Here is a 57,671-nt window from a genome sequence, read left to right on the forward strand (position 1 = left end):
TTTATAATATCTGTAATGCTTTTAAATAACACGGGGTAAACACACAATCCCCCCTCGCGTAAAACGGTAGTGAGTCCGAATGAAAAAAAATGGTCTCGGGAGATTATCATTACGCTCATAATATTTCCTTTTTTCTTTCATGCCTTTGTCATTATTTTAGCGATAGGCATAAATATGCTGAGACAAATCCGCATTAAAAACGTTTACTGTAACGATATGGGGGAAGGGCTGAATCTTACTTTTTAATTGTAGTTTTTGCTTAAAATTATGCTCGCCATTTTTTAAAGGAATAGCTACAAGTAATAATACCAACCCCACTTAGCAATGAGAAAAATAATAATGTTGGCCATCGATTATCCTGTGGACTCTTTTCTTTATTTAATTTTGAAACACGATAGTTGCCGTTGCGATCGACAAATATTTCATACGTCCGTGCATATCGGGTACCACGCTTTTTGATGGCGCTGGCCTGAAGAGGGGTTATCTGATCGTCTTTCTCATACTTTTTATCTGCGGACCTGAATTTAGCATAGTAGCGGTTTACTTTTTTATAGGAGCGTCGGTGAATCGCCACGGATAATCTAGACACTTCCGAGCTGTTGATAATACTGGTTTTCGTATTCTGTCGGTAACATCTGATCGCTTGAACTATGCCGACGCTTACTGTTATAAAACATTTCGATGTAATCAAAAATATCGCTACGGGCTTCTTCACGCGTTCCGTAGATCTATTTCTTTATCCGTTCGCGTTTCAGTAGCTGGAAAAAGCTCTCTGCAACCGCGTTATCATGACAGTTACCGCGACGGCTCATGCTACCTTCCAGCCCGTGTGACTTCAGGAACGACTGCCACTCATGACTTGTGTATTGACTGCCCTGGTCTGAGTGAACCAGCACCTGTTTTTGGGGATTACGTGCCATACAGCCATCAGCAGTGCGTTCAGAACAATATCTTTTGTCATCCGGGGTCGCATTGACCAGCCGATAACTTTGCGCGAGAACAGGTCAACAACTACGGCCAGATACAGCCAGCCTTCGTGGGTTCGGATGTAAGTTATGTCCATTACCCAACGTTCATCCGGTGCTTCCGGGTTGAACTGCCGCTGGAGTCTGTTGGGTGTCACGATACTGGCTTCACCTTTACGCGCTCATGGGGGTCGATACCCGACCTGAGCCTTTATCCCGGCACGCTTCATCAGTCGCCAGACTCTGTTCACTCCGCACTGTTGCCCGCTGTCCCGCAGGTCCAGATGGATCTTGCGATAGCCATAAACACAACCGGACTCCAGCCAGAACTGTTTGATCTGTCCCGTCAGTCTCAGATCTGCCTGGTGGCGCTGAGAATGCGGCTGCTGAAGCCAGGCGTAAAAACCACTGGAATGAACATCCAGCACCCTACAGAGCAGACGAATAGGCCAGCAACAGGAGTTGTCACGGATAAAGGCGTACCTCAGTCGGACAGCTTTGCGAAGTACGCGGCTTTTTTTAATATGTCCCGTTCGTCAGTAACCCGCTTCAGCTCCTTCTGGAGTCGGCGGATCTCGGCCTGAGCATCTGACTGCTCTTTTTTGGTGGATGAGTCCGGCCCCTACTTCTTTATCCAGGCATAAAGACTGTGGGTAGTGATATCGAGACGTGTTGCAACACTGGAAACAGAATAGCCACGATCAACAACCTGTTTAACTGCTTCAATTTTAAACTCTTCAGGATAACGCTTACTGCTCATGTGCACCTCTCTTTAAGCCATTTCAAATGAGTCCGAGGTGTCTGTTAAACCTGTGGTGATTCAGACCTCTTGATTTGGGGTACATGGAAAATGGGCGTAGCAAGCCTCAGCTAGATAACTAACCGTAATAAAGGGCTTTTCTGCGTGCAATGTAAGGCAAGGGTAACCAGGCAGGTTGCAAGAAAGATAATCGTTTTGATAGATCAGTTTCTCGATATTGATCGTTAGTGCCGATCGATAAGAAGTGCGGGAACGTTAGACTCACCTCTGTTGCTCCATCATGATGATGGGGCTGTTGGCCCTAGAATCTATCTGTCTATTAGCATCGGCATGACAAATACCATGTGTCGTCAAAACAAAAGACAAAAGAAAAATACATATGTATAAAAACAAGTATGGTTTTATTCTGTCACTTCAATACTTCCTTTCGCCTAAGATTGCCCGTAATAATTCCCCATGCAGTACTATTACTGCGATATAACAACATGAATTATATCGTAATGATGGATGCTTGCCTCTACTGGTTCCTGTAAGGATCATGACTCCATACAACATCATTTTTAATTTTCTCCAGTTCAAAAAATCTACATACGTCACAAATAAATTTACATTTGATAATGTATAGTTGTCATATGACAAGTTGATTATCATTCTGTGTAGACAAGGAGAACTGTTATGACGGATTCAATTCCATCAGGTTACAAGCCGCTGACATGTGACACGCTGCCGGGTTATCTCTCATCCAGACTGACCCCTTCATGCGAACCGGGAGGGTTACCTGAAGAGTGGAAAGTTTCAGAAGTGGGGGACGGAAACCTGAACATGGTGTTTATCGTTGAAGGGACGCATAAAACCATCATTGTAAAACAAGCTTTGCCTTGGCTTCGTGCAGGAGGCGAAGGATGGCCTTTATCTCTGAGCCGAGCAGGCTTTGAGTACAACGTTTTATGTCAAGAAGCAAAATACGCGGGTCACTCACTGATTCCGCAGGTCTATTTTTACGACCCGGAAATGGCACTGTTTGCCATGGAGTATCTGACGCCTCACGTAATTCTGCGTAAGGAACTGATTAACGGTAAAAAATTCCCTAAGCTAGCAGAAGATATCGGCAGATTTTTAGCTCAGACTCTCTTTAATACGTCTGACATTGGCATGTCAGCAGAACAGAAAAAAGCGCTTACTGCCGAGTTCGCGTTGAATCATGAGCTGTGCAAAATTACGGAAGATCTGATCTTCACAGAGCCCTATTACAACGCTGAACGGAATAACTGGACTTCTCCTGAACTGGACGATGCCGTCCATAAGGCCTGGGCTGATGTAGAGATGATCCAGGTTGCCATGCGTTATAAGTACAAATTTATGACAGAAGCGCAGGCATTGTTACATGGTGACCTTCATTCAGGGTCAATCATGGTGACCGACACGGATACCAAAGTGATAGATCCAGAATTCGGTTTCATGGGTCCAATGGCGTTTGATATCGGCAATTATATTGGCAACATTCTGCTGGCGTTCTTCTCACGCCCTGGGTGGGATGCGAATGAGCAACGTCGCGCTGACTATCAGGAATGGCTGCTTCAGCAGATTGTCCAAACCTGGTCCGTTTTCACCCGGGAGTTCCGTCAGCTTTGGGACAACAAAACACAGGGCGACGCGTGGCCGACAGAAATGTATCAACAGAACAGGGCCGCTCTTGAGGACGCAAAGGATCAGTTTTTTGCCACCCTACTTGAAGATTCCCTGGTGAATGCCGGCATGGAAATGAATCGCCGGATCATTGGTTTTGCTGGCGTTGCCGAGCTGAAACAGATTGAAAATACAGAGCTTCGCGCAGAATGTGAACGACGCGCTTTGACCATGGCGCGCGATCTTATCGTCAATGCCCGCCAGTTTAAAAATATGGACTCCGTCATCCAGTCTGCGAAGGTTAAGTAAGAGGTCATTATGAATATTAAAGGTAAACACTACCGTACGGTCTGGGTTTCCGGGGATGGAAAAGCGGTAGAAATCATCGATCAGACTAAGTTGCCTTTTAAGTTCGAGGTGGTGGCGCTTACCTCTGCGGAAATGGCCGCTACGGCTATTCAGGAGATGTGGGTTCGTGGCGCTCCGCTTATTGGTGTCGTTGCAGCCTATGGTATCGCGCTGGGAATGAATCACGATGCCAGTGACATGGGTCTGCAGCGTTACTATGACCTTCTTATCAAAACCCGACCAACGGCAATTAACCTCAAATGGGCTCTCGACAGGATGATAGCCACACTGAAGAATCTCTGTATATCAGAGCGCAAGGATGTGGCCTGGGCGCTGGCGGCAGAAATTGCCGAGGAAGATGTCGCGTTGTGTGAACAAATTGGATTACATGGCGCAGAACTCATTCGCGAAATAGCCCAGAAAAAACCGGCAGGCAGTGTGGTAAATATCCTGACGCACTGCAACGCAGGATGGCTGGCGACCGTAGATTGGGGCACGGCACTTTCCCCCATCTATAAAGCGCATGAAAACGGAATTTCCGTTCATGTCTGGGTGGATGAAACGCGGCCACGCAATCAGGGAGGGCTCACGGCATTTGAACTGGGATCACATGGCATTCCTCACACCCTGATTGCCGACAATGCGGGAGGTCACCTGATGCAGCACGGCGACGTTGATCTTTGTATTGTCGGGACCGATCGAACAACGGCCAAAGGAGATGTCTGTAATAAAATAGGCACCTATCTTAAAGCGCTGGCCGCCCATGATAACCATGTGCCCTTTTACGTCGCTTTACCTTCACCCACCATTGACTGGACTATTGAAGACGGAAAAACCATTCCGATTGAACAACGTGACGGAAAGGAACAGTCCCATGTCTACGGGATAAACCCTCATGGAGAGTTGAGCTGGGTGAATATTGCCCCTGAAGGAACACGTTGCGGAAACTATGCTTTCGACGTCACGCCTGCCAAATATATCACCGGCCTCATTACTGAACGGGGAGTCTGTGCCGCCAGTGAGTCAGCGCTGTCGGGGATGTTTGCTGACCTTAAGAGTAACTCACTCTAGCGACGGCCAGTGCTGTTAAGGAGCAAGAATGGAAAGGATCAAATTAGCAGAAAATATCATTTCCACTTGTCGGGAAATGAATGCGTCAGGTCTTAATCAAGGAACATCAGGTAATGTGAGTGCCAGATATACCGGTGGCATGTTGATTACGCCGAGTGGGATCGCTTATTCAAAGATGACGCCGGACATGATTGTCTTTGTAGACGATAAGGGAGTACCTGACGCGGGTAAAATACCATCAAGTGAATGGTTATTTCATCTGGCGTGTTATAAAGCCAGACCAGAATTGAATGCTGTCATACATACGCATGCGGTGAATTCCACGGCGGTGGCAATACATAATCATTCAATTCCGGCCATTCATTATATGGTGGCGGTATCGGGGACGGATCATATTCCCTGTATTCCCTATTATACCTTTGGCAGCCCTGAACTGGCCGACGGTGTATCTAAAGGGATCAGAGAAAGTAAGTCCTTGCTGATGCAGCACCACGGTATGCTGGCCATGGACGTCACGCTGGAAAAGACGTTGTGGCTGGCGGGTGAAACCGAGACGCTGGCTGATTTATACATCAAATGTGGCGGATTACATCACGATGTTCCCGTTCTGTCTGAAGCCGAAATGACCATCGTTCTTGAAAAATTCAAAACGTATGGTTTGAAAGCGTAATTACAGCTTTATTTTAATTAATAACATATAGCAGCCATTCGCGGAATGGCTGCTATCCCCTCTGTCCACAACGATTGATTATAACTACCACAAGGAGTTATTTATGTTTATCGTGGAATCGTATGCTGTCGCCATAATAATGTGTTTTATTACCATGATTTGCTGGGGTTCATGGGCGAATACAACCAAACTTGTCAGCAATAAAAAATGGGAGTTTCCTCTATTCTATTGGGATTACTCAATTGGATTATTGCTGTGTTCTTTGTTATTTGCCTTCTCGCTGGGTTCTATGGGCGAAGCCGGTCGTAGCTTTATACATGATATTCAGCAGGCGAGCAGTAGTAGTCTGATGTCGGCAATACTGGCAGGGATTATTTTCAATATTTCCAATATCCTTCTGGTAGCTTCTATTAATCTTGCCGGTATGGCGGTAGCTTTTCCTGTGGGTGTGGGGCTGGCACTGGCTCTGGGTGTAATCACTACCTATATCGGCAACCCGCAGGGCGATCCGCTCATTCTGTTCCTCGGTGTCGCCTGTGTTGTGATCGCCATTATTTTTACCGCGATAGCCTATGGTCGTGTCACGCAGGAGGCGGATAAATCCCGTCGTAATAAAGGTCTCATCACTGCCATTCTGGCGGGTATCATCATGGGATGGTTTTTCCGCTTCCTGGCTGACTCCATGTCTGACAATTTCAGTCAGCCTGCCAGCGGTCTGATGACGCCGTACTCAGCACTTGTCCTGTTTGCCATAGGGCTGTTTTTGTCGAACTTTATCCTTAACACGCTGGTCATGAAAAAGCCTATTTCAGGAGAACCTGTCAACGGGAAAATGTATTTTTCCGGGAGTTTACGGGATCATGTTTGCGGCTGGCTGGGCGGTATGATTTGGTGTGTCGGTCTTGCATTCAGTCTGATTGCGTCTGGTCAGGCGGGTTATGCCATTTCCTACGGTCTGGGACAGGGTGCCACGATGATTGCCGTGATCTGGGGGGTCTTCATCTGGAGAGAATTTGCCAGTGCGCCAGCCGGAACCAATAAACTGCTGCTGACCATGTTTATTTCATACATTGTGGGTATTGTTCTTATTATCGCCGCTAATCAATAAAATCCTGCCCCATATCCACATGGGGCAGTTGTTCATTCTTTTAGCGTGGTAATTCACACGCCAGCAAAAACTCTGCCGTTCCTTCATCAACAATCAGGTCCGTGACATATCCTCCCAGCAGGGCACCCAACGTTGCGTCATAGCCTCTTTCCCCACCAGCAAGAAAGATCTTCCGTTCAATCTGCCTTAACTGAGCCAGACTGATTCCCAGAATACGCTGGTCAACATCAGCCACGACGGGCATCCCTTCCTTGTCATAGAAGCGGCCACAAATGACACCTACTGCGCCTAAATCCCGATACGTCTGCATTTCCTTCTTATTCAGCACGCCCACCCGAATCAGGGGATTTTCATCAAGCGCGTTACCCACGACAAAAAAGGCTTTCGTACAGCGAGTCAGAACGTCAAAATTCGATCGAATAATAGGCTCTGCCTGTAATTCCATGGCCAGTCTGGCACTTGATACCACGGCAGGAACATGAAGCGAAGCGACGCGGCCTGAAAGCTTGTAAGCGATTTGCGATGAGGATTCAATAATCGTCAGGTCTGGTTGAGAGGGCATGGAACCGAGCATCTGAATAACGGTGACATTTTTACATGACTTCGGCGTCATGGTTTTGCTCATCTGATGGATTGTTCTTCCCCAGGCAACCCCCAGCACATCACCATTCTCAATTACCTGATTCAGATACATGCCACCGGCACGTGAAAGACGAGTACGCATCAGCTTTGTATCATCACGTTTTCCGGCATGTTCGCCATCAGGCACGATGATCACTCTCTGGAGATTGAATTTATCGCGAATTTGCAAAGCTGCGTCGATAGATCCAAAGACATTCACATCCAGGTTGATATGAACCAGTCCATTTTCCCTGGCTGTTTGCAGGTATTTGACAACCGTGACGCGGGACACCCCCATGATAGATGCAACTTCAGTCTGGCTTTTGCCTTCCTGATAGTACAGCCATGTTGCATGAAGTACGGGATCATCATTGAACAGGCTGCTGTTTGTTTGATCTCTATCCACTTTTGTATACCTGTATTAAACCGGGGAAATGCTTATCTTAACCCTGTTTACCCGGAGAGTTGATGCAGATTGCCAGTGGCATGATTTTATACAGATATTTTATTCTTTTACATGAAATAAACCAGCATACCATTTGAGCGATCGCCCTCTGTTCCCCCATACTGTAAAGCCGGAGACATGCTCCGGCTTTACAGTATTACTGAGAGTACACCCTTCCAGCATAATCAACGGTTCAATATCGCTCCTTTTAGATCGCCAGCGATTCGTCACCGTGTAGACGGTTGCCGTCACTCACTAAATTATGGGGGACAGTGAACGACAGGTTGGCTCACTGGTCAGAACCCGATTATAAAACTAAGCTGGCGAGCAGAATAAAAATCAGCCCACTGATGGATAAGAGTGTGGACATCAGCGTCCAGGATAACAGCGTTTCTTTGGTGGTCAGGCCAAAAAAGTCTTTAATCATCCAGAAACTGGCATCGTTAACGTGAGAACAAATACAGGATCCGGCGCCGGTAGCCAGCGTAATCAAGGCCAGGTTGGTATTGGGATGTACTGCCAACAATGGGATGACCAGACCGGCGGTAGAGATCGCCGCGACGGTGGCTGAACCCAGACAAATACGCAGGAATGCGGCCACGCCCCAGGCCATCAGGATCGGGTTAATATCCATACCCGAAACCAGGGTAGAAATATACTGACCAACGCCAGAGTCGATGAGAACTTGCTTGAATGCACCACCACCACCGATAATCAGCAGCAGACCGGCAATACCCGCGATAGCTTTTCCGCAAGAATCCATCAGGTCAGGGATTGTTTTCCCGCGCCCCAGGCCCATGGTATAGATCGCGAACAGCAGTGAAATCAGCATGGCGATCGTCGAATTACCTAAGAACAGTATCACGTTGTAGAATAAGCCTGAATCTGCGGCACTTTTGGCATGAGTCATCTGGATGATGGTGACAACCGCCATCAGGATCACCGGCAGCATTGCCGTGAGAAAACTGATTCCAAAGCCAGGCATTTCGCTTTCGCTGAATCGGCGGGTCGCGCCGAGAGAGGCTATATTCCCCTCTTTTTTAAAGGCGTCCGGAATAATGCGCTGGCAGAATTTATTCAATACCGGGCCGCAAAGAATAAAGGTTGGAATGCCGACTATGATACCGTATATCAGTACCAATCCTACATCAGCACCATATTCTCTGGCGATAACTGTCGGGCCGGGGTGCGGCGGCAAAAAACCGTGTGCGACCAGCAAACCGGAAAGCATCGGCACACACATAAACATCGGCGATATTTTTGCTTCACGGGCAATAGCGAATAAAATAGGTACCAGAAGAATTAAACCGACTTCGAAAAAAAGTGCGATACCGACAATAAACGCCGAACAGACCACTGCCCAGTCAAGTTTATTTTTCCCGAAGTAATTCAGCATGGTCAGCGCTATTCGCTGCGCACCACCCGCATCGGCCAGCAAGCGACCGAGCATAACACCGAAGCCAAATATCAAACCAATATGGCCCAGCGTACCGCCAAGTCCGGATTCGACTGAGGTGACAACTTTACTCAAATCCATACCACTGGCGATGGCGACAGCAATCGAGACAATAATTAACGAAACAAACGTATTAAGCTTAATTTTTATGGTTAAAAGCAGGAGTAAAGCAATCCCTGCCACAACGATAATTAGTGGCATAACGTCCTCTCATAACAGGGTAGCGACCCATCATTATCCGACTGAGCAAATAACGAATGATGCATAGCCGGATAATTCAGGTGTCTGGATGTTTTTATTTATGCTTTCAGTTTTTATTCATAAAATCGCGCAAAGCCGCGCCAATTTTGTTTACATCATAAATACAACCGGTCCATGTCCCGCCACTCACGGCCTGAAGCATTGCCCATAGCCGGGTATCATCTGGCAATTCAGGATCGGGAAGTAAATCCTGATGGCTGGGTCTGGCATTTAATATTGCAGTTGCCTCCTCCTGTGAAGGTAATTGTTCATCGCTACGGGTTCCGAGGAAATTGACTTCGCCGTGAAGCTCGCGACAATCAATTTTAATTTCAATGATATCCCCGGTGCGTAATTTACCGATGGGACCTCCGGCCAGCGCTTCTGGCCCCACATGGCCGATGCACGCGCCAGTAGAAACGCCCGAGAAACGTGCATCGGTGATTAACGAAACATGCTTACCGTATGACAGATGCTTCAGGGCACTGGTAACCTGGTAGGTTTCTTCCATCCCGGTACCGGAAGGTCCTACGCCGATAATGACCAGAATATCGCCCGCCTTGATCTTGTCATGCTTGATATCGTAAATCGCACTTTTCTCGGACAGATAAACCTTCGCCACACCTTTATGGTAATAGATACCTTGATCATCAATCATCGAGGGGTCAATGGCGGTGGATTTGATCACCGAACCTTCTGGCGCAATATTGCCCACCGGGAAGGTGATAGTTGAGGTTAATCCGCGCGCTTTTGCTTGCTGCGGAGACATGATCACTTCGTCAGCGTTGATTTGTTCCTGATCGAGCAGGAGTTGTTTGAACTGCTGACGCCGTTCGGAGTGCTCCCACCAGTCGAGGTTTTCTTTCAGCGTGCTGCCGGTAACCGTCATAACGTCTTCATGCAACAATCCGAGGCTGCGCAGATGTAACATTACTTCCGGCACACCTCCTGCCATAAAGGCATTGACCGTTGGATGATAAACCGGGCCATTAGGCAGTACGCTCACCAGTCGAGGCACGCGCTTGTTGATGCGGATCCAGTCATCAACGGTCGGGATATGGCAACCTGCCTGGTGAGCAATTGCCGGGATGTGTAACAGCAGGTTTGTTGAACCACCGAACGCGGCATGGACCGTCATCGCATTCTCTATCGCTTTATCGGTGAGAATTTCCCGGGTGGTGATGCCTTTTTGACACAGGTTCAGCGCAGCTCGCGCGGAAGCTCTGGCGATCTCCTGCCACACAGGCTCGCCGGAAGGGGCCAGGGCTGAATGCGGGATTGCCAGCCCCAATCCTTCGGCCACCACCTGAGATGTCCCGGCAGTGCCCAAAAATTGACAGCCGCCGCCGGAAGAGGCACAGGCTTTACAGCCCGCACGGCGAGCGTCCTGTAGAGATAATTCGCCATTGGCGAAGCGTGCGCCAATGGTTTGCACCTTGCCGTTGTCTTCTCCATCCTTTGCGGGCAGCGTCGCGCCACCGGGGACCAGCACGGTTGCGATGTTGTGCTGCGCGGCGAGTGCCATCATGGTGGCCGGAAGCCCCTTGTCGCAACTCGCCACACCAATAACTGCTTTCGCGTCGGGCAGAGAGCGAATAAGGCGGCGCATCACCATCGAGGCGTCATTTCGGTATGGTAGTGAATCAAACATCCCCGTTGTACCCTGAGTACGCCCGTCACAAGGATCGGAGACATACACGGCATAGGGCAGGGCATGGTTTGCTTTAATAACCTCGGCCGCCGCTTTCATCTGGATATCCAGTTCGTAATGCCCTTGGTGCAGCGCTAGCGCAACGGGTTTACCGTCTGCACCGCGTAAGCCACCGAGTGTACTGAGCAGTAAAATACCGTCCCGATCCAGCTCGTCCGGAGACCAGCCCATTCCGGCATTCATGGTCATACCGAACAGATCCCCGCTCGGGCGGTTGATAAGCATCTCTGCGGTTAATGGCAGTTCGCCATCCGGGCCATCGGCGTGCGTTCTGACGGTGTAGATATCGTGGCTCTCGTCAGCAAAAATATTGCGAACAGACATGAGTTTCTCCTCAGACTGGTAAAATGCCCTGCGCGGTAAGTAACGCGTGGACTTTATCTTTTGCTTCTTCTGATGCTTCAAGAATCGGTGGTAAGCAATACGTCTCTACAGGCAGCCCGACACACTGCATGCTGTATTTGATCAGTGAGACAAACGGTGTTTCCAGGGCGTAAATAGCGGGCAGTTGTAGTAGTTTTTTATTCAGCGTCGCGGCGGTCGTCAGATCGCCTTCACGCCAGGCGCGGTAGATGCCGACGGAGAGTTCCGGAGCAAAGTTAGCGCTGGCGGTTATCGCACCGTCGCCGCCCAGCAGCATTGTATTCAGCAAATGGTCATCATAACCGCAGAATACCGAAAACGACGGGCGTACCGACTTAACTGTGTTGATCATCGTACGCAAGTGACCAACGCTGTCGATGGTGTCTTTGATGCCAACGATATTCTCGTTTTGCAGAGCCAGCCGCGTCACGGTCTCCGGGGTTAAGTCCTGACCCGTCAGATCCGGAAAGTTGTACAGGATCACCGGCAGGGTGATACTACGGGCGATCTGCTGGTAATAGTCGTCAAGATTGCGTGGTGCGACTTTCCAGTAGTAGGGGTTGATAGCGACGATACCATCAGCGCCGCAGGCTTGTGCATGCTGCGCAAGTTTGACCGCTTCGTCAGTGGAGGGCGAACCGACGCCAATCAATACCGGCACTCGCCCACCCACAACTGCCACGGCTTCTTCGGCGAGCGCCATGCGCTGGGCTGTATTCATCTGGCTAAATTCACCACCGGTACCCAGGTAAAACAGTCCGTCGACCCCTTTATTAATCAGGAAGTCGGCAACTTCGCGCATTGCCTTTTTATCAAGGGTTCCGTCACGATGAAACGTGCTGGATACCGGTGGAATAATGCCGCGGAATTTTTTCATTACCTCAGTTTCCTTTTCGTAAATGCTCATTTTCGTTTCTGTATCCCAGCCCATATGATATTTGCCCGGCGCATTTCCGGAGCAATTCCAGATAGCTGTCTATCTTATTTCCTGAATAAACTACTGGATCGCCAGAAAGTGAGATTGCATAGTTAACCCTGTTATACATATTGAATACCGGCATACTTAAACATACCGCACCATAGGTTGATTCTTCGTTGTCTATGGCCCACCCCCGAAGCCGTGTTTTTTGTAATTCTTCCAGAAACAACTTTTTATCGGTAAATGTATTGCACGTATGCGGGGTTAACGTGAGTGCCTCTAAAAAATAATCCAGTTCTTCTCGTGTCTTCCAGGCTAATAACGCCTTACCTAATGCAGTAATATGCAATTCAAGTTTTTTGCCAATCCAGCTTTTGCTCGTCGGTACCGAGTCCGGACTTTCGATCTTGTCGAGATAGATAGCCGAAATGCTCTCCATCGCCCCTAGATGACAAACCAGTCCACTTTTCAGCGACAACTCCTGCATTGGCCGCTTAGTCACCTCAAATATATTTTGACGGTGTAACGCCTGACAACCCAATTCGTAGTTTTTTATTCCCAGTGAATAGTAGCCGTTTTTGTTTTTAATTAAGAAACCGCATTCCACCATTACATTCAATAAATTAAGCAGGCTGCTTTTTGGGTACTGGAATTTATTTAATAACTCCATATAACTTGCCATGCCAACCCATGCAATGTGGGTTAATATTTTTTCAGCACGGACTAATGAATTACACCCTTTGCGAACCATAATGGCTCCTCCTTGCTCATGGAATAAATGGTATCGACATTACATAGTGGAAAATATGCTTTGTTCAGCATGCTGAACCGTAATGAAGTGATTAAATGTGATCTTGTCCGCACTTTGAATAATGAATCTAGAACAGCCACATTTAGTGAATGAGAATAAAAAGTAGATGGAGTGTTGTTGCAACATCGTAGCGTGTGGATTGCGCATAGGGCTTCTTTATTCGTTCGAGCGCATCGCCAATATTTTCTATCGGGTGCCATTGATTATTTTTGCTTGAAATCCCTCTCGAACGAACTTACTTATCACTTTATTGAATGAGGTAAAAACAACTGACATCCGGCTCGCTGATAACGCAGTGCAATAGTCTCTGATAACCCGCTGTCACTAATGATCGTTTTAATACATGATAGTGTTGCTACAGCATGCGGCTCAACGGCATCAAATTTTGAGTGATCGGCCATGAGAATAACTTCACGCGAGCGTTGAATAATCCGTGTTTTCACCCCGACCTCAAACATGGTGGCATTGGTGATCCCCGTTTCCAACGATAGTGCATCGCAGGAGATATACGCGCGTTCTACGGAAAACGCATTGATCATCTCCAGCGCCAGACTCTCTCCTACCGAAAAATAACCCGGGCGAATCAGTCCTCCGATGATGTAACTTTCCACATGGGGAAAACAGCCCAGCTCATTGGCGATTTTAATGTCGTTGCAGATGACCTTTACCCGCGCATCGGCCAGGCATTTCGCCAGTTCGAGGCAGGTTGACCCGGAGTCGAGAAAAAAGCAGTCGCCATCTTTGATCATTGTTCGGGCAAGGGCGGCTATTTCTCTCTTCGCCACAGATTGCAATGTGCGTTTCACGTCGAAGACGTACTCTTTGTCGTCTGTACTGTCGTCGAAGTCGAGACAACCGTGACCGCGGATCATGCCTGGATACTGGTTGGCGATATACTGGAAATCACGACGAACAGTCGCTTCCGCATAGCCAAAAAGCTCCATGGCCTGCTGTGTGGAGAGATGGCGATGTTGCCACAGGTAGTGCAGCATCTGTTTGATACGGTCAGGTCTCTGTTGGCTCATCAGAAACAATCTCCTCTTACAGGGTGGCGAATTGGGCTAAGGTCGCGCGATAGTCAGATGAAGAGAACAGGGCGCGTCCAATCACCATATGCTGCGCTCCAGCTGCAGCCAGTTGCTGTGCTGCCGCCAGCGTAATTCCACCGTCGGCCCAGCACTCGGTCTGAGGAAAAACCGTGCGTACTTTTTGGATTTTCTCGCACATGGAGGGAATAAACCGCTGTCCCTGCCCATCGGGCTCACTGGTCATCACCATCACCCCGTCCAGCTCAGACGTCAGATATCGCCAGGCGTCGATCGGGGTTGCCGGATTAAATGCCAGCCCGGCTCGTGCGCCGGTATGGTGGATCTCTGCTAATGTTTCCGAGGGATAGTCAAGCGTTTCTGCATGAACGAAGATCCACGCGGGTCTAATTTCAGCCAGCGCGTTAAACCAGAGCTGTGGCCGGGCAACCATGAAATGAAAGGAAAGTGGATGAGGCGTCTGTCTGGCAACAGCCTGCACCGTTTTCATCCCAAACGTAATGTTGTTAATGAAGCTGCTGTCCTCAATATCCAGATGCAGGGACCCAAAATCCAGGTTGTCTAATGCCGTCAACTCATGACCATAATGCAGAGGATTTGCGCTGGCGAGAGAAGGGTGCAGGATCATGAGCGCCTCCGTTAACCTGATACCAGCGCAAAAAGTGCATCGTCGGTGCTGGCATTTCGCACTGCCGCTAACCGTTGTGGCGAATCAATAAACTGGCTGATGCGCTGAATGGTCAAAATATGTGCGTTGGCATCCGTGGCGCTGACGCAGAGAAGCAGCCAGACGGGGTCGCACTCCTCGTTACCAAAGGCGACCGGGGTGCGTAACGTGGTAATGCTGACCTGATTGTAGTTTGCGCCTTGCTCTGGTCGGGCGTGAGGCAACGCGACACCCGGGGCTATCAAATAATAAGGCCCCCAGTTAAGGGTATTTTCGATGATCCCATCAACGTAGGCGGGTTGCGCGGCACCATAGGTTACCAGCGGGCGGGTGGCGATTTCCACGGCCTGACGCCAGTCTGTGGCTTCACGTTGTGCCTGTACCCATTTAATATCGTTAATCATCCGTCGTTGACTCCATGCCGATTCTGGTTAATCTGGTAGCGATCCCCGTCGATACTTTTGACGAAGGCGGCAGGGATCGCAGAAGGGTTATTGCTCTCTGCCGGGGATAAGCGCTCTGCTTATCCCCATCTTATCGGCGTATATGATGCACTTTCTCCATAAACTGACTGACTCGCGCCTGGTCAACGAAATTGGCAAAAACGCCGTCCTTTTTAAAGGTGGTTGCGGTCACACAGCCATCGGCGATACTGAGTTGTTCCTCCACGTTTTCCAGGCAGACGCCCGTGTTGGCCAACACGACGGTGTTAGGCACCGTTTCTTTAACCCGTTTTAATAGCGCACTGTCGGTACGCGTCCCGGCGGTCAGGCCAGAAACACAGAGCGCATCAGGATGGTTGTTAAATACCGTCGATTTAGCAATAGAACAGATATCGCGATTGCCCAGATACACGGCGGCCTCAGGGACGATATTGAACAAGGTTTTCACTTCGCCTGCACCAATCCGGTGTTGATGACGGATGGTCTCACCGACGTTAGTGTCCCAGACGCCAAAGTCGCTGGCATAGGCTCCGGTAAATATCTCGCGGATAAACTTAGCGCCGGTAGCCATCGCCAGGTCGAATGAGGCGACCGGATCCCACAGTACATTCACGCCAAACGGGATGCGGATATCGTTCATCAATTGCCCGATGACTCGCGCCATTGCCGCAGTCGTTTCCGGACGCACCTTCGTGAGATAGGGAAGGCTAAACTCGTTGGAGAACATGACTGCATCTACTCCACCATTTTGGAGCGCCATCAGATCGTCCCTGGCTTTGTCGATAACCCAGTTCATCCCCAGTTGCGCATCAAAACTCGGGTCGCCGGGCAATGCACGTAGATGGCACATGGCGATGACCGCTTTTTCCGTCCCAATAACCTCTTTCAGCCAACTCATTGAAAGTACTCCTTATTCCGATAGTTCACGTTTACGTAAGAACAGCACGACGCTGGAGACAATACCGACTGCCACGACAACGCCAATAATGCCAAGCGACATCAGTTCAGAAATCGACCAACCGAACATATTGCCCACGGACAACGCCGAGATTTGCGCACTTTCACCGGCAAAGCTGAAACCGCCTTTTAGCGCCATTTCAGTGAAGTAAGGCGCGAACTGGGTAGCGATCAGAAGGACGGTAATCATCACGATGACCCCGCTTATCAACGTCCTGATCAGGTCTCCGCGGTGGATAACCGTAGCCATACATATAAAGAACGGCGCTACCGGCAGGTCTGCGAGGGGTAACACTTTGTTGCCCGGTAAAATGCTGGCCAGAATCAACATAATGGGTATCAGTAGCAGACCGACAGCAATGGTAGTTGGATGCCCCAGCGTCACAGCGGTATCCAGACCGATATACACTTCACGTCCTTTGAAATACTTTTGGAAGAACCTTCTTGCGCCGTCGGAGATGGGCATTAACCCCTCAACAATCAGGCGGATCATGCGCGGGAACAGCACCATGATTGCCGCAACGGTTATCATCAGACTGGCGCAACCTTTAAAGCCTTCGCCAGCTGCGAGGCCAAAAATCAGACCGAGCACTACGCCGATGATCACCGGATCGCCGACCATGCCATAGCGTTTCTGGATCTCCTGAGCATCGATATTGCGTCCCTTCATGAAAGGGATTTTTTCATAGATAGCATCAAGTAGAACGAAAAGCGGTACTGAACTGGAACCGTAGCCTTGCGGTATCGAAATACCTTCCAGCCCGACGATGTTCTGTACCCGTTTCGCCGTCCAGTCGGCCATTTTTAACGATAGCGCCGCATGGCAGATTGCCCCCAACACACCATAAATCAGGCTGCCGGTCATAAGCTGGACCACCGTACCCGTAATGGCGTAGTGCCAGTAATTGTAAATATCGACGTTCATCGTTTTGGTCAGACGGGTGACCAGCATGGCGACATTGAGAAGAAAAATAACCGGGATAATCATGGCGCCAATGGCTGTCGCATAACCAACGCCGGAGGCGGGGCCTGCGCCAACGTCAAAGACATGCAGAGTCAGGCCGAAGCGTTCAATCATCACTTTGATAGGAGGGCTGAGGCTGTCGATCGCCATGACGATCACCAATCCCATACCGACAAAACCGATCCCGACCGTTACCCCTGCCTTAATCGCCTGCAGCCAGGGGATGCGGAAGATAAGGCCAATCACGATCATGATGATAGGGACGAAAACGGTACCGCCGAGAGACAGGATGTAATCAAACATAATGCCTCCTTTTATTGGGTTAACAGAGCCTTGATTTGTTGTTTTAATGCGTCGTCGTTGATCCCTGTGAGCAGGGCGGCACCATTAAGCGTAGGGATGCCGTAGTCACTGTTGGTTCGCATGGAGGTTACAATAAGGTCCATGCCGTTACAGTTAAGTGGGATCTCATTCAGACAGCACTGGGCGGTGGTGGCTGCAATACCCTGTTCAGTCAGGTACTCTTGCAGCTTGTGTGCAATCATGGTTGAAGTCGACATGCCGGTACCGCATGCCACAAGGATCTTTTTCATAATGGATGTGCCTCTTGTGTAGCGCCTGAATCAGGCTCAACGGGGAAATGTGCTGCTGGCATGCCTGCCAGAGCGGTCAATAGGCGGATGCAGTCAGCCAAATCACGCAGGCTGGCAACTTCCGCCGGAGAATGGGTATAGCGACAAGGAATAGAGAGACTGGCGCAGGGAATACCATCCTGCTCAACCTGGATATAACCGGTTTCTGTTATCACGCCGGGAGCCACTTCTCGCTGCACCGGAATGTTGTGTTCAAGAGCCGTCTGTTCCAACATCCGTATCAGGCGTGGAGGCGTGATTAATCCTGCCAGCGTTCCCCGGCCATGGTAGTTCAGGCAGGTGATCCCAACGCCCTGATTAATCCTGACCTCGGAATAATCGTGTAAATCAGGGGTGTCACACGATGGCGTGATATCAATACCAATCGCCAGGTCAGGTTTTACACGGCGTAATACGGGAACAATGCCGCGGATATTAAATTCTTCCTGTACGGAAGCCACCAGATAAACGGCGATATCAAGTTCTGCAGCACTGATAGCATCCGCTACACCGAGCAGGGCAGTACAGCCCAGACGATCGTCTAGTGCTTTACTGCACACCAGATCGTTTGCCAGGAGTTGGGGCGGGTTATACAGAGTGACAGGCGTACCGACCTGAATGCCCATCCGTATGGCGTCATCTTTGTCTTTGGCACCAATATCAATCCACAGTTTGTCTACGGAAGGTGACTGCGTACGCTCGTCGCCTTTGGCAAAGTGGTATGACTTAATACCGATACATCCCATCACCGGGCCTTTGTCCCCGGCGAGGGTGACGACGGAACCAGCCATAGTGACTTGCGCAGGACCGCCTACGCGTTCAAAGCGTAAAAATCCAGACGGCTCTATTTTGCGCACCATAAAACCGACCTCATCCATATGCGCAAAAATCATCAGTCGCAGCGCATCGGGTTTATCACTACCGTAGCGTGCGACGATATTCCCAAGCCTGTCTTGCCAGACCTCTTTTGCATGACGCCTGAATTCGCGCAGCATGACGTCAGCGACTGCGTTTTCGTGTCCTGAAATCGCATTATGCTGCAAAAGCGAGAACAGGGTTTCCTGCACAGAAAATGACATAGCTATCTCCGTAGAACGTAAAACAATCACTCGTTGAGCGTTTTATAGGCGCTCACTGGTCGAATAATTGTGAGAGCGCTCACGTGAAAGCGCGCAAATCTGCACAAATAAAAAATAATGTGAGCCGGGTGGAACAAAAACGCTCAACGTTTGTGAAAGTTACGGGCTGGAGAGACCAGTATTTATGGTTGAAATAATGGGGATGAATAAAACGCGGTAACTGTTATCGCACCACTTTGTTGTAGGATGCTCCCTCTTTATGCCTGTCTATATCCAGGTTTTCTACCAAGGGAGCGTAGAACTTAATGGCATGTGGTAAATCGTTAGTATCCTGGTGATAAAAGAAAACATAGCAGTACTTATTGCGCTGAATGAATTGTAGTGAGCCAGCGAGAGATGTTATCCGCCAGAGCATCGTTCCTGAAGAGTGCGCTGCCGGATACTACACGATCCACACCGCTGGCGATGATCTCTGGAAGTTCTTCCAGGTTTAGCGAACCATCAACTGCCAGCAGAATGGCGTCTCGCTTGCCGGCTGCATTGAGTAATGCGACAACCTGCGCGATGCGTCTCAGTAAAGCTGACTTGCTGAGTTTGCTACCGTAGCCAGGATTTACCGCCAGAATTTGTATTATTTCAACGTCTTCAATGACCGGTAGAATATATTCCAGTGGTGTGGCAGGGCACAGGCTAATCCCTCGCAAAAGCGGCATAGTGCCACCGGAAACTTCAGCATTTTGCTCACCAAGCCAATGAAGCATATGGTGTAGATGCTGCGTGTTTTCCACCTGCAACGTGACACAGTGTGCTCCTGCCTTTACGCTTGCCTGCACAACGGGCCAGGGATTATCCACCATTAGGTGGACATCCTTAATCATCTGCTGTGGCAACTGTGCGATAGCCCAGGGGCCAACGGTGAACTGAGGGCAAAAATGTCCGTCCATCAGATCCAGGTGAATAACGGGTTGTTCAAGCGCGCGAAGATTTTGCTGATACTCCCCGAGTCTGAGCCACTGACCGGCAAGAATGCCGATGCTTAACGGGTAGTGCTTCATTAACGATACGCACTCTGTGCGATTCAAACCGGAAAAGGGACGGTTCATTTTTAGATCCTTATGGCATCAATCCATTGAAGACGCGTTTTTTTCGTGGGCAGCTCATCAGTGATTCCAGTTTTTCCACACAGGCAAGGTAGTGGGGCGTAGTTTTATGGAACGCAACGGCGGCTTCATCCTTATAGGCTTCATAAATATAAAAGCGGCTCTCAACTTCCGGATCCTGCAACACATCGAAGCGGAGATTCCCCTCTTCACGCACCGACCCAAAATGATTGAGGCGAAATACCTCGATAAACTCGTCGACTTTATCTTCGTGGACGTTAATTTCCACCAGAGTGACATGCATACTTTTCTCCTTAAAACGCATGGGCCCACCAGGGCAGGCCCATACCCTTTTTAGTTTTTTTCGCTCAGATAGAGTTCGTACGCGCGTTCAGCGGTTTCATTACGATGCACCACCGCGTGGACGGCCTTCATCATGGCGACAGGATGATCGGACTGGAAGATGTTACGCCCCATATCGACACCGGATGCGCCCTGATCGATGGCCTGCCAGCACATCTCAAGCGCTTCACGTTCAGGTAATTTTTTACCACCCGCGATAACAATCGGGACCGGACAACCCGCGGCAATGCGCTCAAAACCTTTATCGACATAGTAGGTCTTGATGATCTGCGCCCCCATCTCGGCGGCGATACGGGTGGCGAGTGAGAAGTAGCGCTGATCGCGAACCATGTCTTTTCCCACGCCGGTCACCGCCATTGTTGGCATGCCGACTTTGATACCGGCATCGATCAACTGAATGATATTTTTGATCGACTGGTGCTCGTTCTCACTGCCGATATACACCTGTGCCGCCACGGCGCAACTGTTGAGACGAACGGCATCATCCATGGAGAGCGCGACCGCTTCATTGCTTAACTCGGTGAGAATAGAGTTAGCGCCCGAGGCGCGCAGGACTACCGGTTTGTTGGTGGCGGGTGGTACCACACTGCGCAGGATGCCGCGTGTGCACATCAGTACATCAGCGAGCGAGAACAGGGGAGCGATATTGATATCGATACGCTCCAGTCCTGTTGTTGGCCCCTGAAAATAGCCATGGTCAAACGCGAGCATGACCGTTCTTCCGGTCTCAGGATTAAAAATGCGCGACAGTCGGGACTGCATCCCCCAGTCAAGTGCGCCGCATCCCTTTAGTGTGAACGGGGTATTGCGTTGCGGCGTGTCGGTATGGAAATCCTTACCATCTTTGATGTCATCTAAATCAGCCATTTTTTACTCCACGGTTACGGAATGAAATTCAGAAATCGTATTTGTCGATGTTGTCTTTAGTGAACACCACGCGTTCAGGCAGAAGCACAATGCCATTTCCCTTCGCCTCGTAGCTGTAGCCCTGTACGCTGTTCGGCGAAACTTCAACTTGCCCTACACCTGGAATGTCCAGTTTGTCACCAATATTCATGTCGCCTTTTTTCAGCAACGCATCAGCCACGTAAACGGAAATCTTGCCCTGCTGGACCACATCCCAGAGGCCAAATTCTTTCACCGTGCCGCGTTCAACATAAGGACGCATCACGTTTGGTGTACTGAAACCGACAATCGCCACGCTGGTATTCTTCAGGTTTTCAGCGGCCTGAGCGGCAGCAGGAAAGGCGTTGGCGTCCGGCGCAATGATGGCGTCGAGATCGGCATAAGCTTTAATAATGCCTTCTGCGGTTTGCAGTGATTTGGTAGCGTCGTTATAGCCAAACTGGGTGGTGACAACTTCCCAGCCCGGATGATCTTTGGTGATCTTGTCTTTGGCCTCTTTCACCCATTGGTTCTGATCGGTCACGGTCGGACTGGAGTAGAAGAAGGCCACTTTGGCTTTCTCTTTTTTGACCTGGTTTGCGGCCATATCAACCAGCATGCCGCCTAATTGGGCTGGTGTGCCCTGGTTGATGTAGTACGAGCGACATTCCGGTTTGGTGTCAGAATCCCAGGTCAGGACTTTCACACCGCGTTGCATGGCGCGCTTTAACGCCGGACATAACCCATCAGGTGAAACGGCGGAAACCACAATGGCGTTATACCCCTGGTTAACAAAGTTATTGATGAGCTGAACCTGACCAGACACGCTGGGCTCCGTCGGACCGTCATAGGTAACATCGACGCCAAGCTCTTTGCCGGCCTCCAGGGCACCGTTACCACCACTGGTAAAGAATCCCACCCCAACCAGTTTCGGGATAAATGCGATTCGCTCTGCGGCATAAGCGTTGAGGGTGAACGCCGCCAGGCTAAGGGTACTGATTACGGCAATTTTTTTAATGCTCTGAATAGTCATGTACTTTTCCTTTAGGGCAATGGATTTCAGGCCTGCCGAATGGCGCGACGACGTGCCATCCAGTCTTTAATTTGCTGACGATGCAGGCTGACGGAACGACCTACGACAACGACAATAAGTAATGCGCCAGAGAGGGCACTGGATATCTGGTTAGGCACGCCAGCCATCTGCAACCCCTGCTGCAGATAGCCCACTAGCAGCGCGGCGATGGCTGTGCCGAGAATTGACCCGGAGCCGCCATAGATGTTGGCGCCACCCAAGACGACCGCCGTAATGGCTGGCATCAGGAAGGAAGCCCCCAAATCGGAGCGCGCAGAGCCAAAGTAAGAAACCAGCAGTATCGCCGCGACCGCCGAGGCAAAGCCGGTCATCGCGTACAGCGCGTACAGCGTCCGATTCACAGGGATAGCGCTATACAGCGCCACGCGAGGGCTTTGCCCAATCAGGAAGACATTTCGTCCGGCGTGGGTTCGGTGCATCAGCAGCCAGAAAAAGAGCACGCTGACGAGAAAGAAGATCAGTGGTACGGGCAGGCCCAGCACATCGAGATTGGCAAAATCGGTAAAGCCCTGCGGGAAGCCGCCGATACCTTCATAACCGGTCGCTCCTGCCATCCCCGAAAGCAGCAATGCGCTGCCGCCAAACAGGTACAACGTTCCCAGGGTGATGACCAGAGGATTCACGCCCGTGTAGATAATCAGCCCGGCGTTGATCAGTCCGCACAGCGCGCCCAGCGCGAGCGTCAGGATAATGGCCAGCGGCAACGGTACGCCCCCCTGGAACATCACACCCAGCGCGATAGCGCACAGCCCCATCGTGGAACCGAAGGAGATATCGATCCCGCCGCTGACGATCACCATGGTTAAGGGGAGAGCGACAATGCCAATGCAGATAAAGTCGCTGGTGCTGAACAGCAGTACGTTCAGATCCAGCAGGCGCGGGTTCAGCGCGCCGAATCCCAGAATTTCAATCACCAGTAGCGCGGCGAGCGCCAGCTCCCAGCCGTAACGATGTAAACGAGTCATCAGGCAACCTCACGTTTTTTGGCAGTGCGCACAGTATCCGCTGCGCTTTTTGCCGACGGACACGGCTGAGGCTGCGGAGTGAAGCGGGCATATTTTTGTCGGCGGATATTACGTTCCAGCGCGCAGCGCAGTCGGCCATCAAATACCAGCACCGCCAGCAGAACCAGACCGGCAATAAAGTCATTCCACCACGCCGGAATGCGCAGCAGGACCAGTACGCTGTCGATTTGCGTCAGGAAATAGGCACCAAGCACGGCGCCAATGATCGTCCCGGAACCGCCCAGCAGGCTGATTCCACCCAGTACGCAGGCAGCAATGGCTTTCATTTCCAGCCCGGTTCCGGTCTGATTAGGGATGAAGCCAATCTGAGAAGCAAAGACGATCCCAGCCAGCGCCGCCATGCAGCCGTTGAGCGAGAAGGCCAGAATACGGATGGCTTCGGTACGCACACCTAGTTGCCGTGCGCCCTGCAAATTATCCCCGGTGGCATAAAAACAGCGACCAAAGGCGGTTTTTGCCAGTAGCCAGGCCATCAGCAGCATCAGGAGTAGGGTCAGCCAGCCGATGGCGGAGATCCCGAGGAAAACCGGGGCGGAGAGTTGCTTCAGCTGTGCAGGCAGTCCTTCAATCCATTTACCGCCCGTCCAGAGCAGCATGACGCCGCGATACAGACCCAGCGTTCCTAACGTGGCAACAATTGCCGGGATTTTCAGCCAGGCGACCAGTACGCCATTAATAACCCCCGCCAGCAGTCCCAGTAGCAGCGTCGCTACGCAGGCCACAGGCAGGGGATATCCCGCGTTCAGCAGCAGTCCCAGTAGCACGGCGCACATCCCAGTTATCGAGCCTACCGATACGTCGATGTTGCGGGTCAGCATCACCAGCGTCGCCCCCATAGCCAGCAGCATGAGAATTTGGGCGCTGCTGAAGATCATCGTCAGCGTCTGAACACTGAGGTACTGGCTGTCAAGCATTCCCGGCAGAACGAACAGCAACAGCACTGCCAACAGTGCGGTTGCCTCACGATTATTCTGGATAAATTTCAGCATGGCGCCTCCCCGGTATATGGCGTCGTCCCTGACGGGCGGTCGCCAAACGCAACGTGCATGATGGTGTCGACGTTAATCTCGTCGCCCTGCAGGGCATCGTTGCCTGTTTCCCCTTGGTGCATGACGTAAACGCGATCGGCCATCTGTTCGATCTCCTCCAGATCGGACGAGATGAACAGCACCGCGACATTCTGAGCCGCAATACTGCGGAGCAACTGGTAGATGTCGTTACGGGCAGAGACGTCCACTCCGCGCGTCGGCTCATCCACAATCAGCACTTGCGGCGAGGCTTCGAGGCATTTGGCGATCAAAATTTTTTGCTGATTACCACCGGAGAGCGTACGGGCAGGTTGTTCGGGATCGTTCAGCTTGATATTGAGCGCGCGGCGATAACGTTCGAGCGTGGCGCTGTCTTTTGCCGGATTTGCCCAGAAACCGCTGTGGTTATGGGTTAATGCACAAACATTCCACGCCAGCGAGGCATCCAGATTCAGTCCTGATGATTGCCGATCCTCCGGTAGATATACCAGACCATGCTGCAGACGCTCGCGTGTGGAAAGCGTGGATATATCCTTGTCGCCGAGTACGACGCGTCCGGCCCTCAGAGGTCGTAGCCCGTAAAGCGTTTCTGCAAGTTCGGTGCGCCCGGCGCCGACCAGGCCAGCCAGACCTAAAATTTCCCCGGCACGAACCTCGAAACTGACGTTCATGAATCCTTCTCCGGTTACATTTTCGAGGCTCAATACCGGTGTGCCTGTATCGTGCTGCGGACAGTTGCCAGGCAATTCCAGCCACAGTTTCTGGGTCGCGCTCAGCGTGTTAGTGCGTGATGCTGGCGTAATGGCCTGGATAATTTCGTCTGTGCTCAGGTCCGCCGTTTTACCGGAGAGCGCAATGGTTCCGTCCCGCATCACGCTAATGTAATCCGCAATCTGGCGTATCTCAGGCAGCTTGTGGGAGATGAAAACGATCCCCACGCCGGAACTCAGCAACTCACGCAGACGACTGAACAACCGATCTGTTTCTGCAGGAGTGAGTGAGGCTGTGGGTTCATCAAGGATCAAAATTCGCGAATCGCGCATCAGCCCGCGCAGGATTTCGACCATTTGCCGGTCGGCGACATCCAGTGAACCGGCCTGGCTGTTGATATCAAACTGGCAGCCCAGCGCGGCGAGCATCGCGCTCATTTTTTGCGCCGAGCTTTGGTGTTTGGGCAGGCCAAACAGGACATTCTCTTTTACCGTCAGGCTGGGGAAGAGTAGCGGCTCCTGTGGCACAAGGTAGATTCCCAACTGATGCGCCAGGATCGGCGTCAGTTTCGTACATCGGGAACCTTCAATCTCAATGCTTCCGCTATCCGGCGGGGTAATACCGGCGATGATTTTCATCAGCGTAGATTTCCCAGCGCCATTTCCTCCCAGGAGCGCATGGACTTCGCCTTTTTGCAAAATAAAGTTAATACCTTTCAGTACCTTGACGCCGGAGTACTGCTTACAGACAGACTGTGTGCTGAGTAGCGGAGCGATTTTTTCGTGACTCATTTACGTGCCACCTCCGTTCGGCCTGGGTAGAATCAGGTTGAACAAATGTATTGTGCGATTCGAATTGTTCATAACCTTATGACCTAACTGCTCACAAAACCGACGAATAGATCACGTTTTATGCTAAAATGATCTGTAAAATTAAATTTGTTCAAATAAAAGCCATTGAAATGTGTGTTTAATCACAGTTATTAGCAACCAATGAATGAACAATTGTGTTCAGAAATTCGATATGTTCAAAGTGAAGACAGAATGATGACTATTAATGACCCGATGATTTCCGAACAAGGGATGTGTGAAGAAGAGCTGGTGGCGCGTATTGCGTGGTTCTATTACCACGATGGTATGACACAGAGCGACATCAGCAACAGGCTGGGGCTGACGCGGCTTAAGGTGTCGCGGCTGCTGGAGAAGGGGCATCAGTCCGGGATTATTCGCGTACAGATTAATTCTCGCTTTGAAGGCTGTCTGGAATATGAAACTGAATTACGTCGTCGCTTTGACCTGAACAATGTACGGGTCATCCCAGGACTTCCCGGAGCGGATGCCTGTGTTCGCCTGGGGATTGGCGCCGCGCATATGCTGATGGAGTCACTCCAGCCGCAGCAGATTTTGGCGGCGGGCTTCGGCGAAGCGACCATGAATACCTTAAAACGGCTGAGTGGATTTATCTCTGCTCAACAAATTCGCCTGGTAACGCTCTCGGGGGGCGTGGGGCCATACATGACCGGGATTGGGCAACTCAACGCAGCCTGTCCGGTTAGTATTATTCCGGCGCCGCTGCGCGCCTCCTCAGCAGAGATTGCTCGGACGTTAAAAAATGAAAACAGCGTCCAGGATGTTCTGCTGGCCGCCCAGGCTGCCGATGCGGCAATCGTCGGTATTGGCGCAATCAACCAGAAAGATGAGGCCACCATTATTCGATCAGGCTATATCACTAAAGGTGAGCAGCTGATGATTGGCCGCAAAGGAGCCGTGGGTGACATTCTGGGCTACTTCTTCGATGCCGAAGGGCAGGTGATTCCGGATATGAAAATCCACGATGAACTTATCGGGTTAACCCTCAATACCCTGAAGACTATCCCGACTGTGATCGGTGTTGCCGGGGGCGTGAATAAAGCGGAAGCGATCGCTGCGGCGATGAAAGGGGGTTATATCAACGCATTGGTCACTGACCAGGAAACTGCCGCCGCCATTGTCAGCGGGCAGTAATGCGTATCTGCCGTGCAGCCGCGTGGCAGGGGAGTAACAGAATTTCCGTTTGTACCGTGGAGAAAGCATTGACGACCTGACAAATAAAATAAGCCGAGGACAAAAACGATGGCCCGACTCTGTACCCCCTCTGAATCAACACATTACCTGATGGCTCTGGACGCCGGTACCGGAAGCGTTCGCGCCGTGATTTTCGACCTGGAAGGCAAACAAATCGCGGTGGGACAAGCGGAATGGCGGCACCTTGCCGTACCGGATGTTCCCGGTTCGATGGAGTTTGATCTGGGAAAAAACTGGCAACTGGCCTGTGAATGCATCCGTCAGGCATTGCATATCGCCGGGATTGCACCGGAAGCGATTACAGCCGTCTCAGCCTGTTCGATGCGCGAAGGCATTGTAGTCTATGACGCAGAGGGGACGCCTGTCTGGGCTTGTGCAAACGTGGATGCCAGAGCGGCACGGGAAGTCAGCGAACTTAAGGAGATCCACGACTGCACCTTCGAAAGTGAGGTCTATCGCAGCACGGGTCAGACGTTGGCGCTGAGTGCCATCCCACGTCTGCTCTGGCTTGCGCACCATCGTGCGGATATTTATCGTCGTGCCTCGACGGTGACGATGATCAGTGACTGGATGGCCTACATGCTCAGCGGTGAGCTGGCGGTGGATCCTTCCAATGCCGGAACAACGGGACTGTTGGACCTCAAAACACGAGACTGGAAGCCGTCATTGCTGCAGATGGCTGGATTGCGATCGGATATTCTCTCACCGGTTAAAGAGACCGGGACGATGCTGGGGAGGGTGACCGCCCAGGCAGCTGCAATGTGCGGGTTGAAAGTAGGCACGCCGGTGGTAGTGGGTGGTGGAGATGTTCAGTTGGGGTGTCTCGGTCTTGGAGTTGTACGCCCGGCGCAAACTGCTGTACTTGGAGGAACATTCTGGCAGCAGGTGGTGAATTTACCCGCGCCGATTGTTGATCCTGAAATGAACGTGCGTGTGAATCCGCACGTCATTCCGGGGATGGTACAGACCGAATCCATCAGCTTTTTTACCGGTCTTACGATGCGCTGGTTCCGCGACGCTTTCTGTGCAGAAGAAAAGCTGATCGCTGAGCGTCTGGGCGTAGACACCTACACACTTCTGGAAGATATGGCATCCCGAGTACCGGCTGGCGCATGGGGCATAATGCCGATTTTCTCCGATCGGATGCGCTTCAAGAGCTGGTATCACGCAGCTCCTTCGTTCATCAACCTGTCCATCGATCCGGAAAAATGCAATAAAGCCACGCTGTTTCGTGCTCTGGAAGAGAATGCGGCCATTGTGTCGACCTGTAATTTGCATCAAATCGCCGATTTTACCGGGATCCATCCTACTTCACTTGTTTTTGCTGGTGGCGGCTCGAAGGGAAAACTCTGGAGTCAGATTCTGGCGGATGTTTCAGGGCTGACGGTCAACGTGCCGGTCGTCAAAGAGGCAACGGCGCTGGGCTGCGCCATCGCGGCCGGCGTCGGGGCAGGGATCTGGTCATCCATGGCCGAGACCGGTGAACGACTGGTGCGCTGGGAACGGGAGCATGTGCCGGATAAAGAAAAGCATGAGCTTTATCGGGAATCACGTGAGAAATGGCAGGCGGTATATCAGGAGCAGTTAGGTCTGGTCGATCACGGGTTGACGACCTCTTTGTGGAAAGCGCCGGGTTTATAACAGGAGATCGTAATGATTAAATCGAATGAAGCGCATCATGAATACCGTTTTGGTGATAGTGGCCCGAAATACCTCATTCGCGGTCCGGAATGTGACATGGGCGTCGTCATGCTTCAGCCCGGTCAGTCTTTTCCCAACCATCGTCATATCGAAGCCTGCGAGATTTTTTATACCCTGGCAGGCGAAGTAACGTTATATCTGAACGGTGAGCCCTACACGTTAGGCTCGGGGGATGTTTTGCACTGCGATCCCGGTGAAGCACATTTTCTGGTGAACAGAGGCGAGGTGCCGTGGAAAGGCGTCTTTGTTAAATCTCCGCATATTCCGGGAGACAGTCATCCGGTTGAGCCGACGACGTATTAGTCACCGGTATTTTTAAGAAAACGAATCCATTAGATGAAAGCTGGAGCGGGCGATGTTACTCGCCTTGCTCCATTTCCTATATGTAGACGTGGTCAGACCCTACCAACTCGCCGGGCCTCTGGCATATTGCTACTGCGCTATTGTATATACCCAATCGCAACAATGGGGGCATTTCTTGCCGCCGTAGTAGGAGCGTTCACACCGGGTACAGCGCCAGTTTCCGGTTTGGGTGTTCAGTGGCCCCCTGAAACCCGCGTAGCCTGACGGAGCATTATTGCTACCGCGACGTATTATAGCTGTCGGGGATTGTCTGGATGAGCGTAAGGCATACCCGCAGTTCTGGTTTTTTATCTGCTCACTCCGGCGACGACGGGCATGAACAAATATCTCGTTCCCTAAAGCATCTTTCTAGATAAACACTTCTGTATGGCAGAAATCACACAGCAGCCGTCCGTGGTAGTGGTGCGGAACATCCTGTACGGTCACCCACTCACCATCTCCGGTAATGGCATGTTCAACCGGGCTGAACTGTATCATTGCCGCACTCCTGTCCTGTGAAGCTGACGCGCTGGAGCGGTGTCCCGTATCTTGTAGGTATAAAAACCGTTCATTATCATTCACCCTCACTGCTGATAATTTCTGTACTGTGGTCACCGGTCTGGCACCTTCGGCAGTACCGTTCACCGTGATACTCGTTGTCGCATCCAGAGCAATGCCAGTCCGCCCTGTGTAATATAGGCAGTACATCCGGGACGTACCCACTCATGAAAAATTCGGTTGTATTGCCGGGTTGATATGTGTTGATTAGTTCCGACCCGAGACCGAAACAAGAAGTCTTTACTATGCAAATTGCCAAGCTTTATCAATACAGCAACAGCTTCTCTTGTCCCTTTGGTTATCTCAAATTGCACAGGACTACCGGTTTTCTGTTGAAACACCGTTGCTCTGCTTGAAACAGAACTACCATATGCAACATCAGATACTTTGAGTCTGACCAGATCACAGCCTCGTAGCTTACTGTCCAGGGCAATATTGAACAGAGCTAAATCACGCGTTTTACCTTCCAGTTCAAGCCGGATTCGTATCCCCCAGATATGAGATATCTGAAGCGGCCTTTTTTGGCCGATGATACGGCCCTTGTTCCACGGTGACGTGTTCATACTCAAATCTCCTGCAATGTGGGAGATTTGAGTATGGTTGTCCCTTATGAGCGAAAACCGGACATGTACATATCTGTCAAAAAAGCAATTTTTAGCTGCCACTTCCAGTGGATGGCGGTCGGTCAGGAGATAATAGAAACAAAACATAATCATTAAATGACTGAAAAATGAAAATTTATAAACATTCATCTTAGATGACAATTTCAAATGCATCTCTATAATTTCCCCTAGTTCAAACCAGGCAGAATCTAACCACTGCAAGTAGTTTTAAAATCATAGGAAAATAACGTGCATCAGCAGAAGCATATCGAAAATACACAACACATTTCAAAAATACATAATTTTAAAATTTTCATTGACTGATATTTTTAATTTATTTTCGTAAAAAAATCGACGCCCTATCCGGGTTTACTTTACATAGATGAGAAAGATATAACGCCCTTCGATTAAATTTGCCTTCAGTAAGGTCATCAATGTTTTTCCTGAATGGGTACTTAATCCGTGCAGCTATGTCAAAGTCACTAATGCTTGCATGAGCTTTGGTAAGTTTAGCTATCCCATAAGTGCCATAGCCAAAGTAGCAACAGGATATATATGCTATGCAGATATCATCTGCTGTTGTTGCTTTCCTGATAAGAATGGCTAATATTTGCTCTCTTATTTTTCTTCGAACTGTTTTCTCATATCTCTTAGTTATTGTTCTAACAAACTGTTGGTCTATAGTACTTGCGCCTTGATGAATGTTTTTAAATAATCTCAGATATATAGTTCTTAAAATAGCAACTGGATCAACTCCCCTGTGTAATAGTTGCCGATGATCCTCAGCCACTCTTAATATATCAATTAAAGATAAAGATATAGATCTTTCACTTATCGAATTAAGCCTTATATAATCAATACATTTATAATAATCTTCCATAATACTTTTAACCCTGAATTTAAAAACCATTTCTGCCAATAGCAAGTATGGCAATGACAGTAAGGTAATCAAAAAGCGCTTCGCTGCCATTTCACGTCTCCTGATGAATCTGCAGCGGTGGACCAAAATTTGCCATGCATAGCATCTACATTCACCTTTTGGAAATACAGCAAAATGGTATAACTCCTTAACTCACCTTCCATTTTTATATTCAATGAGGCATGATTTTTCCTTAAGTAATTTCTCTTAATCACCCCTCGAACCTCTCCAATACTTCTATGCTTACCAGTGTATGGTCTTATATTATTATTGTTTTCAACGTCTTTTGTTTTCTCAATAAACCCTTCAATATTATTGTTGTCACATATTAAAGTCAGTGTATAAAACGTTTTTAAATTCAAGTAAGGATTATACGCAGATTTTAGTGTTTTACATTCAATTTCAAAGACGCCCGAAAAATTTGGTGGCGGTTTAATATATTCTTTGAATATAAAAATCAATACGGCCGCAATAAGAGTAGCAACAGCACCACTTAGGATTTGATTTGTGGAAATAAAGGTTAGAGATGGCTCAAGCCATTCCCAAAATATGTTGAAAAAATCAGTAAATTTATTCATAAATTTCTTTTGACAGTATGTTTTTTATATGATGTTACATTTTTGAGAAAAAAGCAACTTCGCCGATTAAAAACTATCTCGCTGGAATTTTTGGGCATCATGTTATGAATACATTCTTATCCCATAGGGAATAAAAATCCAAATTTTATCTTAATAAATCAGATAAAAGATACTTATACTACAAAGGTACTTGTGTAAGATCAAACTTTTAATCCTATAAGTTATAGATTGAAGCAACTGTGACTTATAGTGCGCACACTTAAGAATCTCCGATGACGATGGTAGCAGGAGACAACTTTTGACAACTCACTCCTATTACCAACTTACGGACTTGCTCCGCGTTGAGAGATTTATAGTTATGCCAGCACTGTCCGCTTCTGGCACAGAGCTGACGTGCTAACTAGGCTAAAGGTCAGCTGTAGAGCGGAAGCGGACTCAATGGTCTTAACAGCTATATTGGCCTATTTTATAATTTACGGCCTACCCGTTTCTACAATGATTGCGCATGGAATAGTTATCATTAATTAATTTTTGGATTTTACTTATTCTTTTTCCAGATCTAAAAATGATCATAAATTGCCAAGAAAATATAAATGTCATAAACATAAAAAAGATCAATCCTATTGTTTTAAAAATTATCTCACCGAATTCAATAAATCCTACGCCTCCCATCGAACTTGCCCTATCAATTGATTTCATCATTTCAAGCATAAGATAAACAGATGTAAAGTAGCATATAGATAAAGACGAAAAACAAATGAGCATGCTAATTAACCTACTAGTTAATGTGTTATATGTGTCTGAATACCCCACTACAATACGATTGTTACTCTCTGAGAATTTAAGAATATCAAGTAATTTTCTACCAAATGAAAAAAGCTGGATGATTTCCAATGCATTATTATAATGGAGTAGTTTTTTTAAAATATTGAATGGGATAGGTCTGCTGTTATGTATTCTAGATACACACACTTGGATTATATAAGGAGTTGTTCTCTTATTACTTAGTTCTTTAGAAAGAGTATCAACAATGCCAGTTTTATTCCTATTATTACCATGAATAAAACTCACCCATAATGAAAAAAATGAGATAGCTATAGGGAGAAAGGCAAAAATAAGAGATATTTTCATCAGAAATCCTAAATTTTCAATTAGAAAGTTATGAAATTCGACAAGAGACGCCCAATAATATAACTCTTAACCACAGATAAATGCTATGAAAATTTGTTAATGTCACTGATAATAGGTAGGTTGACAGCAATGACCTGCCCGTCGCTTATTAAAGCAACTAAGTGTGAGCAACTTCCGCTTTTGGCACAGGGCTGCTGTTGCAGCCCTGACAACCTTAGACTTCAATCGATTCAGAGATCTCTAACGCATCATCGACTTCAATGCCCAGATAACGGACTGTGCTTTCCAGTTTCCTATGGCCCAACAGAAGTTGGATCACCCGAAGATTCTTGGTTTTCTTGTAGATCAGGTAAGGTTTTGTTCTTCTCATGGAGTGTGTGCTGTAAAGCGAAGCTTCGAGACCAAGCTTTTCTACCCACCCATGAAAAATTCGGCTGTATTGCCGGGTTGATATGTGCCGGTTAGTTCCGACCCTAGACCGAAACAAGAAGTCTTTACTGTGCAAATTGCTAAGCTGTATCAATGCAGCAACAGCTTCTCTTGTCCCTTTGGTTATCTCAAATTGCACAGGGCTACCGGTTTTCTGTTGCAACACCGTTGCTCTGCTTGAAACAGAGCTACCATATGCAACATCAGATACTTTGAGTTTGACCAGATCACAGCCTCGTAGCTTACTGTCTAAGGCCATGTTGAACAGAGCTAAATCACGCGTTTTACCTTCCAGTTCAAGTCGGATTCGGATCCCCCAGATATGAGATATCTGAAGTGGTCTTTTTTGGCCTATGATACGGTCTTTGTTCCACGGTGACATGTTCATACTCAAATCTCCTGCAATGTTGGAGATTTGAGTATGGTTGTCCCTTATGAGCGAACAGCGGACATTGGACCTTCCAAACTTACAAGGTAATCTAATTTGCAAGGTTATGGCGGGATAAATGGACAGAATTGGCAGATTTTGCAGAAGTTATGCATCAAGGAATAATTTTCATGTGCCGTAGGCAATACCGCGCTTTGAGCCGGTTTTGAAATTCAGTTGTACTCTCGACCTTCAGTAAGTATTTCCGCTTCTAAGCCAAATGGAGACTTTAATTTATCTTGATAAACCCCGCCAGTTAGTTTGCCAAAAGCAATGGCACTTGCGTTCTCCAGCGGAATGATCTCCCTGTCCACCTACGGGCTGTTCATGATGAGCTGTATAAAATTCGCAACGAACGTTATGCTCATAACTGAGGTCATAACCCCCTACAGCGGCCTCGTCGGCTTACTGGTTTTAGCGCTATTACCTTCTATAACCTCTCTTTTGCGGTAGATAACTATTGCAGGGATCGTTTGGATGAGCAACATGCGTATAATATGGCTTGCCATCACAAAACTCGCATTTGCGTTAAGCGCCAGTGCCGCAAAGGACATTGATTCCACGCTCCCGGGGACCCAGGAGAGCATCAATAAATAAAATGGATAATCCAGAAGATGCGCCGCTGTAAATGCCATCATGACCGTCACACCCAGTCCAATAGCAATGAGCTGTATTGAAGACCAAAGATGACGCAAAAATGCAGTCAACGTAAACGCAATAAAATGATGCCCCAGTAATATGCCCATCAGGATCATACTGAACTGATTGAAAATATCGGGAAAAAACACAGTCTGAGATGACAAAGGGTGCAGGAGTGCTGCACAAAGCAACGACGTGATCATAAAGGGCGCAGGAAAGTGGAAGCGTTCAAGGCATTTGCCCAACACATAGCCCGCAAAGACAATACCCAATAGCCAGAGCACATTAGTCGTTGCAAACAATACAGGCGGCATGGCCATATGGGTTTGCGCACCGCCGGTAATATATCCGGCAAATAAGGTCAATGTGATGAGCCGTAGCGAGTGCGAAATGATAATTTTTTGCGGCGGCGTTTTAACATGGGACGCTAGCGCTAATACCGCTGCCATTGCCCCCGGAACGGCGCCCAATAACGCCTCTTCCTTACTCCAGCGTAATCGGTGAATACACCACAAGTAGCATGCGGTGAATTGCAGGGATAAGCATACTAATAACAACACCAGTAAAAATGCGATATTTCCTTGCGCCCCAAAAGAAAAATCGCGAAATAAAAGACCAATTGACGTACCAAGAGAGAGTTGAATCACCGTCAGGCTGCCCGGCAGTACTGGCACAGAAAGACCGGTACGTTTTAACACCAGCACGGTAATAAGGGGGCCAAACATCATACCTAACGGAACGTTGCAATAGGTAAAACCCAACCCAGCCAGGATACAAAGAGCAAAACCTAACAATAATTTCATACACCTTTCTCCTGGCTACCGGGAGTGTTAAATACTCAGTGAACGGTTTCGTTAACCCAAAGGGTATTTTCAGCGACCCATTGGGTCAATGCATCAAGACGTTCGTGTATTTCCCGGCTGGACTCCGCTTGAACAATAGCACTCACGATCTCGCCATTTGTTAATTTCATCGCGTCATATTGGCGGCCGACGACACCTGTTGCCCGATATTTAACCACAAAAGGCAATGGACATTTTTCCGCAATAGAGAGGAGCGTGCCCTGTGCAGGCGGCACATTTAATTGGCCAACCCGTAAAACGGGTTGTCTTTGCGATAAATCCTGCGGATAGATTTCGCATAAACTGGCTTTAAGCCAGGTCATTCGAGGATCAAGACCAAAAGCGGCCCCTAATTCTTCATTGACAAAGCAGCCACCTAATCGGCAAGCAAGCTCGCCAAAAATAATGTTGTTATCTTTATCAACAAAAACTTCAAGGTGAAGCAATGCGTTTTCTTCCGTTGGAAAAACCTCTTCAGCAAGATATTTGGTGTAGGCAATCAGTTTACGATGCAGCGGCGTGTCATCTTCCATAACCAGACCTAATGTTTTCCCGGATAGAAAATCCAGGCAGGAGACGGTTGCACGAGATGCAGAAACAAATATCGCCTTTCCTTTTAAATACAACGCATTAATTTGATAAGCTTCGCCTTCGATAAATTTTTCAATGAGCAGATTGTGATACTCTGGCGGCTTAACCTGCGCCAGATATTTATAAAGCTGGCCTTCATTTTTAAGAACCACCACGCCCTGTGATCCACGCCCGTCATTAGGTTTGATGACGCAGGGATATCCCTGTTCGGCAATGAATCGCGCCATCGCAGTCGCACTGTCGACGCGTGCCATAGCAGGAACCGGTAACTGATGAGACTGAACAAGCGATTTCATCATAAATTTATCACGGAAGAACATGGCCTTTTTTTCACGGTCGTGTGTCAAACCCAGACGATCGCTGATTCGCGCGGCCCTCAGAACATCGATTTCGGCGAGGTAAAAGATACCCGTTGCTTTATTGTCCTGGGCGTAGTGGTAAATATCCATTTCCACGAAGGGATTATCATTAAAGTTTTCATAAAAAAGGAAAGAAAAACCTGCCCCCATATGATCAAGAATATTATCGATCTGGCTTGCGCACGTTGCAATCAGAACCGGGGCCACTGATTGCAATGACTGCCACTCTTCACGTGAGTGCTGAAAAATAATTTTTGGTGGACACAGCAAGATATTCATTGTTTTTCTCATTCAATATCAAATGTAATGACAAATACATCCCGATAACCTTTTCCTGGCAACAAAGGAACCACTGCCGCGGTATAATGCTGATAATTCACATCATTGAATATTACTGCATCGCCCGCATGCAGTTTGAACGTAGAGGCATCATTGCCCCCATCATGATTAGGAATAAGCGTGGTTTCTCCACCAGTCACATTCTCAATTTCGCTGCAATAGATTGCAATGTACTTAAAACCATCTTTATGAATACCCTCTGGAGCGGGATATCCAGGCCTTCGGTCATCTGTCGTTATTCTTATTTGATGAATGCCAATATTGTAAGTCGTGTCTGGAAGCAATGGCAAAAGCTTACGAAACACCAGATTCATCACTTCTTCAGCAACGTCTTGTTTTATTTCTGGGTATTTTCTTGCAATACCGCCAGCGTAATTGTTCAGTTTTTCCGCTTGAAAAAACTCACCCACTGCGCACAGATCAAAATACTTTTCACGTCCGGCCCTGGCCTGCATGTAACTTCTGAACCGAAAAATACCATCTTCAGCCTTAAGCCATGGATCGGGTAGTAATTCATCAAAACTATTTTTGACTTTCGCTGAAGTCTTCCCCAGTCGAATATGATGATAGGCGTGCATAGATAACGTCCTTAATACGGTAGTTTGAGCAGTCTACTTATAAGATATGAAATGCATATCCAACAATAAATAATATTGCAGACTCTTTTATACTGATAATCTATGGGCAAAAGTAAGGAGGCAGGCTCCTTACTTTTTAAATCACTCTACTTGCTTTTTTTACGTAACTCCGTCACTGGCACGCCACCAATTCCCCAGTTATCAGTCTCCACTTCATCAATGACCACGATGGTTGTGCTGGGGTTTTTATTCAGGACATCAACCAATAGTTGTGTCACTCCCTCCATTAATTTTTTCTTTTGCTGATCGGTAGCACCTTCATTAGTAATTTTAATATTTACGTAGGGCATATGAACTCCTTTTATTAGATAATTTTTGACATTGCACCAAGATAAACAAGTGCAAAGAGATTAAACGATAGAACATAACCGTAGTGCATTTTAAAGCTGGTGTTACTGGGTGATACATTCAGACTGTTTGCGGCGAAAATAGCATTGATCGATACGGGAGAAATAAGCTGAGTTGCAATAAATAAGCAAATCCACATCTGATAATCAACCATCCCCCCCGTAAGATAATCAGAAAATATCGACCATGCGATACTAAAGATAATCAGTGGATGGATACCTAATAAACCAAAAAGCGGTACGATGAACAAAATAATCGCGTAGATCTGCAACGTTGTCAGCCCGCCAACATAAGCAGTGATACCCTCAGGTACATGGGAAAAAAGCAGCCAACAAACTGAGGTCAACACACTACAGCTTAAAAGCAACAATACCTCACCGGATATATTCTGTGCTGATTCAGTTAATTGCTCAGCCCAGGGTTTATCCTTTTTAACCAGATGATCGACAACAAAGAGCACGACTGCTGTAAAGGCAATACTTTGCAGTGAATTAAGATTCAGTACCGTTAATGAAAAAATGAATACTCCCCAGAACAGACCTACACATAGCAGGATATACCGCATCCCATCACGGCTGGGTGTCACCGTCTCGTTTTCAGCGATTACCGTCACTTTTGCGCTTTGGTTGAACAAGATACTGAATAAAAAGAGAGGGATACCCACCAGCATCGCCTTAAGATGCGGTACGTCAGGCATTGCCGCCCAAACGGCAGCAGCGCCGATGGTGGTTGGCATCAGTACCATCGTAATGCATACGGTGCGCGTAATAATCTTTGCCAGATTGAATCTTGGCCCAATAACTGACTTGAGGCCATCGAGCAGCAATGATATTGCCCCCAGACTCATTGGCCATGTTAAGAACGCCGTCAATAGCGTAACCCCAAAAGTCATGTTCGATGTTTTTCTACGCGAAAAATATCCTCCCAGAACAGCTGTAAAATTAAGAGAGGCCATGACTTGTCGTAATAAGGCAATACCAACAAGCAGTAAAATCACATCAAAATATCGCGAAAAAATTGCAGGGAGCACAATGCCTTTCAGGTTGTTTGTAGCAAGAAGAAACATCATCGAGCAGAGAAAAATAATCACACCACTTCTGGCGGATGATTTTTTTGACCAGAAAGCAAATGTCGATGCGAAGTAGAGCACGGCGGTAACTCCCGCAATAGCCGACATCGCCGCATGTTTATCCGTCAACGCACAAGCGAACAGAAATACCAGCAATGATGTTATCGCTAACGCAGGTTGCAATGATTGCCACGCCTTGCCACGGGCCTGGATTTGCTCAGTCTGCATTTATCGCTACCTCTGGCTGAGCCTGCCGCACCATCATTTGATGATACATATCTGCGACACAACGGCCTGCATCAACCAGGAATCTTGAATTAACCAGCGGACGTGGCAGGACGTAGGTGTAAAAATTCGCGCCTTCCGCAGGATTGCCCAGCACCCAAAAAGCCGTCTGCGCTTCCCCCATGCGATTAATAGGATGCTGGCATTGATCGATATCCAGCCCACCCGGGTGATACCCCTCATTCATAAATGGACGAACAATACCATTGGCTGTCATATTTCTGATTAACGGTGAAGCGTCATGTAGTGGCGAAAAACTGGCAATTTTCGCCTTGATTAAAACATCAGCCTGAATCTCAGTACTCTCTTCTTTAAAAGGTGAGTGAACTTCGAATTTTCCTTCGCAGTCGTTCAATACTAACCTTGAATCTTTACCACCGGCCAGACTCACCACATTCGCTTCCATTAATGCTAATAGTTGTTCATTTCTTAACTTCGGCGGGCCAACGGCAATGCGGTTAAAAATAGGATTAAAATGCTCAAGGAAATACTGATGTGACCGCGATTCAAGCCCTGAATTATCAATCGCTTCTCGTAAAATATCCCTGACATCACGAATAATGTCTGTCGCCGCTTTGATCGGGCCATGGACATTGCCCTCCTCAGACTCCTGGAGATCTTTACGCAGGAAATACATAAACCATTGAGTATAATCCTTTAAACTCAGATGTTCCTGCGATTGATGTGGATAAAGCACACTGTCAATTACCGCGATGTCTTCAGCGCTCGGTTCATAAGAGCCAGCATCTAACCACTGCCCATTTAGGGTTGAACGATAGGCATAACACATTTCTTTATGCAGTAAGGGGAAAACTTGTTCAAGAAAATCGATTTTTGAAGATCCTTTCTCAAACACATTTTTCAACCGCAATTCTCTGATAGCCATTGCCGTTAAGAAGCGTGGGGAGTACTGCCCAGAAACGCCTTTTTGATTCGCGCCGCGACTGCTAAAAGGTAGAGCCTTACGTGAATAGATAAAAATACCCGGTTCTTTTCCGGAAGGATGATAGCGAAGCTCACCCTCTTCCCGGCTAAATTTTCCACCCCTGCCGATAGTGAGTTGCGAAATGACATCATAGGCAGTCAGACCAATACCCTGAACAATCACATTTGATTCCGCTGTTATTTTATTCAAATTATTTATTGGATAAGGAGTCGAATAGTAGTCCAGGCGTTCATTTTTCTTATAATTATTGGCAATAAATCGTTCAACAAGATGATCGTCAAACGTTTTGGCGTTGTCGCTGTGACCAGTGGTTAAATAGACGTAATCGGCCACCACACGCTGACTGTCTTCCAAGACAATAATAGACTTCGCATCGTCCTGAATCAGAATGTTGTTGGCCTGCTGATTTATCTGTGTAACCGAGATATTGTCAGGCAAACTTTTGATAATTTCGTGATAAAACCAATTTAAGTATTCACCTAATAATCGACGAGGTAAATAATCGTTGGCGTCAATTGGTTTGCCAGCCACGTCTTTTAAATAACGGTCATCAACATTTTTATAGCCCTGCTCATTAGCCCACTGATGAAAACATGGCCCTGAACGGAAAGATCCGGCATTTTTTACCGTCGCATCACCAAATAATGTTATCTGGCAAGCAACGGTGTTAACCAATAAATGGTCGGGCTGCGATAAACTGTGCGCACCTACACCCATCGCATTTTTATCAACGATAACAATATTAATATGTTCATTCTGTTTACGTTGTGCATGCTGAGCACAAATCCTTTCCAGAATACTAAGCCCCCGAGGCCCCATTCCTATAATAGCAACGGTTGTCTTTCTCATTCTTTGCTCCAACTTTGAGAGTATTTAACTTTGCTGTGTTGAACATAGCTAATCCCTGCTGCGATAAATAACGCACAAGCGCCAGATAATATTGAAATAGTCATCCCGTTTTTATTGTTCTGAAACGCACTCACGATTAATGGCCCGGCAATTTGCCCAATGCCATATGTTAACGTCACCAGACCCAGAAGATTAATTTTCTGTGGTGCAGAAATCTTTTTCGCGAGTGGCATAACGAGAGAACTGGTTCCCATGAAAGTTGCACCAAAGCCAATACAACTCAAGGTCAATAAAAGCGGGGAATGGATAAACGAGGCCATCACAACGCAGCTCGCCTGCACAATTAAGTTAACACTCAGGCAGGACAATATGCTCCACTTGCGTGCAGCCCATAACCAACCATAGCATCCTGGGATAACGGCAAGGCCAACAATAGACCAGATATGGTTGGCCAGAAATTCATTACCCACTCCCCGGGCCATTAAAGGGAGATAAGTAGCTACAATGATATAACCGAAGCCTGCCAGTCCATATAACAATGCTAAATTCCACCACTGGATGTTCGGCTCGGATGACGAAGCTTTTTTCTGAGGAGGTAGAACGTGTTTATTTGCAGGCAGCAAGATAATCAGCGCGATGAAGAGTACAGCTGAAATGATTGACGCGCCGATCCATAGTAGCTTTGAATTTAATGCATATGCGATACCGGCTATAACATATTCATTGCCTATAAAAATACCCACCCCGACGCCGGCAAACAAAGAAGCAATGACAAACGGATTATGGGTATGCTGTAGCATAAGCATCGACCCGAATATCATCATGCCTGCGCTGGCAACACCGGCGATAAATCGAATAACAATTACTATATCAGGGTGCGTGACTACTGCCATCGCAAAAATAAGCAGGCCGGTGACTAATGCAGCACAAATTAACATCGTTTTGATATTCTTCAGGCCACCAAAAATACCAAACGAGAACAGGAGGCTGCCAACCAGGTATCCGGCGTAATTCGCGCTTGCGATTAACGATAATTGCGAAAAATTAAAAATGCCTTCATGCAACATGACCGGCAGCATCGGAGTATATAAAAACCGACCAATTCCCATCCCCAGCGTTAAAACAATCATACCGAAGACAGCCGTGCTCAACTGGCGATGGCCAATAACATTGTGATCAAGATCCATTTTTCAGGCTCAATATGTCAATCAGATTTGATTGTTATGTTACATAAAGAAATGATAATAAAAAGTTAATAAAAATGACGAAAACCTTCACTTTGAGTGACAGACACGATGAACAGTACCTCATTAAATTTGTTTAAAACCGTCGCGGAAACCGGCTCTATCACCGCAGCAGCCCGTAATCTGCACTGCGTTTCTTCAAACGTCACGACGCGGCTCAAGCAACTGGAGTCCAGCCTGGATGTTTCGTTGTTTGTTCGCGAGAAGAATCGTCTTCACATCACCCCTGAAGGTGAACTGCTTCTGCGTTACGCTAACAAAATCCTCGCGCTTTTAGACGAAGCCGAGTTGTCTATGCAGGGAACGAAAGTGGCTGGCCCTCTGCGCATTGGCGCAATGGAAACCACTGCCGCCGTCCGACTTCCTGCTTTGCTGGCAAACTTCCACCGTGAAATGCCCTCCGTAGAATTAAACTTAAAAACGTCACCGACAGATGTGTTAGTTCGTCAGATCCAGAATAGTGAACTTGAAATTGCCTTCGTCGCTGACCACAAGGCGTTGCACGTAGACAATTCAAGGCTACAAACGCAGGTGCTGTGTCAGGAAACCCTGGTTCTGGTTACGGCCGCAGAGCATGGTGATGTCGTGACGGGAGCCGATCTGGAGGTAACAAGGCCGCTCGTCTTTGTGAAAGGATGTAATTATCGTTCCCGGCTTGGGCAATGGTTACGGCTACAAAATGTCGATTATGACGACCCGCTGGAGTTTGGTTCTTTTCAGGCAATACTTGGTTGCGTAAGTGCCGGAATGGGCATTGCATTATTGCCTGAGAGCGTCGTCAAACAGTATGAAACGAGCTTCCCCATACGGTGCCACTCTATTACTCCTCACATTGGTAATGTCAATACTATGATGATATGGCTTAAAAATCGTGAGGTTAGCCGGGTATTGAATTGCTTTGTTTCCTTTGTTTCATCCCACTGAGGTATTCCACAACCATATTGTGCCGTTAGGGCTTTTGGGCTGGTAAATACTCTATATGGATCTATTATCGATGCAGGCTTTCAGTTTCAGGATTGACTAATGCAATTTAATAGAGTTGCTGAAGATTTCTTTCCTGGGATTGGTCAAGAAATTTGACCACTGTTTTGTAGTAAGAACGGCATCTGCTCTCTGATTCGTTCGTTGCCAGTCTGCCATTGGCACAAAGTGGACCCTGAGGAATGAGTTCTATCCTCGTGGTTCACTAAGTGCAGCAAGTTCTACTCGAATCCTGCTACCCATTTGTCCAACATATCAGCCCATTCCTGCATCATCACTTTACGCTCATCAAGATAAGTTGCATGGTTGTATGTGCGACGAACATTGTTGATGTCAGCATGAGCAAGTTGAGCTTCAATAGCATCAGGTCGATAGCCCATTTCGATTAAACGCGTACTTCCTGTAGTTCTGGTAGCATGGGGGCTATAAATGCCACTCCAGCCTAGGATTTAAGTAGCTGGCGCAGCGAGTGCGATGTCATTGGGCCTAGCGGATTATCTCTGCCCGGGAAAAGGTTCTGCCGATGCCCGGTTAATCCCTGTAGTGTTCTGAGCATGTTGACAGCTTGGAAGGGCAGGGGAATAACGTGTTCTCTTCGTGCTTTCATCCGTGCTGCTGGAATAGTCCACAGGGCGTTATCAAGATCGAATTCTGTCCATTCTGCTTCGGTGGCTTCCGCAGGACGCGCTAATGTCCACCACATAAGCCACATGCAGTAGTTAACCTGGTACGAGCCACGACTATTGTCAAAACAGTTTAATAACTTTCCGATTCGCTGAGGATTCAGTGCTTGTTTGTGCTGTGTCTTATTGGTCGGAAGGGCCTTGCGCACAGGCCAGACAGGATCACTATCAGCTCTAAGTGTCGCTACTGCCAACTCGAAAACTGATGAAATGGTGCGGCGGGCTTCAGCGGCAACGGTCGGAGCGCCGCGCTTAGCCGTTTTCTGAAGAATTTTAAGAATGTGGTGCGGGGTGATTTCCCTGATAGGAAGTTTGCCGATGGCGGGGAAAACTACACGCTCAAGCATATCAAGGCGGCGAGTTTTGGTGATTTCGGCCCAGTCTTTCATCTGCAACCACTCTTTGGCGATCAGCTCAAAGGTGTTAGATGCGTCATTGACCTTACGGATCTTATCTAACTGATGAGCCTGTGTCGGGCTAATTCCATTTGCGACTTGCTTACGCGCTTGCTCGCATTTCTCGCGAGCTTCGGCAAGTTTGACCGTCGGGTACTCACCCAGCGCAAACATGCTGGATTTACCGTTGAGTTTAAACCGATAGCGCCATGCCTTTTTACCATTGGGTTTCACTTCGAGGTAGAGACCATTGAAATCATTAAGTCGATAGAGTTTTTCTTTCGGCTTGGCAGTGCGGCATTCGTATCAGTGAACCTAACGGGGCCTTGTTTGTTTATTATACCGTTATCGTACCCACTAAAAATGAAGATGGCAGAATGTTGTGCTCATCCACGTACTCATTTTTGACTGTCTCGTTACGAGACAGATGCATACTCTCTGAAATGAAAAATCCACGCAACTGCGTGGATTTTATAGGGTTTTGCCGTTGTTATGAGATTCAGTGAAACCTCATGAGACAGCAGATTTTATTTAGACGTTGAACAGGAAGTTCATCACATCGCCATCTTTAACGATGTAATCTTTACCTTCTGCACGCATCTTACCGGCTTCTTTCGCGCCTTGTTCACCTTTATAGGTGATGAAATCTTCAAACGCGATGGTTTGTGCGCGGATAAAGCCTTTCTCGAAGTCAGTATGAATTTTACCCGCCGCCTGCGGAGCCGTTGCGCCAACAGGAATGGTCCATGCACGAACTTCTTTCACGCCAGCGGTGAAGTAGGTCTGCAGGTTCAGCAGTTCGTAACCAGCGCGGATTACGCGGTTCAGACCTGGCTCTTCCAGACCCATTTCAGCCATGAATTCTTCACGGTCAGCATCATCGAGTTCTGCGATGTCAGCTTCAACGGCAGCGCAAACTGCAACCACCACGGAGCCTTCAGCTGCGGCGATTTCACGCACTTTATCGAGGTATGGGTTGTTTTCAAAACCGTCTTCGTTGACGTTGGCGATATACATGGTTGGCTTCAGCGTCAGGAAGCTCAGGTATTTGATAGCCGCTTTGTCTTCATCAGTCAGCGTTTTCAACGCACGCAGCATGCCAGCGTTTTCCAGTTGTGGCAGGCATTTTTCCAGTGCAGCCAGTTCCGCTTTAGCGTCTTTATCGCCGCCTTTGGCCTTCTTCTGTACGCGATGGATAGCGCGCTCACAGGTATCCAGGTCAGACAGCGCCAGTTCGGTATTGATAACCTCAATGTCGTCAGCCGGATCCACTTTGTTATTAACGTGGATGATGTTGTCGTTTTCAAAGCAGCGAACCACGTGGCCGATAGCTTCGGTTTCACGGATGTTCGTCAGGAACTGGTTACCCAGACCTTCGCCTTTGGACGCGCCTTTTACCAGACCGGCAATATCGACGAATTCCATCGTTGTTGGCAGGATACGCTGCGGTTTGACGATTTCGGCCAACTGATCCAGACGCGGATCGGGCATCGGGACAACACCTGTGTTCGGCTCGATAGTACAGAACGGGAAGTTTGCCGCTTCAATACCCGCTTTTGTGAGCGCGTTGAACAGGGTGGATTTGCCTACGTTTGGCAAACCGACGATACCGCATTTGAATCCCATGTTTAAATCACCTTAATCTTTTGATATTCAACCTGTTATGGAAAACAGATTGTAGAAAAGTAAATAACTCTGCCTATTATACACAGCACGCGAGAAAAATGCCGCACATCGCTGCTTATTGCGCTTTAAAGGTGTGTAACCGGCTCGTTGCCTTGGTCAGACCATCTTTGAATAAAATCTCGGTACAACGTGCCGCTTCGTCAATTGCTTCATCAATTAACTTCTGTTCTGAAACAGGCGGTTTGCCTAAAACAAATCCGACAACTTTGTTTTTATCACCCGGATGACCAATTCCCACGCGTAAACGATGAAAGTTGGGGTTATTGCCCAACTTGCTGATGATGTCTTTCAGGCCATTATGTCCGCCATGACCGCCACCGAGCTTAAATTTTGCCACGCCAGGCGGCAGGTCTAATTCGTCGTGCGCGACCAAAATTTCATCGGGGTTGATACGATAAAAACTGGCCATCGCACCCACGGCCTTGCCGCTGAGATTCATAAATGTAGTCGGTACCAGCAAACGGACATCTTCCCCTTCGAGCGTTACTCTGGAGGTGTAGCCGAAGAATTTCGGCTCATCACGCAGGGGCGCGCGTAATCTCTCTGCCAGTAAATCGACATACCATGCGCCTGCGTTGTGTCGCGTTGCCGCATACTCTGCGCCGGGGTTCGCCAGGCCGACAATCAATTTAATCGTCACGTGTTTTGTCCTGAGTGTTTCCATAAACGACGTGTAGTTTACTGTCTGATGCTGCTCTTGACAAAAAACTGCGTTCTAATCGCCAAAAACTGAATAATTGCACAAATGGACTATTAGAAATTGAGTGTGTTCAGTAGCTTATTTGTAAAGTTTTGTTGCGCGAGTGTTTGTAATTGTGATCGCTCCCGCACTTGCGAACGGCAGTGTTGTCTATACTTTACACATAAGGATTAGGGGTATTCCCTGTAGCAACCCAAAGTTCCGGAGGTGACACATGAAACGCAAAAACGCTTCGTTACTCGGTAACGTGCTCATGGCTTTAGGGTTGGTGGTGATGGTGGGGGGTGTTGGTTACTCTATTTTAAACCAATTGCCGCAATTTAATCTGCCACAGTTTTTCGCACATGGTGCCGTGCTCAGTATTTTTGTAGGTGGTGTTCTGTGGTTGGCGGGAGCCAGAGTGGGCGGGCACGAGCAAATCAGTGACCGTTACTGGTGGGTACGCCATTATGACAAACGCTGTCGTCGCGGTGATACCACTCATCGTCATAACTAAATCGTTTCCCGGCAGAGAGGGCTGCGGTTTGAATACAAAGTCCTGGTTGAAAAACCAGGACTCTGCTTGTTCATTATCCTTGCATAGAACGCACTTTTATATTCGCTACGGAATATAAGAAACGTTATTCGAATAACCGATAATGTAACGTTTTAACCGCTCTATCCGCGTCTTCAGTGGGCAACAGGAAACACAGGTTGTCATTTGACGCGCCGTGGCAAATCATTCGCACCGTATGCCCTTCAAGCCAGGCAAAAACGTCTTTGCAAACCCCCGCCGCCTGAGTCAGCCGATTCCCCACCAAAGTCACCAATGCCAGTCCGGTTTCCACTTCCACACGACAGTGGGAGGATAATGCGGTAAACAATGCGCTGGTCAGTATATGATCTTCACCTGAGGTAGCGTGAGTTGCGTCCAGCGCCAGCGCAATACTGTTCTCTGAGGTTGTAACCAAATCCACCGTGACCGCGTGGCGAGCTAAAATGGCGAAGGACTGCGCCAGGAAAGAACCGGACGGTTGTGTCTCCAGACTATGTAATCGCAACAGCGTCTGTTTACGGCGCACGGCAAGCGCACGATAGCGAGGTGGGTTGTCGGTGGTGTTATGCACCAGCGTACCACCGGCAGCCGTATCCTTACTTGAGCCAACAAAGACCGGAATGCTTTTACGCATTGCCGGAAGCAGCGTAGCCGGGTGGAGGACCTTCGCACCAAAGGCGGCCATATCGCTGGCCTCGGAAAATGAGATGTGGTCAATCCGTTTGGCCCGCGGCGCAATGCGCGGATCGGTGGTGTAGATCCCTGCGACATCGGTCCAGATGTCCACGCGTGCGGCGTGAAGCGCCTCACCGAGAAGCGTCGCCGTGTAATCACTACCACCGCGTCCCAGCGTAGTGGTATGCCCTGCGGCATCCCGGCCGATAAACCCCTGGGTCACCATAATCGCTTGCTCAAGACGAGGGCGCAGGTGAGTCTCCACCAGGTGGTGCAACGAACTGAGTTCGGGTTCGGCGCAGCCGAAACTGGAGTTGGTACGCATCACGCTGCGGGCGTCAAACCACCCGGCCTCGGCATGCCGTTCACGTAAGACTTCAGTAAACAGTAAAGAGGACATCAGCTCGCCGTGACTGACCAATTCATCGCTTAGCGCATCAGACGGTGAAACGGTCGCCGTTTGTGCAAGATGGCGGATGTTGTTGAGAAGATTATCGATTTCCGTGCTGATAACGGACGGCTGGTTCAGGCGGGAAATAATGTTGTATTGGATGGCGCGTAAGGTCTCAAGCTTATCTAATTGTTGATGCGTTTCCAGACCTTCAGAAAGCTCGACCAGTAAGTTTGTAACGCCTGCTGAAGCAGACAGTACGACTAAACGGACATCTTGATCAGCAAGGACAATGCTGGCGCTTCGGTTCATCGCATCAAAATCAGCGACGCTGGTGCCGCCAAATTTGGCAACGACGGATGGTGGATAAATGCGAGTCATAACAATCTCATATCAGGGCGCCATAAAAGTATGGCTAGAAAATTTTCATTCTCGGCATAAGGGGAAACGGTGTTCGCCTTACGAAATGTCCGCCCGCGAACATTTCTGCTGACAACCCAGGGAATACCTGTTGTCGAAAACGCGTGTCGCCTGTACGCGTTACCGGGTGCTGCGCATTAATTTTATTTACATAGCCTGCAAATAAGCGCGCCATACTAAGTGATTTATATTTAGGGATCGACTTTTTTATTCGATTTATCGACAAATAAGTGAAAAATCATGTCGTAACAAGAAAACGCGTACATTATTAATGGTAAAAACGTGTAAAAAAATAATAAAAACATGAAAATTACATGGTTTTTATAACATCGTATGCGTTGCAATTGGCTACGGTAATTGTTAATTAAATAGATATATTTCTTTAGGATTTCGTAATGAAGGGTGGCTGTTACACTTTGAATTATAAAGAAAAAACACCCGCTAAATGTGTTGAAAAATAAATGATTGAGTCCAGGGCTAAAACAACATATATTAGCCGCGCTTTTTTACAGGTAACCCTTATAACCATTTATTCAATCAGGCGTTAATCTACACCTGGTTGTAGGAGTGATATGATGACGGATAAAGTCCGTATTGATACTTTAAGTGCTAATTCATTACCACAGAGCAATGATACCTTTTTAGCAAGACAGGCTGAGTTTGAATCTAATGTCCGCAGCTATCCACGTAAACTGCCATTAGCGATTGCCAAAGCACAGGGCGTCTGGATTACTGACGTAGAAAATAATCAATATCTTGATTGCCTGGCAGGTGCCGGAACCCTGGCGCTTGGTCATAATCATCCTGAAGTGCTGCAGAGCATTCAAAGTGTCATCACAAGCGGCTTACCGTTACATACGCTTGACCTTACCACACCGTTAAAAGATGAATTCTCATCGTATTTACTTTCTTTATTACCGGGCCAGGGCAAAGAGTATTGCCTGCAGTTCACCGGGCCGTCCGGTGCCGATGCCGTTGAAGCGGCGCTGAAGCTGGCGAAGAAAGTTACCGGCCGTTCCAGCATCATCAGCTTCTCCGGTGGCTACCACGGGATGACCCACGGCGCGCTGTCCGTGACCGGCAACCTGTCGCCGAAAGAAGCCGTCAGCAACATGATGGCGGAAGTGCAGTTTATGCCGTATCCGCACCAGTACCGTTGCCCGCTGGGTATCGGCGGCGACGCTGGCGTCAAAGCATTGACCTACTACTTCGAAAACCTGATCAACGACGTTGAGAGCGGCGTGCGTAAACCGGCTGCTGTGATCCTCGAAGCGGTGCAGGGCGAAGGCGGGGTAAACCCGGCTCCGATCGAGTGGCTGCAGCGTATTCGTAAAGTGACCCAAGAACACGGCATTCTGCTGATTATCGATGAAGTTCAGGCTGGCTTCGCGCGCACGGGTAAACTGTTCGCCTTCGAACACGCCGGTATTGAGCCGGATATCATCGTGATGTCCAAAGCGGTTGGCGGCGGTCTGCCACTGGCGGTACTGGGTATTAAAAAGCAGTTCGATGCGTGGGCTCCGGGCCATCACACTGGCACCTTCCGCGGCAACCAACTGGCGATGGCGACCGGTCTGACAACGCTGAAAATCCTCAAAGACGACAAGATTGCCGATAAAGTTGCTGCCCAGGGCGAGTGGCTGAAAGGCAAACTGACTGACCTGCAGAAACGTTACCCGGTTATCGGCCAGGTACGTGGTCTGGGCCTGATGATTGGTCTGGAAATCGTTAAGCCGAACGAAGCGCAGGATCACATGGGCTGCTACCCGGCCGATGGCGAGCTTTCCGCGCTGCTGCAGAAAAAATGTTTCGAAAACGGCCTGATTCTTGAGCGTGGCGGCCGTAACGGTTGCGTACTGCGTCTGCTGCCGTCTCTGTTGATCACCAACGCAGAGCTGGAGATTTTCCTCGATAAATTCGAAAATGCCCTGCTGGGCGCTGGCGTGAAGCCGGTTTAAACGGAGTTGGATCGAATGTCAGACGTAAATCCGATTCTGTCCGGCTCGGCACAAAGCATTGCTGCCTACCAGGACGCTATCGAGCAGAGTACGCAAGCGGTCGTTGAATGGTTGAAGCAACCTGAGATGTATCAGGGCAAAACCGTTGAGCAACTGCGCGAACGTATCAACCTGAATTTTACGTCTCAGGGCCTGGGCAACCAGGCCGCTATTGAGCGTGCGGTTGAATACTTTCTGAAAGACAGCTTGTTGGTTCACCATGCGCAGTGCGTGGCGCACCTGCACTGCCCGAGCCTGGTGATTAGCCAGGCGGCAGAAGTGCTGATCAACGCCACCAACCAGAGTATGGACTCCTGGGATCAGAGCCCGTCGGCGACCATCATTGAGATCAAACTGATCGAATGGTTGCGTGAGCAGGTGGGCTATGCGGCAGGCGACGCGGGCGTGTTCACTAGCGGTGGCACCCAGAGCAACCTGATGGGCCTGATGCTGGCGCGCGACGCCTTCTTTGCCCGCCAGGGGCATTCCATTCAGCAGAATGGTCTGACCGGCGACCTGAGCAAAATCAAAGTATTTTGCTCTGAAAGCGCGCACTTCTCTGTGCAGAAGAACATGGCGCTGATGGGGTTGGGTTACCGTTCCGTCACCCAGGTGAAGACCGATGCGTTCTCACGCATGGATCTGGCTGACCTGAAAGACAAGCTGGCCCAGGCGAAAGCCAACGGCGAACAGGTGATGGCGATTGTCGCCACTGCTGGTACTACCGATGCGGGTGCAATCGACCCGTTAGCGGACATTGCGGCGCTGGCGGCAGAACACCAGATCTGGATGCATGTGGATGCGGCATGGGGCGGGGCGTTACTGCTTTCTGAGCAGTATCGTCACTTCCTGAACGGCCTTGAACTGGCGGATTCCGTGACGCTGGACTTCCACAAACAGTTCTTCCAGACCATCAGCTGCGGCGCGTTCCTGCTGAAAGACGCGCGTCATTACGAGCTGATGCGTTACCAGGCGGCGTACCTGAACTCTGATTTTGATGAAGAGGCGGGCGTACCGAATCTGGTGTCGAAATCGCTGCAGACCACGCGCCGTTTTGACGCGCTGAAGCTGTGGATGGGGCTCGAAGCGCTGGGCAAAAAGCAGTATGCCGAAATCATTGATAACGGCGTAACGCTGGCGCGTGATGTGGCTGCGTTTGTGAAAACTCAGCCACACCTGGAACTGGTGATGGAGCCGCAGCTGGCAAGCGTGCTGTTCCGTTTCCGTCCGCACAGTGGCGACATGGCGTTCGTTGCGCTGTTGAACCAGCGTATTGGCGACGTTCTGCTGGCTTCTGGTAGCGCCAACGTTGGCGTGACCGAAGCAGATGGCGTAACCTGCCTGAAGCTGACGCTGCTGAACCCAACGGTGTGTCTGGAGGATGTCAAAGTCCTGCTGGCAAGCGTGAAAGCGACAGCTGAGCAACTGTTGAACGCGTAAGCAATAAGCTGATTATAAAAATGGCTCCCACACACGGGAGCCATTTTTTTGCCTGTCATTTGTAGTCTGGCGGCGCTTCGCCTGGCCGGGCTACACGTCAGCTGATATCTGCCAGCGCGGCGTCTTTATTCGGGAAGAACGTCAGGCGTCCGGCAATCGGCTGAATGCCCGCGCGCGCCATGGTACGTAACGGCTGGAATTCCAGATTACTGATCCGCAGTTCACACCCTTCCGGGAGGCGTTTTACAAAACGCTGGAAAGCGTCCAGACCACCGGCATCCAGTACCGGGACCGCGTCCCACTTTAAGACCACAATACGTTTACCTGCAATACGCGATTCGAGATCGGTAAATAATCCCTCCGCAGCGGCAAAGAAAAGTGGGCCAATAACGCGCAGCACCAGCACATCGTCAGGTACGTCTACGTTGACCGGCGCCAGACGCGTCATGCGCGCGATACGACGCATAAACAGCAGGGAGGCGAGAACGATACCGACGCTGATGGCGATCACCATGTCGAATAGCACCGTCAGCGACATACACATAAGCATGACGATGATGTCGTCTTTTGGCGCATGACGCAGCAGATCCACCACTTTATGCGCTTCACTCATGTTCCATGCCACCATTAGCAGCAGGGCGGCCATGGCGGAAAGCGGTAACCAGGAAAGCAGCGGCGCAAGCACCAGCAGGGCGAGGATCACCAGAATCGCGTGGATGACCGCTGAAATTGGTGAGGTCGCCCCGGCGCGGACGTTTGCCGCAGAACGGGCAATTGCCGCCGTGGCGGTGATACCACCGAAGAACGGTGCCACGATGTTACCCAGGCCCTGGCCAATCAGCTCACTGTTGGCTTTATGCTTGGTGCCGGTCATCCCATCGAGCACGACGGCGCACAGTAGAGATTCAATCGCCCCGAGCATCGCCATGGAGAAGGCGGCCGGTAACAGCGCCTGTAACGAACTCCAGCTCAGGGTAAAGTTTGACTCCGGCATGTCCCACGGTAATACCAGTTGCGGGAGCAACTGCGGGATACCGTTACCCTGCGAGCCATCAGCCAGAATGTAGTGGAACTGAGAACCGATGGTGGCGACATGGCCACCGGTCAGGTTCACAATCCCCATTACCGCACAGCCTGCCAGCAGCGCAGGAAGGTGGCCCGGTAGTCGGATCCCCAGACGAGGCCAGAAAATCAGGATCCCCAGCGTCACCACGCCAATTGCGGCATCGCCAACGTTGAGGGTTGGCAGAGCCATAAACAGTGCGCCGACCTTTTGCAGGTAGTGCTCCGGGACATGGGCCATTTGCAGACCGAGAAAATCTTTAATCTGCATGGTACCGATGGTGATACCAATACCCGATGTAAAACCTAACGTAACGGATACCGGAATATATTCGATCAGGCGACCAAAACGGGCGAGGCCGAAAAGGATCAGGAATATCCCGGACATTAGCGTTGCGACCAGCAGGCCTGCCAGCCCAAACTGTTGCGACACCGGATACAGAATCACCACGAAGGCGGCAGTTGGTCCAGATACGCTAAAACGTGAGCCACCGGTAAGGGCGATAACAATCCCAGCCACGGCTGAGGTATACAAGCCGTACTGCGGCGCAACGCCACTGCCTATTGCCAGGGCCATCGCCAGCGGAATGGCAATGATCCCAACGGTGATCCCGGCGATCAGGTCGCGGGTAAAGCGAGAAGCGGTATATTTTTCTTTCCAACAAGCGTCGATGAGGGCGCGGAAAGGCATCACATGTGAGGAAAATAATCTGTTCACAATAATGTTTCATCCATGAGCGCATCATCTGTCAACTAAATGGCAGGTGAAGGAGGCATAAGTCATACAAATAGATGTTGCAGATAAAAAAACCCGCCGCAGCGGGTTTTTGAGCCGGGCTCGATTAATGCTCGAACATAGCAGAGATGGATTCTTCGTTGCTGATACGACGAATCGCTTCGGCCAGCATACCCGACAGGGTCAATGTACGCACGTTTGGCAGTGCTTTGATTTCGTCAGTCAGTGGAATAGTGTCACAGACAACGACTTCATCAATCACTGAATTGCGCAGGTTGTTTGCCGCATTACCTGAGAAGATCGGGTGGGTAGCGTAAGCAAATACGCGTTTTGCACCACGTTCTTTCAGTGCTTCTGCTGCTTTACACAGCGTACCGCCAGTATCGATCATATCATCAACCAGCACGCAGTCACGACCTGCAACGTCACCAATAATATGCATCACCTGAGAAACGTTCGCGCGCGGGCGTCGTTTGTCGATGATAGCCATGTCGGTATCGTTCAGCAGTTTAGCGATAGCGCGGGCACGCACGACGCCACCGATGTCCGGAGAAACCACAATCGGGTTGTCCAGATTCAGCTGCAGCATGTCTTCTAACAGGATCGGGCTACCGAATACGTTATCAACCGGTACGTCAAAGAAGCCCTGGATCTGTTCAGCATGCAGGTCAACGGTGAGGACGCGGTCAACGCCAACGCTGGACAGGAAATCAGCGACGACTTTAGCAGTAATCGGTACACGAGCGGAACGTACGCGACGATCCTGACGTGCATAGCCGAAGTAAGGAATAACGGCGGTGATACGGCCTGCGGAAGCACGGCGCAGCGCATCAACCATAACGACCAATTCCATCAGGTTGTCGTTAGTAGGGGCACAAGTGGACTGGATGATGAAAATATCACCACCGCGTACATTTTCATTAATTTGTACGCTGACTTCGCCGTCGCTAAAGCGACCTACAGCGGCGTCGCCGAGTGAAGTGTACAGGCGGTTGGCAATACGTTGTGCTAGTTCCGGGGTGGCGTTACCAGCAAAAAGCTTCATATCAGGCACGAGAAGAACCTCAGGCATGCGTCCATTGGTGGAAAGAATCTGCCGAAAACTGTGCGGGCCAGGCAGTATCCTCTCCATGCGGTGTATTAAAGAGCGCGATGCAACGTCTGGAACAGGGTGACGTTGTCACCGCAACTCAGCTTGCCCGGCTTACTCGTCATCTTTCACGTTTCATGTGTGCTGGCATATTTCGCCATCTTCCTGAAACCCGAATGATTTAGAGTAACGCTCTGTGCAATGGGGAGAGGTTGACACCTTTCGCCACAAAGCCTTTGAGCCATTCCGGGGCTTGCTCAAGCACCTGGCGAGCACGAGACTCAGTGTCAAATTCAGCAAAGACACAAGCCCCTGTACCAGTCAGGCGCGACGGCGCGTATTCTAACAGCCAGGAAAGCGCCGCATCAACCTCGCGAAAACGTTTTCTTGCGATAACCTCGCAATCATTGCTGAATTCACATTTTAGTAACGTTTTTATTGACCTTTTTGGCGTGTTGCGCGGGAGGTCGGGATCTTTAAAAATCACCGGCGTAGGAATACTGACTCCCGGGTGGGCGACCAGATACCATTTTTCCTCTGGCTCGACCGGCGTCAGAATTTCACCTACGCCTTCGGCAAAGGCCGAATGGCCGCGCACGAATACGGGAACGTCCGCCCCCAGCGTTAAGCCGAGTCCTGCCAGTTCATCAACCGAAAGTCCGCACTGCCAAAGGTGATTCAGCGCCACCAGGACGGTAGCCGCATTCGACGAACCTCCGCCAAGACCGCCGCCCATCGGCAGGCGTTTTTCGATACTGATGTCGGCGCCGCTCCCTTTGGGAAGGCGATCGCTTTCAGACGCCGCCTTCATCAGCAAGCGCGCCGCACGGACAATGAGATTGTCTTCATGTGCAACGCCTTCCACCGGCGTTAACAGGCGGATTTCGCCGTCGCCACGCAGCGCAATACCTAACGTGTCGCCATAATCAAGAAACTGGAATAGCGTTTGCAAAGTGTGATAACCGTCCGCACGCTGCCCGGTGATGTATAAAAACAGATTCAGTTTTGCCGGAGAGGGCCAGTGGGTCATCATTTCACAATCCAGTTATCCATTTTCAGCTTAATACGCTGATCGCCGTCGGACAGTTCCATGTTTGCCGGCATCGCAGGCTTAATTTTGCTGTCGTAGGCGCTATAGACCACTTTCCAGTTTTTACCGTCTTTGCTGTAGTTCACTTCACTCAGACGATACTGATCGTCGAGTTTGTAATCGCTGGCGTCTCCCGGCAGGCCAAGGATCCACTGGCGCAGGCTATTCAATGGAATAGGCATGCCGGTCAGTTTACCAATCATCTCTTCGGCGTCGTCAGCGGTGTAGTGCTTGCCTTTGTTATCGACAAGTTCGACGTTGCCCGGCTGGGCATTGAGTTCCAGTTCAGTGCTGCCCAGGGGATTGGTCAGCAGGAGACGATAGCGATCCTGTCCGGTTTGTTGCCAGAAAAAGCGGGCATAGACTTTCTGTTGATCGGAAATATACGCAAACGCACCGCGCGTCTGATATTGGTTCAGGGCGCGTACTTCCTGCTGGTGCTGGCGCCACTGTGGAGAGTCAGGGCTTTTGCCGGGACCTTTCGGCGCGTTGAGCGTACAGGCGGTAAGAGCCAGGGCCGCCAACGGCAGCAGGCGAATCAGGCGAAAATCAGGCAGGGTCATAATGATGACAAATCCTTGAGATACGTTGCAGTTATAACTCTTAATGCTAGCGCCGCCATCATACATCGTCTACGTTCAAGTTATCTTAAATCGCTCAAATTTGTGCACTAAGCTATTACTCCAAAAGGGGGCAGTCTCTTTTATTGACCGCACGCATCCTGTATGATGCACCCAGTCTAACCTTATCAACGCTGGTACTATTCCCGCACACATGACCCTTTTAGCGCTTGGTATTAACCATAAAACGGCACCTGTATCGCTGCGAGAACGCGTAACGTTTTCGCCGGATACGCTCGATCAGGCGCTGGACAGCCTGCTTGCGCAGCCAATGGTGCAGGGCGGGGTGGTGCTGTCGACGTGTAACCGTACAGAACTGTATCTCAGCGTTGAAGAGCAGGATAACCTGCAAGAAGCGCTGGTTCGCTGGCTGTGCGATTACCATAATCTTAATGAAGAAGACTTGCGCAATAGCTTGTACTGGCACCAGGACAACGACGCCGTCAGTCATTTGATGCGTGTTGCCAGCGGTCTGGATTCGCTGGTGCTTGGTGAACCGCAGATTCTGGGGCAGGTGAAAAAAGCTTTTGCGGATTCGCAAAAAGGTCACCTGAACGCCAGTGCGCTGGAGCGCATGTTCCAGAAATCATTCTCTGTCGCTAAACGTGTACGTACAGAAACAGACATCGGTGCCAGCGCCGTGTCCGTGGCTTTTGCCGCCTGTACGCTGGCGCGGCAAATATTTGAATCGCTCTCCACGGTGACCGTGCTGTTAGTGGGCGCAGGCGAAACCATTGAGCTGGTGGCGCGACACCTGCGTGAGCATCAAGTGAAGAAGATGATCATCGCCAACCGTACCCGCGAGCGGGCGCAGGTGCTGGCGGATGAAGTCGGCGCCGAAGTGATTTCGCTGAGTGATATCGACGCGCGTTTACAGGATGCCGATATTATTATCAGTTCTACCGCCAGCCCGCTGCCGATTATCGGCAAAGGAATGGTGGAGCGCGCGCTTAAAAATCGCCGTAATCAACCTATGCTGCTGGTGGATATCGCCGTACCGCGCGATGTCGAGCCGGAAGTGGGTAAGTTGTCCAACGCCTATCTGTACAGCGTTGACGACCTGCAAAGCATCATTTCGCATAACCTGGCCCAGCGCAAAGCGGCGGCCGTGGAAGCCGAAACCATTGTGGCGCAGGAAACCAGCGAATTTATGGCCTGGCTACG

Annotated in this window: 52 protein-coding genes and 3 pseudogenes (2 of these 55 cut by a window edge); 12 read left to right on the forward strand and 43 right to left on the reverse strand. The window is 49.2% G+C overall.

Annotated features, from left to right (window positions below):
* Nucleotides 1–119: the beginning of a hypothetical protein gene (locus GFC06_RS14510; RefSeq protein ID WP_103766386.1), read on the reverse strand. Its footprint begins 421 nt before the window's first position; only the first 119 of its 540 coding nucleotides appear in the window; the start codon lies at nt 117–119; the stop codon falls past the left edge of the window.
* A 462-nt stretch (nt 120–581) separates the two neighbouring features.
* Nucleotides 582–1,725 (reverse strand): annotated as a pseudogene (locus GFC06_RS14520) (IS3 family transposase).
* A gap of 675 nt (nt 1,726–2,400) precedes the next feature.
* Between GFC06_RS14520 and mtnK the strand changes: the two are divergent.
* From mtnK to GFC06_RS14540, 4 genes are all read left to right on the forward strand, one after another.
* Nucleotides 2,401–3,660, forward strand: coding sequence for an S-methyl-5-thioribose kinase (gene mtnK / locus GFC06_RS14525; RefSeq protein ID WP_153690298.1), 1,260 nt, complete (start codon nt 2,401–2,403; stop codon nt 3,658–3,660).
* A 9-nt stretch (nt 3,661–3,669) separates the two neighbouring features.
* Nucleotides 3,670–4,770 carry an S-methyl-5-thioribose-1-phosphate isomerase gene (gene mtnA, locus GFC06_RS14530; protein WP_141875247.1) on the forward strand — a complete coding sequence of 367 codons (1,101 nt, stop codon included), beginning with the start codon at nt 3,670–3,672 and terminating at the stop codon, nt 4,768–4,770.
* A gap of 28 nt (nt 4,771–4,798) precedes the next feature.
* A complete protein-coding gene (locus tag GFC06_RS14535) occupies nt 4,799–5,440 on the forward strand; it encodes an L-fuculose-phosphate aldolase (protein ID WP_153690299.1) in 642 nt (213 codons plus the stop codon).
* 103 nt (nt 5,441–5,543) lie between these two features.
* Nucleotides 5,544–6,548 carry a GRP family sugar transporter gene (locus GFC06_RS14540; protein ID WP_153690300.1) on the forward strand — a complete coding sequence of 335 codons (1,005 nt, stop codon included), beginning with the start codon at nt 5,544–5,546 and terminating at the stop codon, nt 6,546–6,548.
* A gap of 40 nt (nt 6,549–6,588) precedes the next feature.
* On the opposite strand, the gene GFC06_RS14545 is transcribed toward GFC06_RS14540, so the two are convergent.
* The 19 genes from GFC06_RS14545 to lsrA form a co-directional block, all read right to left on the reverse strand.
* Nucleotides 6,589–7,575 carry a sugar-binding transcriptional regulator gene (locus GFC06_RS14545; protein WP_049282227.1) on the reverse strand — a complete coding sequence of 329 codons (987 nt, stop codon included), beginning with the start codon at nt 7,573–7,575 and terminating at the stop codon, nt 6,589–6,591.
* Nucleotides 7,576–7,921: 346 nt separating this feature from the next.
* Nucleotides 7,922–9,271 carry a GntP family permease gene (locus tag GFC06_RS14550; protein WP_001128363.1) on the reverse strand — a complete coding sequence of 450 codons (1,350 nt, stop codon included), beginning with the start codon at nt 9,269–9,271 and terminating at the stop codon, nt 7,922–7,924.
* Nucleotides 9,272–9,377: 106 nt separating this feature from the next.
* Nucleotides 9,378–11,345 (reverse strand): xylonate dehydratase YjhG, encoded by a 1,968-nt coding sequence (gene yjhG / locus GFC06_RS14555; protein ID WP_141875244.1) that lies wholly within the window; start codon nt 11,343–11,345, stop codon nt 9,378–9,380.
* A 10-nt stretch (nt 11,346–11,355) separates the two neighbouring features.
* Nucleotides 11,356–12,261, reverse strand: a complete 906-nt coding sequence (locus GFC06_RS14560) for a dihydrodipicolinate synthase family protein (RefSeq protein ID WP_152692963.1) — start codon at nt 12,259–12,261, stop codon at nt 11,356–11,358.
* A 4-nt stretch (nt 12,262–12,265) separates the two neighbouring features.
* Nucleotides 12,266–13,054, reverse strand: coding sequence for an IclR family transcriptional regulator (locus tag GFC06_RS14565; RefSeq protein ID WP_047497972.1), 789 nt, complete (start codon nt 13,052–13,054; stop codon nt 12,266–12,268).
* Between the two features lie 302 nt (nt 13,055–13,356).
* The gene (locus GFC06_RS14570; RefSeq protein ID WP_047497975.1) at nt 13,357–14,139 is read right to left on the reverse strand and encodes a DeoR/GlpR family DNA-binding transcription regulator; all 783 of its coding nucleotides are present in this window, start codon (nt 14,137–14,139) and stop codon (nt 13,357–13,359) included.
* A gap of 16 nt (nt 14,140–14,155) precedes the next feature.
* Entirely contained in the window at nt 14,156–14,788 is a 633-nt protein-coding gene (locus GFC06_RS14575) for a ribulose-phosphate 3 epimerase family protein (protein WP_141875243.1), read from the reverse strand.
* Nucleotides 14,789–14,799: 11 nt separating this feature from the next.
* The gene (gene sgcA / locus GFC06_RS14580) at nt 14,800–15,231 is read right to left on the reverse strand and encodes an SgcA family PTS sugar transporter subunit IIA (RefSeq protein WP_047497980.1); all 432 of its coding nucleotides are present in this window, start codon (nt 15,229–15,231) and stop codon (nt 14,800–14,802) included.
* Between the two features lie 130 nt (nt 15,232–15,361).
* Nucleotides 15,362–16,168, reverse strand: coding sequence for a BtpA family protein SgcQ (gene sgcQ, locus GFC06_RS14585; protein WP_047497983.1), 807 nt, complete (start codon nt 16,166–16,168; stop codon nt 15,362–15,364).
* Between the two features lie 12 nt (nt 16,169–16,180).
* Complete coding sequence (gene sgcC / locus GFC06_RS14590; protein WP_153690301.1) at nt 16,181–17,494, reverse strand: PTS sugar transporter subunit IIC SgcC; 1,314 nt, start codon at nt 17,492–17,494, stop codon at nt 16,181–16,183.
* A gap of 11 nt (nt 17,495–17,505) precedes the next feature.
* Complete coding sequence (gene sgcB, locus GFC06_RS14595) at nt 17,506–17,784, reverse strand: PTS sugar transporter subunit IIB SgcB (protein WP_047497989.1); 279 nt, start codon at nt 17,782–17,784, stop codon at nt 17,506–17,508.
* Nucleotides 17,781–18,902, reverse strand: a complete 1,122-nt coding sequence (locus GFC06_RS14600; protein WP_049282219.1) for a M42 family metallopeptidase — start codon at nt 18,900–18,902, stop codon at nt 17,781–17,783. The genes sgcB and GFC06_RS14600 overlap by 4 nt, the downstream gene beginning before the upstream one ends.
* Before the next feature lie 359 nt (nt 18,903–19,261).
* The gene (locus GFC06_RS14605; protein WP_103766380.1) at nt 19,262–20,005 is read right to left on the reverse strand and encodes a beta/alpha barrel domain-containing protein; all 744 of its coding nucleotides are present in this window, start codon (nt 20,003–20,005) and stop codon (nt 19,262–19,264) included.
* 10 nt (nt 20,006–20,015) lie between these two features.
* A complete protein-coding gene (gene lsrG / locus GFC06_RS14610; protein ID WP_047497995.1) occupies nt 20,016–20,306 on the reverse strand; it encodes a (4S)-4-hydroxy-5-phosphonooxypentane-2,3-dione isomerase in 291 nt (96 codons plus the stop codon).
* Nucleotides 20,307–20,356: 50 nt separating this feature from the next.
* The gene (gene lsrF / locus GFC06_RS14615) at nt 20,357–21,232 is read right to left on the reverse strand and encodes a 3-hydroxy-5-phosphonooxypentane-2,4-dione thiolase (RefSeq protein ID WP_047497997.1); all 876 of its coding nucleotides are present in this window, start codon (nt 21,230–21,232) and stop codon (nt 20,357–20,359) included.
* Nucleotides 21,233–21,260: 28 nt separating this feature from the next.
* The gene (gene lsrB / locus GFC06_RS14620) at nt 21,261–22,283 is read right to left on the reverse strand and encodes an autoinducer 2 ABC transporter substrate-binding protein LsrB (protein WP_103766379.1); all 1,023 of its coding nucleotides are present in this window, start codon (nt 22,281–22,283) and stop codon (nt 21,261–21,263) included.
* A gap of 26 nt (nt 22,284–22,309) precedes the next feature.
* On the reverse strand, nt 22,310–23,308 hold the full coding sequence (gene lsrD / locus GFC06_RS14625) for an autoinducer 2 ABC transporter permease LsrD (protein WP_047498004.1): 999 nt from the start codon (nt 23,306–23,308) through the stop codon (nt 22,310–22,312).
* Nucleotides 23,308–24,357: an autoinducer 2 ABC transporter permease LsrC gene (lsrC, locus tag GFC06_RS14630; RefSeq protein ID WP_047498007.1), complete on the reverse strand. Its 1,050-nt coding sequence runs from the start codon at nt 24,355–24,357 to the stop codon at nt 23,308–23,310. The genes lsrD and lsrC overlap by 1 nt, the downstream gene beginning before the upstream one ends.
* The gene (lsrA, locus tag GFC06_RS14635) at nt 24,351–25,898 is read right to left on the reverse strand and encodes an autoinducer 2 ABC transporter ATP-binding protein LsrA (protein WP_153690302.1); all 1,548 of its coding nucleotides are present in this window, start codon (nt 25,896–25,898) and stop codon (nt 24,351–24,353) included. Before lsrA ends, lsrC begins: the two co-directional genes overlap by 7 nt.
* A gap of 255 nt (nt 25,899–26,153) precedes the next feature.
* On the opposite strand from lsrA, the gene lsrR reads away from it, so the two are divergent.
* The 3 genes from lsrR to GFC06_RS14650 all read left to right on the forward strand — a co-directional run bounded on the left by lsrR (nt 26,154) and on the right by GFC06_RS14650 (nt 29,174).
* Entirely contained in the window at nt 26,154–27,110 is a 957-nt protein-coding gene (gene lsrR, locus GFC06_RS14640; RefSeq protein ID WP_047499102.1) for a transcriptional regulator LsrR, read from the forward strand.
* Nucleotides 27,111–27,218: 108 nt separating this feature from the next.
* A complete protein-coding gene (lsrK, locus tag GFC06_RS14645; protein WP_047498013.1) occupies nt 27,219–28,811 on the forward strand; it encodes an autoinducer-2 kinase in 1,593 nt (530 codons plus the stop codon).
* Between the two features lie 12 nt (nt 28,812–28,823).
* The gene (locus GFC06_RS14650; RefSeq protein WP_047498015.1) at nt 28,824–29,174 is read left to right on the forward strand and encodes a cupin domain-containing protein; all 351 of its coding nucleotides are present in this window, start codon (nt 28,824–28,826) and stop codon (nt 29,172–29,174) included.
* A gap of 408 nt (nt 29,175–29,582) precedes the next feature.
* Here the strand turns inward: GFC06_RS14650 and GFC06_RS23470 are convergent, their stop codons facing one another.
* From GFC06_RS23470 to GFC06_RS14710, 14 genes and pseudogenes are all read right to left on the reverse strand, one after another.
* Nucleotides 29,583–29,711 carry a hypothetical protein gene (locus GFC06_RS23470; RefSeq protein ID WP_265183136.1) on the reverse strand — a complete coding sequence of 43 codons (129 nt, stop codon included), beginning with the start codon at nt 29,709–29,711 and terminating at the stop codon, nt 29,583–29,585.
* 76 nt (nt 29,712–29,787) lie between these two features.
* Entirely contained in the window at nt 29,788–29,940 is a 153-nt protein-coding gene (locus tag GFC06_RS23615) for a putative zinc ribbon protein (RefSeq protein WP_456151756.1), read from the reverse strand.
* Nucleotides 29,930–30,334, reverse strand: a pseudogene (locus GFC06_RS14655) (tyrosine-type recombinase/integrase); the annotation flags it as partial. The gene GFC06_RS23615 and the pseudogene GFC06_RS14655, both read right to left, overlap by 11 nt.
* 373 nt (nt 30,335–30,707) lie before the next feature.
* Nucleotides 30,708–31,343, reverse strand: a complete 636-nt coding sequence (locus GFC06_RS14660; RefSeq protein WP_153690303.1) for a transglycosylase domain-containing protein — start codon at nt 31,341–31,343, stop codon at nt 30,708–30,710.
* Complete coding sequence (locus GFC06_RS14665; RefSeq protein WP_153690304.1) at nt 31,322–31,870, reverse strand: hypothetical protein; 549 nt, start codon at nt 31,868–31,870, stop codon at nt 31,322–31,324. Before GFC06_RS14665 ends, GFC06_RS14660 begins: the two co-directional genes overlap by 22 nt.
* Before the next feature lie 480 nt (nt 31,871–32,350).
* Complete coding sequence (locus GFC06_RS14670) at nt 32,351–33,001, reverse strand: hypothetical protein (RefSeq protein ID WP_101699969.1); 651 nt, start codon at nt 32,999–33,001, stop codon at nt 32,351–32,353.
* A 214-nt stretch (nt 33,002–33,215) separates the two neighbouring features.
* On the reverse strand, nt 33,216–33,818 hold the full coding sequence (locus tag GFC06_RS14675) for a site-specific integrase (RefSeq protein WP_153690305.1): 603 nt from the start codon (nt 33,816–33,818) through the stop codon (nt 33,216–33,218).
* Nucleotides 33,819–34,243: 425 nt separating this feature from the next.
* Complete coding sequence (locus GFC06_RS14680; RefSeq protein ID WP_047417713.1) at nt 34,244–35,299, reverse strand: AbrB family transcriptional regulator; 1,056 nt, start codon at nt 35,297–35,299, stop codon at nt 34,244–34,246.
* A gap of 35 nt (nt 35,300–35,334) precedes the next feature.
* Nucleotides 35,335–36,567 carry an ATP-grasp domain-containing protein gene (locus GFC06_RS14685; protein WP_016156403.1) on the reverse strand — a complete coding sequence of 411 codons (1,233 nt, stop codon included), beginning with the start codon at nt 36,565–36,567 and terminating at the stop codon, nt 35,335–35,337.
* 8 nt (nt 36,568–36,575) lie between these two features.
* A complete protein-coding gene (locus tag GFC06_RS14690; RefSeq protein WP_016156404.1) occupies nt 36,576–37,205 on the reverse strand; it encodes a 2OG-Fe dioxygenase family protein in 630 nt (209 codons plus the stop codon).
* Between the two features lie 146 nt (nt 37,206–37,351).
* Nucleotides 37,352–37,555: a tautomerase family protein gene (locus GFC06_RS14695; RefSeq protein WP_016152960.1), complete on the reverse strand. Its 204-nt coding sequence runs from the start codon at nt 37,553–37,555 to the stop codon at nt 37,352–37,354.
* 14 nt (nt 37,556–37,569) lie between these two features.
* The gene (locus GFC06_RS14700) at nt 37,570–38,910 is read right to left on the reverse strand and encodes a hypothetical protein (protein WP_153690306.1); all 1,341 of its coding nucleotides are present in this window, start codon (nt 38,908–38,910) and stop codon (nt 37,570–37,572) included.
* Nucleotides 38,900–40,762: an FAD/NAD(P)-binding protein gene (locus GFC06_RS14705; protein WP_153690307.1), complete on the reverse strand. Its 1,863-nt coding sequence runs from the start codon at nt 40,760–40,762 to the stop codon at nt 38,900–38,902. Before GFC06_RS14705 ends, GFC06_RS14700 begins: the two co-directional genes overlap by 11 nt.
* On the reverse strand, nt 40,759–41,949 hold the full coding sequence (locus GFC06_RS14710) for an MFS transporter (protein WP_016156407.1): 1,191 nt from the start codon (nt 41,947–41,949) through the stop codon (nt 40,759–40,761). The genes GFC06_RS14705 and GFC06_RS14710 overlap by 4 nt, the downstream gene beginning before the upstream one ends.
* 108 nt (nt 41,950–42,057) lie before the next feature.
* On the opposite strand from GFC06_RS14710, the gene GFC06_RS14715 reads away from it, so the two are divergent.
* Nucleotides 42,058–42,930: a LysR family transcriptional regulator gene (locus tag GFC06_RS14715; RefSeq protein WP_047498027.1), complete on the forward strand. Its 873-nt coding sequence runs from the start codon at nt 42,058–42,060 to the stop codon at nt 42,928–42,930.
* Nucleotides 42,931–43,208: 278 nt separating this feature from the next.
* On the opposite strand, the pseudogene GFC06_RS14720 reads toward GFC06_RS14715, so the two are convergent.
* From GFC06_RS14720 to pth, 3 genes and pseudogenes are all read right to left on the reverse strand, one after another.
* Nucleotides 43,209–44,368, reverse strand: a pseudogene (locus tag GFC06_RS14720) (tyrosine-type recombinase/integrase); the annotation flags it as partial.
* A 228-nt stretch (nt 44,369–44,596) separates the two neighbouring features.
* Nucleotides 44,597–45,691: a redox-regulated ATPase YchF gene (gene ychF / locus GFC06_RS14725; protein WP_016153303.1), complete on the reverse strand. Its 1,095-nt coding sequence runs from the start codon at nt 45,689–45,691 to the stop codon at nt 44,597–44,599.
* Between the two features lie 115 nt (nt 45,692–45,806).
* Complete coding sequence (gene pth / locus GFC06_RS14730) at nt 45,807–46,391, reverse strand: aminoacyl-tRNA hydrolase (protein ID WP_016153302.1); 585 nt, start codon at nt 46,389–46,391, stop codon at nt 45,807–45,809.
* Nucleotides 46,392–46,665: 274 nt separating this feature from the next.
* On the opposite strand from pth, the gene ychH reads away from it, so the two are divergent.
* Complete coding sequence (ychH, locus tag GFC06_RS14735) at nt 46,666–46,947, forward strand: stress-induced protein YchH (RefSeq protein WP_016153301.1); 282 nt, start codon at nt 46,666–46,668, stop codon at nt 46,945–46,947.
* 124 nt (nt 46,948–47,071) lie between these two features.
* On the opposite strand, the gene lysC is transcribed toward ychH, so the two are convergent.
* Nucleotides 47,072–48,433 (reverse strand): lysine-sensitive aspartokinase 3, encoded by a 1,362-nt coding sequence (gene lysC / locus GFC06_RS14740; protein ID WP_153690308.1) that lies wholly within the window; start codon nt 48,431–48,433, stop codon nt 47,072–47,074.
* Between the two features lie 611 nt (nt 48,434–49,044).
* On the opposite strand from lysC, the gene GFC06_RS14745 reads away from it, so the two are divergent.
* Together GFC06_RS14745 and GFC06_RS14750 are read left to right on the forward strand one after the other, a co-directional pair.
* Nucleotides 49,045–50,430, forward strand: coding sequence for a diaminobutyrate--2-oxoglutarate transaminase (locus tag GFC06_RS14745; RefSeq protein ID WP_019076946.1), 1,386 nt, complete (start codon nt 49,045–49,047; stop codon nt 50,428–50,430).
* Between the two features lie 15 nt (nt 50,431–50,445).
* Nucleotides 50,446–51,909 (forward strand): pyridoxal phosphate-dependent decarboxylase family protein, encoded by a 1,464-nt coding sequence (locus GFC06_RS14750; protein WP_153690309.1) that lies wholly within the window; start codon nt 50,446–50,448, stop codon nt 51,907–51,909.
* A gap of 97 nt (nt 51,910–52,006) precedes the next feature.
* Here the strand turns inward: GFC06_RS14750 and dauA are convergent, their stop codons facing one another.
* The 4 genes from dauA to lolB form a co-directional block, all read right to left on the reverse strand.
* The gene (gene dauA / locus GFC06_RS14755) at nt 52,007–53,689 is read right to left on the reverse strand and encodes a C4-dicarboxylic acid transporter DauA (protein ID WP_029139565.1); all 1,683 of its coding nucleotides are present in this window, start codon (nt 53,687–53,689) and stop codon (nt 52,007–52,009) included.
* Nucleotides 53,690–53,813: 124 nt separating this feature from the next.
* The gene (gene prs / locus GFC06_RS14760; RefSeq protein WP_001518537.1) at nt 53,814–54,761 is read right to left on the reverse strand and encodes a ribose-phosphate diphosphokinase; all 948 of its coding nucleotides are present in this window, start codon (nt 54,759–54,761) and stop codon (nt 53,814–53,816) included.
* Nucleotides 54,762–54,978: 217 nt separating this feature from the next.
* Complete coding sequence (gene ispE, locus GFC06_RS14765) at nt 54,979–55,830, reverse strand: 4-(cytidine 5'-diphospho)-2-C-methyl-D-erythritol kinase (protein WP_049282209.1); 852 nt, start codon at nt 55,828–55,830, stop codon at nt 54,979–54,981.
* Nucleotides 55,827–56,450 carry a lipoprotein insertase outer membrane protein LolB gene (gene lolB / locus GFC06_RS14770; RefSeq protein WP_047358971.1) on the reverse strand — a complete coding sequence of 208 codons (624 nt, stop codon included), beginning with the start codon at nt 56,448–56,450 and terminating at the stop codon, nt 55,827–55,829. Before lolB ends, ispE begins: the two co-directional genes overlap by 4 nt.
* A gap of 211 nt (nt 56,451–56,661) precedes the next feature.
* Here lolB and hemA point away from each other — a divergent pair, with 211 nt between their 5' ends.
* Nucleotides 56,662–57,671, forward strand: partial view of a glutamyl-tRNA reductase gene (gene hemA, locus GFC06_RS14775; RefSeq protein ID WP_016153294.1) — the 5' portion only. Its footprint extends 247 nt past the window's final position; the window shows 1,010 of its 1,257 coding nt (coding positions 1–1,010); it begins with the start codon at nt 56,662–56,664; its stop codon lies beyond the right edge, outside the window.

This window comes from Citrobacter braakii (assembly GCF_009648935.1).
GTDB classification, from domain to species: Bacteria; Pseudomonadota; Gammaproteobacteria; order Enterobacterales; family Enterobacteriaceae; genus Citrobacter; species Citrobacter braakii.

Bases quoted from the DNA above. Each gene is read 5' to 3' on its own strand.
- mtnK (WP_153690298.1), top strand. From the start codon at position 2,401: ATGACGGATTCAATTCCATCAGGTTACAAGCCGCTGACATGTGACACG.
- mtnA (WP_141875247.1), top strand. From the start codon at position 3,670: ATGAATATTAAAGGTAAACACTACCGTACGGTCTGGGTTTCCGGGGAT.
- GFC06_RS14535 (WP_153690299.1), top strand. From the start codon at position 4,799: ATGGAAAGGATCAAATTAGCAGAAAATATCATTTCCACTTGTCGGGAA.
- GFC06_RS14540 (WP_153690300.1), top strand. From the start codon at position 5,544: ATGTTTATCGTGGAATCGTATGCTGTCGCCATAATAATGTGTTTTATT.
- GFC06_RS14550 (WP_001128363.1), bottom strand. From the start codon at position 9,271: ATGCCACTAATTATCGTTGTGGCAGGGATTGCTTTACTCCTGCTTTTA.
- yjhG (WP_141875244.1), bottom strand. From the start codon at position 11,345: ATGTCTGTTCGCAATATTTTTGCTGACGAGAGCCACGATATCTACACC.
- GFC06_RS14560 (WP_152692963.1), bottom strand. From the start codon at position 12,261: ATGAAAAAATTCCGCGGCATTATTCCACCGGTATCCAGCACGTTTCAT.
- GFC06_RS14565 (WP_047497972.1), bottom strand. From the start codon at position 13,054: ATGGTTCGCAAAGGGTGTAATTCATTAGTCCGTGCTGAAAAAATATTA.
- GFC06_RS14570 (WP_047497975.1), bottom strand. From the start codon at position 14,139: ATGAGCCAACAGAGACCTGACCGTATCAAACAGATGCTGCACTACCTG.
- GFC06_RS14575 (WP_141875243.1), bottom strand. From the start codon at position 14,788: ATGATCCTGCACCCTTCTCTCGCCAGCGCAAATCCTCTGCATTATGGT.
- sgcA (WP_047497980.1), bottom strand. From the start codon at position 15,231: ATGATTAACGATATTAAATGGGTACAGGCACAACGTGAAGCCACAGAC.
- sgcQ (WP_047497983.1), bottom strand. From the start codon at position 16,168: ATGAGTTGGCTGAAAGAGGTTATTGGGACGGAAAAAGCGGTCATCGCC.
- sgcC (WP_153690301.1), bottom strand. From the start codon at position 17,494: ATGTTTGATTACATCCTGTCTCTCGGCGGTACCGTTTTCGTCCCTATC.
- sgcB (WP_047497989.1), bottom strand. From the start codon at position 17,784: ATGAAAAAGATCCTTGTGGCATGCGGTACCGGCATGTCGACTTCAACC.
- GFC06_RS14600 (WP_049282219.1), bottom strand. From the start codon at position 18,902: ATGTCATTTTCTGTGCAGGAAACCCTGTTCTCGCTTTTGCAGCATAAT.
- GFC06_RS14605 (WP_103766380.1), bottom strand. From the start codon at position 20,005: ATGAACCGTCCCTTTTCCGGTTTGAATCGCACAGAGTGCGTATCGTTA.
- lsrG (WP_047497995.1), bottom strand. From the start codon at position 20,306: ATGCATGTCACTCTGGTGGAAATTAACGTCCACGAAGATAAAGTCGAC.
- lsrF (WP_047497997.1), bottom strand. From the start codon at position 21,232: ATGGCTGATTTAGATGACATCAAAGATGGTAAGGATTTCCATACCGAC.
- lsrB (WP_103766379.1), bottom strand. From the start codon at position 22,283: ATGACTATTCAGAGCATTAAAAAAATTGCCGTAATCAGTACCCTTAGC.
- lsrD (WP_047498004.1), bottom strand. From the start codon at position 23,308: ATGACTCGTTTACATCGTTACGGCTGGGAGCTGGCGCTCGCCGCGCTA.
- lsrC (WP_047498007.1), bottom strand. From the start codon at position 24,357: ATGCTGAAATTTATCCAGAATAATCGTGAGGCAACCGCACTGTTGGCA.
- lsrA (WP_153690302.1), bottom strand. From the start codon at position 25,898: ATGAGTCACGAAAAAATCGCTCCGCTACTCAGCACACAGTCTGTCTGT.
- lsrR (WP_047499102.1), top strand. From the start codon at position 26,154: ATGACTATTAATGACCCGATGATTTCCGAACAAGGGATGTGTGAAGAA.
- lsrK (WP_047498013.1), top strand. From the start codon at position 27,219: ATGGCCCGACTCTGTACCCCCTCTGAATCAACACATTACCTGATGGCT.
- GFC06_RS14650 (WP_047498015.1), top strand. From the start codon at position 28,824: ATGATTAAATCGAATGAAGCGCATCATGAATACCGTTTTGGTGATAGT.
- GFC06_RS23470 (WP_265183136.1), bottom strand. From the start codon at position 29,711: ATGATACAGTTCAGCCCGGTTGAACATGCCATTACCGGAGATGGTGAG.
- GFC06_RS23615 (WP_456151756.1), bottom strand. From the start codon at position 29,940: ATGAGTGGGTACGTCCCGGATGTACTGCCTATATTACACAGGGCGGAC.
- GFC06_RS14660 (WP_153690303.1), bottom strand. From the start codon at position 31,343: ATGGCAGCGAAGCGCTTTTTGATTACCTTACTGTCATTGCCATACTTG.
- GFC06_RS14665 (WP_153690304.1), bottom strand. From the start codon at position 31,870: ATGAATAAATTTACTGATTTTTTCAACATATTTTGGGAATGGCTTGAG.
- GFC06_RS14670 (WP_101699969.1), bottom strand. From the start codon at position 33,001: ATGAAAATATCTCTTATTTTTGCCTTTCTCCCTATAGCTATCTCATTT.
- GFC06_RS14675 (WP_153690305.1), bottom strand. From the start codon at position 33,818: ATGAACATGTCACCGTGGAACAAAGACCGTATCATAGGCCAAAAAAGA.
- GFC06_RS14680 (WP_047417713.1), bottom strand. From the start codon at position 35,299: ATGAAATTATTGTTAGGTTTTGCTCTTTGTATCCTGGCTGGGTTGGGT.
- GFC06_RS14685 (WP_016156403.1), bottom strand. From the start codon at position 36,567: ATGAATATCTTGCTGTGTCCACCAAAAATTATTTTTCAGCACTCACGT.
- GFC06_RS14690 (WP_016156404.1), bottom strand. From the start codon at position 37,205: ATGCACGCCTATCATCATATTCGACTGGGGAAGACTTCAGCGAAAGTC.
- GFC06_RS14695 (WP_016152960.1), bottom strand. From the start codon at position 37,555: ATGCCCTACGTAAATATTAAAATTACTAATGAAGGTGCTACCGATCAG.
- GFC06_RS14700 (WP_153690306.1), bottom strand. From the start codon at position 38,910: ATGCAGACTGAGCAAATCCAGGCCCGTGGCAAGGCGTGGCAATCATTG.
- GFC06_RS14705 (WP_153690307.1), bottom strand. From the start codon at position 40,762: ATGAGAAAGACAACCGTTGCTATTATAGGAATGGGGCCTCGGGGGCTT.
- GFC06_RS14710 (WP_016156407.1), bottom strand. From the start codon at position 41,949: ATGGATCTTGATCACAATGTTATTGGCCATCGCCAGTTGAGCACGGCT.
- GFC06_RS14715 (WP_047498027.1), top strand. From the start codon at position 42,058: ATGAACAGTACCTCATTAAATTTGTTTAAAACCGTCGCGGAAACCGGC.
- ychF (WP_016153303.1), bottom strand. From the start codon at position 45,691: ATGGGATTCAAATGCGGTATCGTCGGTTTGCCAAACGTAGGCAAATCC.
- ychH (WP_016153301.1), top strand. From the start codon at position 46,666: ATGAAACGCAAAAACGCTTCGTTACTCGGTAACGTGCTCATGGCTTTA.
- lysC (WP_153690308.1), bottom strand. From the start codon at position 48,433: ATGACTCGCATTTATCCACCATCCGTCGTTGCCAAATTTGGCGGCACC.
- GFC06_RS14745 (WP_019076946.1), top strand. From the start codon at position 49,045: ATGATGACGGATAAAGTCCGTATTGATACTTTAAGTGCTAATTCATTA.
- GFC06_RS14750 (WP_153690309.1), top strand. From the start codon at position 50,446: ATGTCAGACGTAAATCCGATTCTGTCCGGCTCGGCACAAAGCATTGCT.
- ispE (WP_049282209.1), bottom strand. From the start codon at position 55,830: ATGATGACCCACTGGCCCTCTCCGGCAAAACTGAATCTGTTTTTATAC.
- lolB (WP_047358971.1), bottom strand. From the start codon at position 56,450: ATGACCCTGCCTGATTTTCGCCTGATTCGCCTGCTGCCGTTGGCGGCC.